Origin of the sequence: Nonomuraea sp. K271 (assembly GCF_009908215.1) — a bacterium.
GTDB classification, from domain to species: Bacteria; Actinomycetota; Actinomycetes; order Streptosporangiales; family Streptosporangiaceae; genus Nonomuraea; species Nonomuraea longispora.
The window spans coordinates 1-49564 of sequence record NZ_JAAAHR010000053.1; the positions used below are offsets into that span (position 1 = coordinate 1).

37 protein-coding genes, 1 other RNA gene and 3 pseudogenes are annotated in these 49564 nt (G+C 71.3%); 11 read left to right on the forward strand and 30 right to left on the reverse strand.

What is annotated here, in order from left to right; all coding sequences use genetic code 11:
- Positions 1 to 926, reverse strand: a pseudogene (locus GUY59_RS19780) (hypothetical protein); the annotation flags it as partial.
- 79 nt (positions 927 to 1005) lie between these two features.
- Between GUY59_RS19780 and GUY59_RS19785 the strand changes: the two are divergent.
- Positions 1006 to 2838, forward strand: a complete 1833-nt coding sequence (locus tag GUY59_RS19785; RefSeq protein WP_138207407.1) for a hypothetical protein — start codon at positions 1006 to 1008, stop codon at positions 2836 to 2838.
- A gap of 69 nt (positions 2839 to 2907) precedes the next feature.
- Here the strand turns inward: GUY59_RS19785 and GUY59_RS19790 are convergent, their stop codons facing one another.
- On the reverse strand, positions 2908 to 5145 hold the full coding sequence (locus GUY59_RS19790) for an acyl-CoA dehydrogenase (protein ID WP_138207409.1): 2238 nt from the start codon (positions 5143 to 5145) through the stop codon (positions 2908 to 2910).
- Positions 5146 to 5207: 62 nt separating this feature from the next.
- Positions 5208 to 5990 carry an iron-containing alcohol dehydrogenase gene (locus GUY59_RS19795; RefSeq protein ID WP_138207411.1) on the reverse strand — a complete coding sequence of 261 codons (783 nt, stop codon included), beginning with the start codon at positions 5988 to 5990 and terminating at the stop codon, positions 5208 to 5210.
- Between the two features lie 596 nt (positions 5991 to 6586).
- Between GUY59_RS19795 and GUY59_RS19800 the strand changes: the two genes are divergently transcribed.
- Positions 6587 to 8017: an AMP-binding protein gene (locus tag GUY59_RS19800; protein ID WP_138207412.1), complete on the forward strand. Its 1431-nt coding sequence runs from the start codon at positions 6587 to 6589 to the stop codon at positions 8015 to 8017.
- A 19-nt stretch (positions 8018 to 8036) separates the two neighbouring features.
- A complete protein-coding gene (locus GUY59_RS19805; protein ID WP_138207414.1) occupies positions 8037 to 9104 on the forward strand; it encodes a S1C family serine protease in 1068 nt (355 codons plus the stop codon).
- Positions 9105 to 9112: 8 nt separating this feature from the next.
- On the opposite strand, the gene GUY59_RS19810 is transcribed toward GUY59_RS19805, so the two are convergent.
- From GUY59_RS19810 to GUY59_RS19845, 8 genes are all read right to left on the reverse strand, one after another.
- Positions 9113 to 9652, reverse strand: coding sequence for an OmpA family protein (locus tag GUY59_RS19810; protein ID WP_138207417.1), 540 nt, complete (start codon positions 9650 to 9652; stop codon positions 9113 to 9115).
- On the reverse strand, positions 9636 to 10253 hold the full coding sequence (locus GUY59_RS19815; RefSeq protein ID WP_138207419.1) for a hypothetical protein: 618 nt from the start codon (positions 10251 to 10253) through the stop codon (positions 9636 to 9638). The genes GUY59_RS19810 and GUY59_RS19815 overlap by 17 nt, the downstream gene beginning before the upstream one ends.
- A 58-nt stretch (positions 10254 to 10311) precedes the next feature.
- Positions 10312 to 13128: an AfsR/SARP family transcriptional regulator gene (locus GUY59_RS19820; protein ID WP_138207421.1), complete on the reverse strand. Its 2817-nt coding sequence runs from the start codon at positions 13126 to 13128 to the stop codon at positions 10312 to 10314.
- Between the two features lie 13 nt (positions 13129 to 13141).
- Positions 13142 to 14881 carry a serine/threonine-protein kinase gene (locus tag GUY59_RS19825; protein ID WP_161714618.1) on the reverse strand — a complete coding sequence of 580 codons (1740 nt, stop codon included), beginning with the start codon at positions 14879 to 14881 and terminating at the stop codon, positions 13142 to 13144.
- A 129-nt stretch (positions 14882 to 15010) separates the two neighbouring features.
- Positions 15011 to 15847 (reverse strand): phosphatidylinositol-specific phospholipase C/glycerophosphodiester phosphodiesterase family protein, encoded by an 837-nt coding sequence (locus GUY59_RS19830; RefSeq protein WP_138202566.1) that lies wholly within the window; start codon positions 15845 to 15847, stop codon positions 15011 to 15013.
- 102 nt (positions 15848 to 15949) lie between these two features.
- Complete coding sequence (locus GUY59_RS19835) at positions 15950 to 17125, reverse strand: GEVED domain-containing protein (RefSeq protein ID WP_138202565.1); 1176 nt, start codon at positions 17123 to 17125, stop codon at positions 15950 to 15952.
- Positions 17126 to 17193: 68 nt separating this feature from the next.
- Positions 17194 to 18456, reverse strand: coding sequence for an NAD(P)-binding domain-containing protein (locus GUY59_RS19840; protein ID WP_330849184.1), 1263 nt, complete (start codon positions 18454 to 18456; stop codon positions 17194 to 17196).
- Positions 18389 to 19588 carry a carboxylate--amine ligase gene (locus GUY59_RS19845; protein WP_138202564.1) on the reverse strand — a complete coding sequence of 400 codons (1200 nt, stop codon included), beginning with the start codon at positions 19586 to 19588 and terminating at the stop codon, positions 18389 to 18391. Before GUY59_RS19845 ends, GUY59_RS19840 begins: the two co-directional genes overlap by 68 nt.
- A gap of 684 nt (positions 19589 to 20272) precedes the next feature.
- Here GUY59_RS19845 and GUY59_RS51420 point away from each other — a divergent pair.
- Positions 20273 to 20380, forward strand: a pseudogene (locus GUY59_RS51420) (hypothetical protein); the annotation flags it as partial.
- Positions 20381 to 20610: 230 nt separating this feature from the next.
- Here GUY59_RS51420 and GUY59_RS19855 read toward each other — a convergent pair.
- From GUY59_RS19855 to GUY59_RS19895, 9 genes are all read right to left on the reverse strand, one after another.
- Positions 20611 to 21798: a glycosyltransferase gene (locus tag GUY59_RS19855; RefSeq protein WP_138202563.1), complete on the reverse strand. Its 1188-nt coding sequence runs from the start codon at positions 21796 to 21798 to the stop codon at positions 20611 to 20613.
- Positions 21789 to 22946: a GNAT family N-acetyltransferase gene (locus GUY59_RS50780; protein ID WP_138202562.1), complete on the reverse strand. Its 1158-nt coding sequence runs from the start codon at positions 22944 to 22946 to the stop codon at positions 21789 to 21791. Before GUY59_RS50780 ends, GUY59_RS19855 begins: the two co-directional genes overlap by 10 nt.
- Entirely contained in the window at positions 22943 to 23521 is a 579-nt protein-coding gene (locus tag GUY59_RS19865; protein ID WP_138202561.1) for a hypothetical protein, read from the reverse strand. Before GUY59_RS19865 ends, GUY59_RS50780 begins: the two co-directional genes overlap by 4 nt.
- Entirely contained in the window at positions 23518 to 24618 is a 1101-nt protein-coding gene (locus GUY59_RS19870) for a glycosyltransferase (RefSeq protein WP_138202560.1), read from the reverse strand. The genes GUY59_RS19865 and GUY59_RS19870 overlap by 4 nt, the downstream gene beginning before the upstream one ends.
- Positions 24615 to 25316: a polysaccharide deacetylase family protein gene (locus tag GUY59_RS19875; protein ID WP_236667315.1), complete on the reverse strand. Its 702-nt coding sequence runs from the start codon at positions 25314 to 25316 to the stop codon at positions 24615 to 24617. Before GUY59_RS19875 ends, GUY59_RS19870 begins: the two co-directional genes overlap by 4 nt.
- A complete protein-coding gene (locus GUY59_RS19880) occupies positions 25313 to 26818 on the reverse strand; it encodes a lipid II flippase MurJ (protein ID WP_138202559.1) in 1506 nt (501 codons plus the stop codon). Before GUY59_RS19880 ends, GUY59_RS19875 begins: the two co-directional genes overlap by 4 nt.
- Positions 26815 to 28092 carry an O-antigen ligase family protein gene (locus GUY59_RS19885; RefSeq protein ID WP_138202558.1) on the reverse strand — a complete coding sequence of 426 codons (1278 nt, stop codon included), beginning with the start codon at positions 28090 to 28092 and terminating at the stop codon, positions 26815 to 26817. The genes GUY59_RS19880 and GUY59_RS19885 overlap by 4 nt, the downstream gene beginning before the upstream one ends.
- Before the next feature lie 3 nt (positions 28093 to 28095).
- Positions 28096 to 29460, reverse strand: coding sequence for a sugar transferase (locus GUY59_RS19890; protein WP_138202557.1), 1365 nt, complete (start codon positions 29458 to 29460; stop codon positions 28096 to 28098).
- A 341-nt stretch (positions 29461 to 29801) separates the two neighbouring features.
- Entirely contained in the window at positions 29802 to 31046 is a 1245-nt protein-coding gene (locus GUY59_RS19895) for an MFS transporter (protein WP_132333669.1), read from the reverse strand.
- 329 nt (positions 31047 to 31375) lie between these two features.
- Here GUY59_RS19895 and GUY59_RS19900 point away from each other — a divergent pair, with 329 nt between their 5' ends.
- The 4 genes from GUY59_RS19900 to GUY59_RS19915 are packed head-to-tail and all read left to right on the forward strand — an operon-like array spanning position 31376 to position 34084.
- Positions 31376 to 31960: a CDP-alcohol phosphatidyltransferase family protein gene (locus GUY59_RS19900; RefSeq protein WP_138202556.1), complete on the forward strand. Its 585-nt coding sequence runs from the start codon at positions 31376 to 31378 to the stop codon at positions 31958 to 31960.
- Positions 31957 to 32751: a phosphatidate cytidylyltransferase gene (locus GUY59_RS19905; protein WP_138202555.1), complete on the forward strand. Its 795-nt coding sequence runs from the start codon at positions 31957 to 31959 to the stop codon at positions 32749 to 32751. The genes GUY59_RS19900 and GUY59_RS19905 overlap by 4 nt, the downstream gene beginning before the upstream one ends.
- Positions 32748 to 33308 carry a lysophospholipid acyltransferase family protein gene (locus tag GUY59_RS19910; RefSeq protein ID WP_138202554.1) on the forward strand — a complete coding sequence of 187 codons (561 nt, stop codon included), beginning with the start codon at positions 32748 to 32750 and terminating at the stop codon, positions 33306 to 33308. The genes GUY59_RS19905 and GUY59_RS19910 overlap by 4 nt, the downstream gene beginning before the upstream one ends.
- Complete coding sequence (locus GUY59_RS19915; RefSeq protein WP_138202553.1) at positions 33305 to 34084, forward strand: class I SAM-dependent methyltransferase family protein; 780 nt, start codon at positions 33305 to 33307, stop codon at positions 34082 to 34084. The genes GUY59_RS19910 and GUY59_RS19915 overlap by 4 nt, the downstream gene beginning before the upstream one ends.
- An 81-nt stretch (positions 34085 to 34165) precedes the next feature.
- Here GUY59_RS19915 and ssrA read toward each other — a convergent pair.
- The 6 genes from ssrA to prfB form a co-directional block, all read right to left on the reverse strand.
- Positions 34166 to 34549: a transfer-messenger RNA gene (gene ssrA, locus GUY59_RS19920) on the reverse strand.
- A 326-nt stretch (positions 34550 to 34875) separates the two neighbouring features.
- Positions 34876 to 36729 (reverse strand): penicillin-binding transpeptidase domain-containing protein, encoded by a 1854-nt coding sequence (locus tag GUY59_RS19925; RefSeq protein ID WP_138202552.1) that lies wholly within the window; start codon positions 36727 to 36729, stop codon positions 34876 to 34878.
- 52 nt (positions 36730 to 36781) lie between these two features.
- Positions 36782 to 37249, reverse strand: coding sequence for an SsrA-binding protein SmpB (gene smpB, locus GUY59_RS19930; RefSeq protein WP_132333663.1), 468 nt, complete (start codon positions 37247 to 37249; stop codon positions 36782 to 36784).
- 54 nt (positions 37250 to 37303) lie between these two features.
- Entirely contained in the window at positions 37304 to 38212 is a 909-nt protein-coding gene (gene ftsX, locus GUY59_RS19935; protein WP_138202551.1) for a permease-like cell division protein FtsX, read from the reverse strand.
- Positions 38213 to 38232: 20 nt separating this feature from the next.
- Positions 38233 to 38922: a cell division ATP-binding protein FtsE gene (gene ftsE, locus GUY59_RS19940; protein ID WP_132333661.1), complete on the reverse strand. Its 690-nt coding sequence runs from the start codon at positions 38920 to 38922 to the stop codon at positions 38233 to 38235.
- A 379-nt stretch (positions 38923 to 39301) separates the two neighbouring features.
- Entirely contained in the window at positions 39302 to 40417 is a 1116-nt protein-coding gene (prfB, locus tag GUY59_RS19945) for a peptide chain release factor 2 (RefSeq protein ID WP_132333659.1), read from the reverse strand.
- A 122-nt stretch (positions 40418 to 40539) separates the two neighbouring features.
- Here prfB and GUY59_RS19950 point away from each other — a divergent pair, with 122 nt between their 5' ends.
- A complete protein-coding gene (locus GUY59_RS19950; RefSeq protein ID WP_138202549.1) occupies positions 40540 to 41562 on the forward strand; it encodes a hypothetical protein in 1023 nt (340 codons plus the stop codon).
- Between the two features lie 255 nt (positions 41563 to 41817).
- Here the strand turns inward: GUY59_RS19950 and GUY59_RS19955 are convergent, their stop codons facing one another.
- From GUY59_RS19955 to GUY59_RS19970, 4 genes are all read right to left on the reverse strand, one after another.
- Positions 41818 to 46692 (reverse strand): NAD-glutamate dehydrogenase, encoded by a 4875-nt coding sequence (locus GUY59_RS19955; RefSeq protein ID WP_138202548.1) that lies wholly within the window; start codon positions 46690 to 46692, stop codon positions 41818 to 41820.
- A 38-nt stretch (positions 46693 to 46730) separates the two neighbouring features.
- The gene (locus GUY59_RS19960) at positions 46731 to 47534 is read right to left on the reverse strand and encodes a tryptophan 2,3-dioxygenase (RefSeq protein ID WP_138202547.1); all 804 of its coding nucleotides are present in this window, start codon (positions 47532 to 47534) and stop codon (positions 46731 to 46733) included.
- 83 nt (positions 47535 to 47617) lie between these two features.
- Complete coding sequence (locus GUY59_RS19965; protein WP_132333655.1) at positions 47618 to 47815, reverse strand: zf-HC2 domain-containing protein; 198 nt, start codon at positions 47813 to 47815, stop codon at positions 47618 to 47620.
- Positions 47815 to 48360: a sigma-70 family RNA polymerase sigma factor gene (locus GUY59_RS19970; RefSeq protein WP_132333685.1), complete on the reverse strand. Its 546-nt coding sequence runs from the start codon at positions 48358 to 48360 to the stop codon at positions 47815 to 47817. The genes GUY59_RS19965 and GUY59_RS19970 overlap by 1 nt, the downstream gene beginning before the upstream one ends.
- 117 nt (positions 48361 to 48477) lie before the next feature.
- On the opposite strand from GUY59_RS19970, the gene GUY59_RS19975 reads away from it, so the two are divergent.
- Positions 48478 to 49122 carry a DUF4142 domain-containing protein gene (locus tag GUY59_RS19975; protein WP_138202546.1) on the forward strand — a complete coding sequence of 215 codons (645 nt, stop codon included), beginning with the start codon at positions 48478 to 48480 and terminating at the stop codon, positions 49120 to 49122.
- Positions 49119 to 49564: pseudogene (locus GUY59_RS19980) on the forward strand (hypothetical protein); the annotation flags it as partial. The gene GUY59_RS19975 and the pseudogene GUY59_RS19980, both read left to right, overlap by 4 nt.

The following is a 49564-nucleotide window of genomic DNA, read 5'->3' on the forward strand; positions in this document are numbered from 1 at the left end:
CTCACGCCCAGGCAGGCGATGCCGAACCCGCCCGCCGCCGCCACCGCCAGCCCTCGCCGGTACGGCAGCCCGCGCGCCGCCGCGAACCCGGCGATCCCGGCCAGGCAGAGCACCAGCCTGCCCACCGCCCCCGCGACCGTGTCGTATCCCACCGGCACGGCCTGCGCGTTCCAGATCCCGCCCAGCGACAGCAGGCTCCCCACCGCGCCGAACGGCCCGTCCGCACGGGCGGCGAACGCCTCCACCCCCGTCGCGTCACCGGTCAGCACGCCTGGCCGCAACAGCGTGGGCACCAGCCAAGGCAGGCTGAACCCGGCCAGCACCGCCACCACCGGCGCGACCCGCGCCACCCGCGCTGTCCAGGGCGTGCGGCCCTCCCGGAGCACGGCCAGCGGAAGCGCCGTCAGCGCGGTGATCGCCATGGCCGCGAACCCCCCGGCCGCCGCGGGCGTCATCGCCACCGCCGACCGGCGGGCCGAGCCGGTCGCCCGCACCACCCACGGCAGCGCCGCGTACCCGAGCAGCAGCGCCCACTGCCCCATCAGCAGCCGCTCGGCCACGTACGGATTCCACACGTAGAACGTCCCGGCCACCAGCCGGGGCGTGAGCCGTCGCGACGGCACGAGCAGCGCCGCGCCCGAGCACCCCAGCACGAACACGCCCAGCAGGATCACCTTCTGCACCACCTCGGCCGGCAGCACCCAGGACAGCGCCGTGACCACCGCGTCGCTCGGCACCACCCGGGGTGCGCTTCCGGCGAGCCCGAAGGTGAAGCGGGTGTACACCGGATCCGGCACGAACACCATGTCCTGCACCAGGACGAACCCCGGGCCCAGCGCGGGACCGAGAGCCAGGCATCCCAGGGCGAGCCCGAGCAGCGCGGCGACCGGGCCGGCGCGAAAGGTACCGCGAAGGGAACAAGGCATCCCGATATGACATCACAACCGCACAACGGGCATTCCCCAACATCACCCGCCTCGTTACCCTTCCGAGCAGGAGGACGGGGTGACGACGATCGGGACTACGGCGCGGGCCCGCTCCACCGGACGCGAGGACGCCGTGCTGGCCGCGGGGATCGCCATGATCGCCGTTCAGCTCATCTGGAAGTTCGCCCTGGTACGCCGGACGTACTTCCGTCAGGACGACTTCCACTTCATCGCCCGCGGCCTCGAACAGGGCATGTCGTGGGACTACCTGATGCGCGTCGACTTCGGGCACCTGATGCCCGGGCCGTTCGCGATCCACTGGGTGATGGGCCGGCTCGGCGTCTACAACGACCTGCTCGCCCACACCGTCACGATCGGGCTGCTGGCCGCCGCCGGGCTCGCGCTGCTGCGGCTGCTGCACGTGCTGTTCGGGGCTCGCCCGGCCATCCTGGTACCGCTGGCGTTCTACCTGCTGACGCCGATGACGCTCTCCGCTCTGTCGTGGTGGGCGGTGGTGGTGGAGACCCTGCCGTTCCAGGTCGCGTTGCCGATGGCGCTCGGCTCGCACGTGCTCTACGTGCGCAGCGGGCGTTTCAGGCACGCGGTGTCCGCCGCGGCGTGGACCGTGCTGGCCATGGCGTTCTTCGTCAAGGCGCCGTTCATCCTGCTGCTGGCCTTCGTGCTGACGCTCGGCTGGTTCCCGCGCGCGGACCGCAGGCCGGCGTGGCTGCTCTACCTCACCCTGATCGCGATCTACGCCGCGATCTTCTTCCAGCGGCTCTCCGCCTCGGTGACGCTCACCAACGACGCGGTACGGCCGGCGCTGCCCGACCCGGCGACGGCCGCCGGCTTCACGTGGCAGCTGCTGACCTCCCTGGTGTCCACGGCGTTGGGCGGGCCGTGGGCGTGGCAGCCGATCGGCGACGACTACGCCATCGCCGCCACCCCGCAGGCGCTGGTCTGGGCCGGGCTCGCCGTCGCGGTGGCGGTGGTCGCGGCGTCCGTGCGATACCGGCGGACGGCCTGGCTGGCCTGGCTGACGCTGCTGGCGTATTTCCTGCTCGCCGACGTGGTGCCCGTCGCGATCGGGCGGATCGTCCAGCTCGGGCCCGACCTCGGCGGCCTTGAGCTGCGGTACGTCTCCTCGACGGCGAGCGTGCTCGCCCTCGTGATCGGGCTGGCCTTCCTGCCGCTGCGCGGCGAGGAGCGCCCGTGGCTGCGCCCGCTGCCGAGGCTCCGGCACGCCTGGATCCCGCTCGGGGCGCTGATCGCGGCGGGTTCGCTCTGGTCCGCCGCCGCGTACGCCCGGCTGCCGCTGGGCGACCAGGTCAGGAGCTACGTCGAGACGGCCCGGCTGGCGCTCAAGCGGGTGCCGTCCGGCTCGGTCATCCTCGACACCCACGTCCCGGGCAAGGTCGCCCACGCGATGTTCTTCTACGACTACGCCCGCGTCTCCAAGCTCCTCGGCCCGCTGGCGGCGCAGCCGGTCACCTGGACCCGGCGGCTGACCGGCCCGGTGCCCAGGCCCTTGGCCTTCGACGGCCAGGGCCGGTTGCGGCCGGTGGTCATCAGCGGAGTCAGGATCCCTCAGCGGGACGGCTGCACCCGGATCTCGGGCAAGGAGACGCGCCTGCGTCTTCCCGCTCCGGTGAGGGCCGGGGAGTGGACGGTGCAGGTCGGCTACCTCAACCCGAAGTCCGCCGAGTTGTCGGTGCGGCTCGGCGACGGCACGGCCGCGGTCCGCGCCGGCAGCGGATTCGGCTGGACCTTCGCTCCCGTCCGGGGCGGCGGCGGCGAGGTGCGCCTGCGCACGCTGGACGGCGGGACGGCCTGCGTCGGCGAGATCCGGATCGGCGTCCCCGTCCCCGCGGAGGACGCCGCGGCGATACCGCCGGACCCGGTGACGCGCTGAGCCGGCCTGAGCCGCCCACTGAGCCGCCCACTGAGCCGCCCACTGAGCGGGCGGCTCAGGCCGCGCGGGTCACTTACCGGGTTCGGGGTCCCTCGGCAGGCCCAGCATGCGCTCGCCGATGATGTTGAGCTGCACCTCGGTGGTGCCGCCGTAGATGGTCATGGCGCGGGTGGCGAGCACCGCCCGGTTCCAGTAGCCGGCGTCGCCGAGCTTCATGTCGGCGGCCGTGACCGCGGCCGTGCCGAGCAGTTCCACGGCGGTCTCGGAAACGTGCTGGGCGTGGGAGGTCGACAGCAGCTTGCGTACGGAGGCGTCCGCGCCCGGCTCGGAGCCGGCCAGCTGCTTGAGCGTGACCCGCAGCGACAGCGCGTTGATCGAATGACCCTCGCACACCACCCCGGCCACCCGCTGCGCCTCCACGGGCGACAACTCCCGGCCGAGCCGCCCCGCCAGGCCGAGCAGGTCGGGCACGGAGGAGCCGGTGCCGCCCGAGCCGGACGACAACGAGACCCGCTCGTTGGACAGCGTGTTGCGAGCGACCTTCCACCCCTCGCCGACCTCGCCCACAACCAGGTCGTCAGGGACGAACACGTCGTCGAGGAAGACCTCGTTGAACAGGTTCTCCCCGGTCATCTCCGTCAGCGGCCTGACGGTGACCCCGGGGGCCTTCATGTCGACCAGGAAGTACGTGATGCCCTCGTGCTTGGAACCCTCGCTGGAGTTACGGGCGATGCAGATGCCCCACTCGGCCACGTGCGCGACCGAGGTCCAGATCTTCTGGCCGTTGAGCTTCCAGCCGCCCTCGACCCGCTCCGCCTTCATCTGCAGCGAGGCCAGGTCGGAGCCCGCGCCGGGCTCGGAGAACAGCTGGCACCAGATCATCTCGCCGCTGAGCGTCCTGGGCAGGAACCGTTCCTGCTGCTCCTGGGTGCCGTACGTGGCGATGGACGGCACCACCCAGGCCCCGATGATCATCTGGGGCAGGCGCACCTTCGCGGCCCTGAGCTCCTGCGCGATCAGCACCTGCTCGAGCGGCTTGGCGTCGCGGCCCCACGGCCTGGGCAGATGGGGCATGACGAAGCCACGCGAGGCGAGCGCCCGCTTCTGCTCCTGTCCCTCCAGACCGGCGATCTCGGCGATCTCGGCGCGGATCGACTCGCGCAGCCCGCCCGCGTCCTCCGGCAGGTCGATCTCCATCGAGCGGGAGACGCCCTGCAGGGCCAGACCGGCGACCGTGGCGGCCCACCCGGACGACAGGCCGAGCAGGGCCCGCAGGGTGAGCGCGCGGCGGTAGTAGAGGTGTACGTCGTGCTCGAAGGTGTAGCCGATGCCGCCGAACGTCTGGATGGCGTCCTTCGCGCACTGGACGGCCGCGTCGGGCGCCATCACCCCGGCGACGGCGGCAGCGAACTCCAGCTCCTTGGCCGCGCCGGCGGTCGCACTCTCCGGAGCCTCCACCTGCTCCTCGGGGCCGGAACGCCGCTCCGCCGCCCTGGTGGCGTCCCAGACGGTGGCGCGGGCCTGCTCCAGCGCGACCAGCATGCGGGACAGCTTGTGCTTGATGCCCTGGAACTGGCCGATCGGGCGGCCGAACTGAACGCGTACCTTGGCGTATTCGGCGGCGGCGGTGACGCACCACGAGGCCAGCCCCGCGGCCTCCGCGCCGAGCACGACGGCCGCCAGGTTGCGTACGTCGGAGCTCTCGACTCCGTCGAGCACCCGCTCCGCGGGCACCGCCACGTCCGCGAGCTCCACCCTGGCGACGGGCCTGGTCAGGTCGAGCGACGGGAGCGCGGTGACCGTGACGGCGGAGGCGTCGGCCACCACCCACTCCTCGCCCTGCGACGTGCTCACCGGCAGCACCAGCACGTCCGCCAGTGAACCGCCGAGCACGGGCTCGGCCGTGCCGGAGACGACCAGGGAGCCGTCGTCGTCACGGACGCCGGTCAGCGCGCCGGTCAGGGCGACCGCGCCGGTGAGCGTGCCGTCGGCCAGGCCCTCCAGCAGGTCGTGCCGCTTGGAGGCGTCGATGACCGCGCCGGCCAGCACGGTCGGCACGTATGGCCCCGGCGCCATCCGCTCGGCCAGCGCCTCCACGGCCACGGCGGCCTCCAGCAGCCCGTAGCCGGACCCGCCCGACTCCTCGGGCAGGTGCAGGCCGAGCAGCCCCTGCTCGGCTAGGCCCGGCCAGAACGGCGGGCGACCGTCCGCCTCGGCGCGCAGCAGCTCCGCCGGGATGTTCCGCTCCGCCCAGCCGCTCACCGACTCGCGGAGCGCCCCGTGCTCCTCGCTCAACCCGATCGCCATGCTCATCCTCCAGCCAGGTCCGGCACCATGCCAGAACCATATTCTAGAGGATGCTTCTGGGCCTAGAGCGGGCGAACCTGCTTCACGATGGTGCTCAGGTCACGCCAGCGTTCCTTGTCCGTCTCTGGGACAGAGGCCATCAGCAGCGTCGGCTTCGTCCTGCCCACCTCGACCACCGTCACCATGGCCTGGGCGACCTGCTGCTTGCCGTCGAAGGTGTAGGTGACCTTGTACCCGAGCGTCCATCCCTTGCCGACCGGGATCTTCTGCGAGGCGGTCCACGCGAGCGTGGCGCCCTTGGGGTACTGCGTGCGGATGGTCCAGCGGGCCGCCTCCGTGGCGATCGCACGGTAGTCGGCGTTGGACGACGGCTTCTTGTCCGGCGCGTCACCGGGATATTTCGCCGAGCCGATCACCGTGTGCGGGATGGCCACCTTGCCGATCCGCTGCGCGACCGAGAACGGCGGGAAGTCCCTGGCCTTCCACGGAGAGCCCAGACGCGGGTATTTGATGCCGGTGTTCTTGTCGGTGATGGTGCCGGTGACCTTGGCCGCCTTGCCGGACAACGTCGGGAACTTCTTGCTCTCCGGCACCGGCGGCAACACGATCGGGCTCTCGGACGCCGACGGGCTGGGCGTCGCCGACGGGGTGGCCGAACTCGGCACGGGCGCGACGGCGACCACGTCCTCGGGCTGCTCCTGGTTGGCGGGCACGTCACCCGAGAAGGCCACGAAGACCAGCAGCACGGCGAGCACGGTCGCGAGGCTGGCCCCGGCCAGGTAGACGACCTTGATCGGGATGTCGCCGAGCCCGCGGGGCTCCGGCTTGGACGTGCGCGGCGGCACCGGAGGCACCTGCGGCTGCATGAACGGCTGCGCGGGCGGCGGCTGACCCGGGGCCGGATTCGGGGGCTGCTGCGGGAACCGGTGCGGCGGCTGGTTGCCACCCTGAGCCGGGTTCCCGGCCCCCGGAGGCCGGCCTCCGGGGGCCGGCGGTCGATATCCGGCGCCTGGGGGCCGGCTGCCGGAGTTCGGAGGCTGGTTCCCCGGGTTCGGGGCCTGGTTCCCGGTGCCGGGAGGCTGATTCGCAGTGCCGGGAGGCTGGTTCCCCGAGTTCGGGGGCTGGTTTCCCGGACGGCCCGGCGGCTGGTTCTGCGGCGGGTTGCCGGACTGCCCCGGTGGCCGGCCTCCGGGCCGGGCCGGGGGCTGCTTCGCGGGTTGGCCGGCGGGCTTCACCGGGGTGGACGACCCCTGCACCGGCGGCCGGGCGATCTGGACCGTCTCCTCGGCGGGCAAGACGATCTTGCGAAACGGAGTGGTGGGTGGATCATGCTCAGGTCTCTGGTCGCCGACGTCCGCCATGGCCATGAGATTACGTCACCCCGGCGAGGCATAAATCCTCTATTCCCCTTGCAGAATCTTATTCTGTAAGGTCGGCGACTATGAGGGGTTTCTACGAGATCGCGGCCAACGACCCTGACCGCGCCGCCCTGCTCGGCGACGACCAGGTTTCCTACGGCGCTCTGCTCGACCGGGTGAACCGGGCCTCCAACGGACTGACCGCGCGCGGAACCGGCCCCGGCGACTGCGTGGTCACCGTGCTGAAGAACGGGCTCGACGCCCTGACCATGATGCTGGCGACGTACCAGATCGGCGCGTACCTGGTGCCGGTCAACTGGCATTTCACGGCCGAGGAGATCGACTACATCGTGACCGACTGCGGCGCCGCCGTGGTGGTCGCGCCGGGCGCGCTCACGGTCGACGAGCTCGTGGCCGGACGGCCCGCCGACGCCCCCGAGCACCGCCGTGCCGGGTCGATGATGCTCTACACCTCGGGCACCACGGGCCGGCCCAAGGGCGTGCGGCGGCGGCTGCTGGACCTGACGCCCGAGGAGCTGTACCCGATCCTGATGCGCAAGAGCTGGCGGCACTTCGGGCTGCCGATGGGCGGGGTGCACCTGGTGTGCTCGCAGCTCTACCACTCGGCGCCGTACGGGCAGGCGATGATGGCGCTGCAGTTCGGGCACACGATCGTGGCGCCGGAACGGTTCGACGCGGCCGGCGCGCTGCGGCTGATCGAACGGCACGGGGTGACGAACGCCTTCATGGTGCCCACCATGTTCCACCGGCTGCTCGCGGTGCCCGATCGGGAGTCGTACGACCTGTCGTCCCTCACCCACCTCTACCACGGCGCCGCGCCCTGCCCGCCGGCCGTCAAGAAGGCGATGATCGACTGGCTGGGGCCGGTGTTGTGGGAGTATTACGGCTCCACCGAGGCGGCCGTGGTGACCATGGTGTCCTCCCAGGAGTGGCTGGCCAGGCCGGGCACGGTCGGCAGGGCGCTGGACGGGATGACGTTCACGATCGTCGGCGATGACGGCGAGGAGGCGCCGCCGGGCTCGCCGGGGCAGGTGTACGTCGAGGGCATCAACCGGTTCGAGTACCACCGCGATCCCGGCAAGACGGCGGCGGCCATGCGCGGCCGGGCGTACACGCCGGGCGACATCGGCTATCTCGACGACGAGGGCTACCTGTTCCTGCTGGACCGGCGGACCGACCTGATCATCTCCGGCGGGGTCAACGTCTATCCCGCCGAGATCGAGGCGGCGCTGCTGGAACACCCCTCCGTGGCGGACGTCGCGGTGATCGGTGTGCCCGACGCCGAGTGGGGGCAGCGGGTCGTGGCGCTCGTGCAGCCCGCGGCGGGAGTCTCCGGCGGCCCGGAGCTCACCGCCGCGTTGCTGCGCCACTGCGAGCCGCGGCTGGCCCGGATGAAGCATCCGCGGGTGATCGAGTATCGCGCGTCGCTGCCGCGTACGCCGACAGGCAAGCTGAGCAGGCGTAACGTCCGAGAAGCGTATCTTTCAGGATGAGCTGGGCACTAAGCCCTGTATGAGGGAGTTCGTCGCAGGACTGGCGGCCACTGCCGTGTTGCTCGCAGGCTGCGGGTCGCCCCCGTCGTCACCGGGCGCCGCCACGCCGACAAGTACGGGCACCACCTCCCCGACCGCCTCCCCCACGGCGTCGCTCCAACCGCTCGAGGCGGCGTACGAACGGGTCATCACGAACGTCCTCCCGTCCATCGTGCAGATCACCACGAAGGTGGGCCTCGGCTCCGGCGTCGTGTTCGACAAGGCCGGGCACATCGTCACCAACGCGCACGTGGTCGGCCAGGCTCAGGAGATGGAGGTCACCCTCGCCACCGGCGGCCCGCCGCGCCCGGCCAAGCTGGTCGAGTCGTTCCCCGCCGGAGACCTCGCGGTGATCAAGGTGGACCGGCCCGACGGACTGCGGCCGGCGAAGTTCGGCGACTCGTCGAAGCTGCGGGTCGGACAGATCGTCCTCGCCATGGGCAACCCGCTGGGCTTCTCGGGCAGCGTGACGAACGGCATCGTCTCGGCACTCGGCCGTACGGTCACCGAACCGCAGTCCGCCGGCTCGCCCGGCGCCACGATCGCCGGGGCCATCCAGACGTCGGCCGCGATCAACCCCGGCAACAGCGGCGGCGCGCTCGTGGACCTGTCGGGTCAGGTGATCGGCATCCCGACGCTCGCCGCCACGGACCCCGACCTGGGCGGGGGCGCGGCTCCCGGCATCGGCTTCGCGATCCCCAGCAACACCGCCACCGACATCGCCGCCCAGATCGTCAAGGACGGCAAGGTCACCAACACCCACCGGGCCGCGCTGGGCATCAGGGGCAGCACGGTCATCGGCGACGACGGGCAACCCTCCGGCGTGGGCGTGGCCAGGGTCGAGCGCGGCGGGGGCGCCGAGAAGGCCGGCATCCGGGCGGGGGACGTGATCGTCTCGATCAATGACAAGGAGACGCCGACCATGGCCGAGCTGGCCGAGGCCATCACGGCGCTCAAACCCGGCGACAAGGTGCGCGTAGGGGTCATCCGCGCGAGCGGGAAGCGGGAGACGGTCACCGTGACGCTGGGGCAGCTCCCGAGCGAGTGACCCGGAGATCACTCCTGCTTGGCAGTGAAGATGATCTCGACGCGGCGGTTCTTGGCCTGGTTCTCCTTCATGGGCCTGCCGTCCACCGCGTTGGGCAGCTTGGGACGGCTCTCGCCGTACCCCTTCGCCTGGAGCGTCACGCCCACGCCGGTCAGCATCCCGCGCATGGCCGTCCGCACGGCCCGCGCCCGGCGCTCCGAGAGCGCGGCGTTGTAGGAGTCGCTCCCCTGGTCGTCCGTGTGCCCCTCGATCTTGACGACGCCGCCCGCGCCCTCCTCGCCGATCTTCCCGGCCACCTCCTTGAGCCGCTGCCGGGCCTTGCCGGTCAGCTTCCACTTGTCCAGGGCGAATAGCACGTCGCTGGTGAGCGCGACCGTCACCTCGCGGCCGCGCTTGCTCTCGCTCTGGGTGCCGTCCAGCGACTCGACCTCGCCGACGATGTCCTCCACGGGCAGCACCAGGTCCTCGACCGGCCCCGTCGCGTCCGGAGGCGCGCTGGGAGCCGGCGACAACACGAGGGACAGCGCGAGGCTAAGAGATCGGAACATCGGTGAACACGCCGAACATCGGCATCTCGACGTTGATCTTCGTGACGTCGGCGGGCGGTGCGGCGAAGACCGCGTACAACGTGGACGAGTCGCCCTTCTCCAGGAACTGGCCCTGGGTTCCCGAGCACACGCACTCCGCGTCCTCGCCCGTGCCGTTGCGGGCCACCCGGTAGCGCTTGGCGTTGACCGGGTCGATCAGGGAGACGGCCGACACCGTGTAGTCGAGCGGAGCCCCGCTCATGCCGTTGTGCAGGTTGACCTTGCCGTCGAGGGTGGTGACCGTCCAGTTCAGGCTGATCGTCCTGCCCTGGCGCTTGAGTGCGGTGATGTCGGCCCTGGCCTTGCCGTGCATGTCGCCGGCGCCGACGTTCGCCTCCAGGGTCGAGATCGCCTTCGTGTTCTGCGAGGGCGCGCTCTGCTCCCCCGCCGACGGGCTCTCCTGATCTTCGGTGGGCTGCTCCTCGGCGGGCGAGGACGCCGGCGTGTCCGGGGCGGCAACCTGCGACTGCCGCTCCTCGCCGCCGCCGCCCGGCTGGCCGGGCAGCATTCCGCAGCCCGCCAGCGCGACGGCCGCGACGGTCAACGCGAACGTCTTACGCATATCATGATCACCTTCGTCTTCGGGGACGTGACTGACCCTCACCGTAGGAAAGCGACCTTCAGGATGTGCATAGTCCGCGTCGCCTGCGCGTTTCCTGTGCGAGCCGCTGCGCCTCGGCCCTGCCCTGCGCATCACGGAGGCCGTCAAACTCTCCCATAGCGCCCATAAGTGCCTCAAGTGCCCCATCGAGATCATCAAGGTCGAGCATCGCCCGTGCCAGCACCATCAACGCCTGCGCGGCGCCCCGGCGATCGCCGTACGAGGTCAAGGTCTTCAGTGCCGCCCGCGCCGATGCCTCCGCCTCGGCGGGAACCCCCTCCGTCCTCGCGAGCTCGGCCAGCACGAGCAGCACCCCCGCCTCGCCCAGCGGGTCACCCAGCTCCCGGTACGCGGCCAGGCTCGCCTCCAGCGGGCCCGCGTCCATGCGCAGAGCGCCGAGAGCGCGTAAGGCGTCGGCCCTGCCACGCCGGTCGCCCGCCTCCTCGAAGACGTGGAGCGCGCGGGTGAAGGCCCGTTCCGCCTCGTCCGCGCGCGTCTGGACCAGGCCGAGCCGCAACGTGATCCTGGCCAGCTCCAGCCCCTCGACCAGCGGCTGCGCCGCCCGCAACGCCGCCGCGGCCGCCGCGGTGCGTCCCTCCGCCCTGTGCAGATCGGCCAGGCCGCGCAGCAGCAGCGCCTCGCCCTGCCGGTGCCCCGCCGCTCTGGCCGCGTCGAGGCCGGTCGCCGTCGTGGCGTGCCAGTCGTCGTGGTGCGCGCCCAGCTCGAACAGCGGCGTCAGGTAGAAGGCCAGCCGCCACGCGGCCTCGTACAGGCCGGACCGGTAGAAGTCGTCTACGGCGGCCACCAGGAACCGGCGTTCGGCACTCAGCCAACGCGCCTCCCACCGCGCCCACTCGGTCTCCAGCCCTGTCCCGCTCCCCCCTGCCAGGGCCGGGCCGGGTGAGGCGGGGCCGGTCAGGTTCCAGCGGGTGAAACCCGGGTCCCAGTCGGCCGCCTCCGGTGGGGCGCCGGTCCGGCCGGGCGGGTGGATCTCCGTGCGGCCGGTGCCGGGCTCCGCGGGCAGGAGGGCGGCCCTGGCCTGCCTCGTCCGCTCCAGGACGGTCGCCGCCCTGCTCTCCAGCACCGCACGCGCGCCGCCGCCCTCCTCCGCGAGCCGCTCGGCGGCGTAGAGCCGGGTCAGGTCGTGCCAGCCGTACCGTTCCTGCCCCGCCTCGTCCAGGCCGCGCGACTGCAGCAGACCGGCCTCCGCCAACGGTTCCAGGTCCGCCCCCAGAACCCACGGCGCGAAGTCGGGCGCGGACAGGGCGCCGAGCTCGCGCAGCAGCCGTCGCTCGGGATCGGGCAGGCCGCGGTAGCCGAGGGCGAGGCTGCCGCGTACGGCCAGGTCTCCCGCGCTCAGCTCGTCGAGCCTGCGCCGCTCGTCGCCCAGCCGGCCCACGAGGTGGTCGAGCGTCCAGCCGGGCTTCCTGGCCAGCCGGGACCCGGCGATGCGCAAAGCCAGCGGCAGGCCTGCACAGAGCCGGACGATGCGCAGGGCCGCCTCCGGCTCGGCGCGTATCCGGTCGTGCCCCGTCACCCCGCCGAGCATGGCCACGGCCTCGTCGTCGTCGAGCACCCCCAGCTCGTACGCCCGCGCGGCCTCCAGCCCGGGCAGCGGCGACCGGCTCGTCACCAGTGTGAGGCTGCCGGGACCCGTCGGCAGCAGCGGGCGCACCTGGGCCTCGTCGGCGGCGTCGTCGAGCAGCACGAGCAGTTTCCTCGTCGCCGTCATGCTGCGGTAGAGCCGGACGCGCTCGTCCAGCCCCGGCGGGACCTCGCCGTCGGGGCAGCCCAGCGAGCGCAGCAGGTCCTCCAGCACGGCAGCGGGTGGCCTGGCGCCGAGCGCGGCGTACAGCCGGCCGCCGGGACGCTCGATCCCGGCGGCGGCGTGCACGGCGACGGCCGACTTGCCGCAGCCGGGCGGGCCGTGCAGCACCAGGTGCACGGGGGCGGCGGCGTGCTGGCGGGCCGCCGTGCCGATCCAGTCGAGCGCCTGGCGGCGTCCGGCGAAATCGGAAATGTCGGGCGGCAGCTCGTTGACCGGCGCCGCTCCTACCGCGTCGGCGTCGCCGGGCCGGCGGGGGTCCTCGCCGCTGCGCCGACCGGCGGCCCGTGGGTGCTCGTCCGACAACACCCGCCGGTGCGCCTCGGCCAGTTCCGCGCCCGGCTCCAGCCCCAGCTCCTCGACCAGCGTGCGCCGCGCGTCCTGGTAGGCCCCGAGCGCCTCCGAACGGCGGCCCGCCTGGTGCAGCGCCTCGATGAGACGCACCCAGGCCCGTTCCCGCAGCGGATGGGCGCCCACCAGCGCCCGCAACTCCCCGACCACCTCGGCGCCCCTGCCCAGGCTCAGGTCCAGCCGCACCCGCTCCTCGACCGCGGTCAGGCGCAGCTCCTCCAGCGGCACGGCGTACGACCTGCGCAACACGGACGACTCGACGTCGGCCAGCGCCTGCCCCCGCCACAACCCCAGAGCCGCCCTGAACCCGTCGGCCGCCTCCGCGACCCGCCCTTCGTCCCGCCGCCGTCTCGCCTCGGCGACCAGCCGCTCGAACCGGTGGCAGTCGACGTCGTCGGGCTCCACCTCCAGCAGGTAACCGCCCGGCACCGTACGGATGCCGTCGACCAGTTTGCGCAGCGCGCTGACGTACACCCTGAGCACCGACTCCGCCGACGCGGGCGGCCGGTCGTCCCAGACGACCGACATCAGCCGTTCGACCGGCACCTGCTTCCGGGCCTGCAGCAGCAGCGCCGCCAGCAACGCGCGGTGTTTGGCCGGGCCCGGCGCCGGCCCGCTCTCGACCCGCAGCGGCCCGAGCACACCGAACCGCACGTTCACGCGCCTTCCCGCATCACTCGCCCACGGGCCTGAGCGCGAAGGAGTCGAAGCGCACGCGGGCGGACTCGGCGGCGGTGGACGCCGCGTGCACACCGGCCTCGCCGGGGCCGTAGGGGTCGCCGGTGTCGGACGCCTGCGCGACCAGGCGTTCGTTGAGCCACATGCGCAGCGTCACCTTGCCCTCGCTCTGGCCGCACTCCGCCACGATGCGGTTGCCGGCCGCCTTCTCCGTCTCCGCCGGGCCGAACAGGGTCTCGCCCCGCGTGCCCGTGCGGCGCTTGACGATCGTGACCTTGCCCGTGCCGCTCACCGCGAACTCGTAACGGTCTCCGGACCGGGCCGAGCCATGGCACCACACACCGTACTCCCCGCCGCCCTCCTCCAGAGTGGCCTTCGAGCTGATGATCACGCCGCTGTCCGGCTCCAGCCGGGGCGCCGACTTCCACAACCGCCAGGACGGTTTCACGGTCAGCTCGTACGCCGCTCCCGCCAGCCGGGCGTTCCCGCCATCCGACGGGCCGACCGCCCACGACTCCCCGAAACCCGCCTCGTACGGCCAGCTCACCCGCCACAGGCCGGGCGCGGCGACGGCGGCGGTGACGGCGGTCACCAGCACGGACGCGCCGACCGCCCACGGCCACCACCGCCACGACCGCCGGCCCGCCCGCGCGCCTTCCAGCCCGCTCGCCGGCCCGGCTTCCGGCCCGACCGGCACCCGCCCCGGCCCGTCCGCCGCCCGCGCCGGACCCGCGCGGTGCCCCTCATGCCCGGCAGGAGGCCGACCCGTGCGGTGGACGTCGGGAACGATGGGTGACCGGCTCTCGTGGTGGTCCCGGGCAGGACCGTGCGGCGGGGGCGAGACGGAGGGAGGCTCCAGCAGCCGGGTGTCCTGGACGGGGGTGGGACGCCGGCCGGTGGGGACGGTGCCCGTCCAGGTGCGTTCGACCACCTCGGTGGCGGCGGCGAGGCGGGTGCCGCCCACCAGCTCCGACAGCAGTTCCTGCGCCCCCGGCCGCAGGCGGGGGTCCTTGGCGAGGGCACGCTCCACGATCGCCCTGATGCCCTCCTCCAGCCCGTCCAGCCGGGGCCCGTCCTGCATGATCCGGTACAGCACCTCACCCGGCGCCCCGCCCCCGAACGGCAGCCGTCCTGTCCCCGCGTACGCGATCACCCCGCCCCAGGCGAACACGTCGGCGGCGGGGGCGAGCGGCTCGCCGCGCACCTGTTCCGGCGCCATGAAGGCGGGCGTCCCGAGGACCGCCTGGCTGGCCAGGCTGTCGTTGTCGATGAGCTGGGCGATGCCGAAGTCGATGACGCGGGGGCCGAGGGGCGACAGCAGCACGTTGGACGGTTTGAGGTCGCGGTGGATCACCCCGGCCCCGTGGATGGCGTTCAGCGCGGTCGCGATGCCCACCGCGAGCGCCTCCAGGTTGCCGCCCGACAGCGGTCCCTGGTCGCGTACGGCCTGCGCCAGGTCGGGGCCTTTCACGTATTCGGTGACGAGGTAGGCGACCTCGCCGTCGATGCCGGCGTCCAGGACGGGCGCGGTGCAGAACCTGGCCACCCGCCGCGCAGCCGCCACCTCACGCTCGAACCGGCGGCGGAAGGCCGGGTCCCTGGCCAGCGCCGGGTGGATGAGTTTGACCGCGGCCAGTCCGCCGGTGGGCGTGGCCGCGAGGTGCACCTCTCCCATGCCGCCCCGGCCGAGGACACGCCGCAGCGTGTACCCGCCTATGACCCGGTCATCGTCCATCGGAGACAGAGTAGCCAGGTCCGGGCATTTGCCACTCGGCCCACCGCCCGGCGGGACCGATCGGAGCCGCCGCCGGACGCTCGCGGCGGCCGGGCGATCAGAGCCGCCGGACGGCTGTGTACGCCGAGTTCAGGCCGCGGCGCGCTGGCGGTCGTTCTCGCGCAGGAAGTCCCGGAGCCCTGCCAGGTCGTCGGTGTTGAGGTGGTCCACGTCGGCCGCGACGAGTTCGCGCCAGAGCGCGTCGCGCGCGGGACCGGCCGTGTCGGGGGTGGCCCAGAAGCGTACCCGCTGCCCGTCGCGGTGCGCGGTCGCGACGATCCGGCGCAGCTTCGCCCGTTCGGCGGCCGGCATCTCCCCCTCGCCCAGCCAGCTGAAGTGGTTGGTCCAGTTGTCGCTGATCAGCGGGATCAGGCCGGGGTCGCCCTGCCCCAGGTCGTCCATGCGCCCGTCGTAGAAGGCGTAGCGCCGCTCCTGGCCGGCCATGAGCTCGCGCGGCCGTTCGCCGCTGACGACCACGGTGACGGCGCCGTGCCGGACCCTGCCCTTGTGGTAGGTGGTGAGCATCCTCTTGTACGCCTTGAGCACCCGGTCGAGCTCGGTGTACGTGGCCTCGCCGTTGTTCTTGACGTCCACGAGGAGTTGCAGCGGCTGCCGGGTGCCGGGGAAGACGCTTCCGTGCCGCGCCCGGCGGATCAGCGGGTCGAGGTAGAGCGACTGCAGCGTGCGGCCGGGCCGCAGGTCCTCGGGGTCGTGCCCGACGCGCAGTTCGCCGTCCACGAGGTAGATGTCGGCCTCGACGCTGGTGAACCCGTGGTCGAGCGCGTCAAGGAGCGGCCGCTCGTGCTCGTAGTCGTTATGCGCGTGGGCGCGGGGAAGCGGCTCGGGGCGGCCGGCGGCCTGCGCGGGAGCGGCCGCCAGCAGCATGGTTCCTGCCGCGACCAGCACGCCGAGGGTTCGACGCAACATCGCATCTCCTTGACATGGGAGGTAAGGGATGCGTGACACGTTACGCGTGCAAGTTGTGACAGGGGTGACAAGTTGCCTAATTGTCGGCGGCGGTCGCGCGGCTCACTCGACGAACTGGATCTGGTGGTCCTCGACCTCGCCGCTGTCGGCCCATCCCGTCGGCGAGGTCACGGACTCGGCCCTCGCGACCATGCGCAGCCGCATCCAGACGGGGCCGTTGGGCAGCGACTCGGGAAGCCGCCACGTCAGCTCCGCGGACGACGCCCCCTCGTCGACCGTCGTGGTGGCCCGCTCGTCGGCGTCGAAACGGCCGTCGCGGTCGAAGTCGATCCAGCCGGCGACCTTCGACGGCGATCCGGCGGTCACCGGCACCGAGATCCTGCACCTGCCGCCGCTGATCACACTGTTCTCCTCCCCGGCCTCCATGGCGTCGTCGCCCGTGTCCAGAGCCACGGCGCGCGGGGTCATGCTCACCTCGTCGGTGTGGTCCTCGCTCACGGACCACCCGAGGTGGGAGTCCGTGAGCGCGTGGGAGGCCACGCCGTACGAGGCCGGCGCGTCGGAGACGTCCTCGGCCAGCGACAGCTTGAACGCCGCCCACATCTGCGACACGGACCCGCCGCTCCCGTGGCGCACGTCATGCGCCTTCAGCCGGACCGTGAACGCGCTGACCGTGCCGTTCACCTTGACCGTCCCGCAGGTGTAGACCACCCCGCAGGTCGTGGAGCGGGTGGAGTAGACCCTTTCCGGGTTGATCGCGTCGCTCGTGACCCGGTAGCCCGGGAACCCGGCCGCCCAGGAGAACGTGGGCCTGGCGGGCACTCCGCCGACCAGTTCGACGGCGGGCCAGTAGTCGTCGCGGCGCTTCCTGGACTCGCCGGACGCGCCGCCCGTGCCGAACACGTGCAGCCGCGGGTCGCGTACGGGCCGGGAGAAGGTGAACGTCAGCTGGGCGACGTCGCTCCACTTGCCGTCCTCGGCCTCGAACCCCTCGTAGAGGTCGACGAAACCCGCGGACGTCTTGGAGTTGGCCGGGATCAGGTATTCGTCGTCGGGCGCCGCCGGGTTGGCGGGCGACGCCTCGGCCGACGTCACCCGCGCCGTCCCGATCATCTGCTTGCGCACCGTCACCGTCACCCCGGACGGCGTGCGGCCCGAGGCCACCGTGGCCGAGTTGGTGAACGACGATGGCGCGCTGTCGGCACGCGCGACGGGAGCGACCCCCGAGACGCCGACGAACGCCGTGGCCGTGCAGGCCACCATCACGCGAAAAGCCATGTTTGCTCCCCCGAAGCTCGTGATCCAGATCTAACCGTCCTGCCTGATCCGCCGACGGCGGGACACGGTCAAGACAACGGCAATTTCGCCGTACGCCGCGAGCCGCGCAGGCGCCTCACGAGGCCCCTCGTCACGCGCCGGGCGGCGAAGTCGCACCCGCACACGAACCGCATGGAAGGCCCGAACGTGGCCGCCGCCGCCAGCCCGACCAGGTGCAGCCCGGGGACGCGCGTCTCAAAGGTGCCGCTGAGCCGCGGCGCGGGCCCCTGCGACCCCACCGCGCGCCGAAGGTCCTCACGGAGCATCGTGATCCTCGCCACCTCCACCCGGTAGCCGGTGGCCGCGATCACGTGCTCGGTCTCCAGCGTGGTGGCCGCTCCCGACAGGTCCCTCAGGTGCAGCCGTACGCCGTCGCCGTACTCGGAACCGGTCAGCCGCGCGCCCAGGGTCACCTTGACGGCCCCCTCGAAACGGTCGCGCAGCCACCAGGCGCCGGCGGGTCCGAGCGCGGTGCGTACGACGTGGTCGCGGGCCGCGCCCGGCAGGTGCCTGATCGCGCCAGGCAGCCGGGACCAGGCCACGGAGGGCCAGCCGCCGCCGAGCTTGGAGCGCGGCGCCCGCACACGGGCCGGCAGTGAGCGCCGCTCCTGCGGGACGTCGTTCCACGCCAGCGCGCCCGCCCTCGCGACGAGCCGGACGCTCGCCCCGGCCTCCGCCAGCAGCGTCGCGGTCTCCAGCGCCGACTGCCCCGCCCCCAGCACGGTCACGTCGCGGCCCGCGAACACGGCCGGCTCGTGATGGTCACAGCTGTGCGTGGCCGCCTCGGGCGGCAGTCCGGCCAGGGCGCAGGGCCGGTAGGCGAACGGCAGGTGCCCCACCGCCAGCACCACGGCCCTGGCCAGCATGGACGCCCCCGACGACAGCGTGAGCGCGAACAGGTTCCCCTCGGCGCCGACGGCCGTCACCTCCGACTCGTCGAGCGCCTGGCCCACCGTGCGCGCGCGGAACCACTTGCCGTACGCGACGAACCGCTCCACCGGCACCGGCTCGCCGTACGCGTAGCGGTGGAACGCGTCGAGACCGTAGCGCCGCCCGGGGTCGGCGAGATGGGACGCGGCGGCCTCCGACTTCAGCAGCATTCCGCGGGGCATGTGGAATTCCCACGCCCGCATCGGTTTTCCGAATATCCGGGCGTCGAGTCCCGCGCCCAGCGCGTGAGCAGCCGCGGAAAGCCCGTACGGGCCCGCGCCCACGATCGCCACGTCAATCACCGGCGTGCGCAAATTTCCTCCATCGTTGTTTCCGTGACCCGGCGAGCCGGGCCATACCACGCTTTATGGTCTGACCGGCCATTCCCACGAAAGGCCGGGGGTCGTCGGCCGACAACCAGGCGAATTCATCGGCCACGCACAGGGCGCGCAGGCTTTTCGGGCCGGCCGTGAAGAGGTCGTAGTTCTCCACCACGTACGTCCGGCCGTGACCGGCCCTGCCCGGCACCGTCGACCGGCCCGTCCACCGGCCCGAGAGATGCAGGTGGGCGGCGCGTACGAGGTCGAGGCCGTCGCCGTCGGTGAACAGGCGGAACTGGGCGCCGAGCCGGGGGTTGAAGTCGAGCAGGTGGTAGGCGTCCGCCGCCGGGTCGTGGCGGAAGTCGATGTCGACGACCCCGCGGTAGCCGAGCGTCATCGCCAGCTCTTGCGCCGTGTCCTCCACGACCGGGTTGGGCAGCCACCGCCCCCAGGTGGTGAGCCCGGCGCCTCTCGGGTAGGCGCGTTCCTTGCGTCCCGCGCCGCCGTACAGGCAGCGGGAGTTCTCGTCGAAATAGCCGTGGAAGAACCAGTCCGAGCCCGGCCCGCCCGGCACGAAACGCTGGAACAGCAGCTCGCTCCTCTCCACGTGCTGGAGCAGCCGCGCCACCTGCTGGGTCCCGCGCACCAGGCCGGTCCTGCGCAGCCCCGCGGGCAGCAGCCAGGGTTGCGCCCATTTGGCGACCAGCGGCAGCCCGAAGTCGGCGACGGCCACCGCCGCGTCGTCCGCGCCCCTGATCAGGCGGGTCTCCGGGTGGACGACGCCGAGCGTGGTGCAGAGCCGGTGCAGCAGGCGCTTGTCCGCCAGCCTGCGCGGCAGGCCGGGCGGCTGGCCGGGCAGGAGGTAGTACGGACGCAGTTCGGCCGCGTGCTCGGCGACCGCGATGGCCCCGGCGTCGTCCAGCGTCAGGAGGACGGCCCGCCGTCCGATGCGCTCGGCGACCCGCGTGAGCGCCTGGACGGTGTCCCGGCCGCGCGACCACGTGTGCATCCGCGCCAGATACCGGGAGCGGTACGTCGGCGCGTGCGCGCCCTCGACGAGCCCGTGCACCTCCACCCCGGCCCTGCCGAGCGAGCGAATGGCGCCGAGCGTCCCGTGGTGAAAGACATTGGAGTCCAGTCGCAGAAGGAGCGCCGGGACGGTGCGATCGAACATGATGTACGTCCTACTCCTTACGAATAGCTATTGATCCGGCAAATCCCAGGTTGCATATCCGATCGGCCGTTATTCGGGGTGTAGGGAATGAGGGAAAACTCCGACGGGGGATATGCGATGGTGATGAGAAAGGGCTGTCTGCGTTGTTCGCTGGCGATCGTCACGATTGCGGCGGCGGTGTGGCTGGGCCTGAGCGCACGGGGCGACAACCCGCCGGACCACCGGCAGCGTCCCGGCGCGGCGCTGGGTGTCTTCCTCGGCTCCGACTCGCGCGGCCCCGTGCACCTGGAGCGCTTCGAGTCCTGGTTGAAGAGCAGCGTGACGGTGGGACGCACCTACCTGCCCGGCGAGACGTGGAAGTCGATCGAGGGAGCCGAGTTCGTGCTCGGCCCCTGGACCCGCTGGAGAAGCGCCGAGCCGGACCGGGTCCTGGCGCTGAACGTGCCGATGGTCGCGCCGAACGAGTCGAGGATGCCGGACCACGAGGTGGCCCAGCGGCTGGCCGAGGGCGCACGCGGCGAGCGCGACCACCACTTCGGCGAACTCGGCAGGAAGCTGGTCTCCGCCGGCGCGGGCGACACGATCATCGTGCTCGGCTGGGAGATGAACGGCACGACGTACTCCAGCCGCTGCGCGCCCGACCCGCAGGCGTGGAAGCAGTACTGGCGGCGCATCGTGGCGGCCATGCGCGCGACGCCGGGCCAGCGATTCCGCTTCGACTTCGCGCCCAGCCGCGGGCTCGACGCCATCCCCTGGACGGAGTGTTACCCGGGTGACGACGTGGTCGACATCATCGGCATGGACAGCTACGACCAGGGACCTGGCGACGACTTCTCCGACTACGTCACCCAGCCGTACGGGCTGCAGGCGCACGCCGACTTCGCGGCCCAGCGCGGCAAGGCCATCTCGTTCCCCGAGTGGGGGCTGTTCCGCAACGGCGACCGGCCCGACTATGTCCGCCGGATGCTCGACTGGATCGACAGTCACAACGTGCTCTATCACTCGATCTCCGATTACTGTCCTCACGGCATCTGGCAGTGCTCGTCGAACCCGCGCTCGGCGGAGATCTTCCGCGAGCGGCTGCGCCGGCGGCCGTTCCCCGTACCGACTCCCAGCAGCCCGAGCGTGCACTCGGCGAGCGCGTCCATCGACCCGCCCACGTCGAATCCGGCCGCCAGCTCGACGGCGGCCGAGCCCTCCGCCGCCGCCAGCGAGGGGCTCCCGAGCCTGAGCAGCAGCGCCTCCGCCAACGCCGCCGCGTCGCCGGGCGGCACGAGCGCGCCGACGGCCCCGGACACCAGCTCGGAGATCCCAGGCACGCCGCAGGCGATGAGGCAACGTCCCGTGGCCAGCGCCTCCAGCGCCGTGAGCGGCAGCCCCTCCCAGCGGGAGGGCAGCACCACCACGTCGGCCGCGACGTACCAGGGCCTGGCGTCGGACACGTCGCCGGTGAAGTGAACGCGCGGCACGGCCCGCGCCCGCAGCTCGGGCAGCAGCGGGCCGTCGCCGACGACGACCAACCGGGCCGCGCCGTCGCGCGCGGCCACCCGTTCCCACGCCGAGAGCAGCAGGTCCTGGCCCTTCTGCCGGGTGACCCGGCCGACGCAGACCGCCAGCGGCGTCCCCTCGGGGATGCCGTGGCCCGCGCGGGCCGCCGTACGATCCGCCGGGGAGGCCGGCCGGAAGCGGCGCAGGTCCACGCCGTTGCGGACCACCACGAGCTCGGCGGGCACGCCGTGCCGCCTGGCCAGCGCCGCCTCGCCCTCGCCCACGCAGACCACCAGGTCGGCCCAGCGCGCGGCCAGCCGTTCCCAGCCCAGGCATGCGGCGGCGAGCACGCCGCGGGCGGCCAGCCAGGACCAGCCGTGCGGCTGGAAGACGGTGGGCACCCGTCCCCTCAGCGTGGCCCGGCCCGCCAGCCCGGCCTTGGAGGAGTGCAGGTGCACCACGTCGGGGCCGAACTCTCCGACGATCCGCGCCAGCCGGGCCGCCTGCCCCACGTCGGCGGGACCCGGCGCGCGGGTCGCCTCCCAGGCCAGGCAGGGCACGCCCGAACCGGCCAGGTCGCCGGCCAGCTGACCGGCCGGCGGGCAGGCGACCGCGACCCGCCAGCCCCGCCGCGCCTGGTCGGCGGCGGCCATCGCCACGTACGCGCCGACCCCGCCGTCCACCGGCTGGGTGACGTGCAGGACGCGCGGCCTCACCGCCATGCCGCGAACCTCTCCACCAGCCGCGGGCAGCGCCGCTTCAGCAGTTCCTGGCCCGCGGCCCGGGTGCCGGCGCTCGCGGCGTAGGCGGCCGAGCGTACGCCGCGGCCCAGCATCACCCGCTGGTTGACGACCGCCTCACAGCCGAACTTCGCCTTGTGCGGCTCGTCGCCGCGCAGCAGGCTCAGCACCGGTTTGGCCAGCCGATGGGCCGTCTCCAGGTTGTCCCGCAACAACATCGTCAGCACGTCGGCCTCGGCGCGCAGCTCCGGATCCGCGCCGTACAGGTAGCCGCCCACGAAGTCCTTGCCGACCACCGTCAGATCGCAGGCCCGCAGCCGTCCCCGTACCCTGAACTCCTTCAGAACCGCGCGGTCCTCCACCACCAGCGACCGCGTGGCCCGCGTCAGATGGTCCATGAAGCGCGGCTCCGTGTGCTGGACGTTGATCCTACGGCTCTCCCACTGCAGGACGTGCAGCCGCAGCAGCTCGCGCACCGAGTGCTCGACCCGGTCCGGCTCGACCACGTCCACCGACAGGTCCATCGCGTCGAGCTTGCGCATCGCCGTACGCAGCCGCCGTGCGCGCCGGCTGTTGAGCCCGGCCATCACCTGCTCGATCGGCCGGCCGGGCAGTTGCAGGCAGGTGGAGGCGGGCAGAGTCCAGGCCCGGCCGCCCCAGAGCCCCGCCAGCCGCAGGATCGCCGCGCCCGGCCGCGCCTCGGGCAGGTCGATCACGTCCCAGCCCGGCTGGGCGAGCAGCCCGGCTCGCAGCTCGCGCAGGCCCGCCTCGCCCTCGGCGTCGTCCACCATGATGTCCGTGAAGTCGGACTGCCCGCCGCCGACGGGCGTCAGCACCCGGCAGCCCAGCCGGTACTCCAGCCTGAGGGGCGCCGCAGCGACCAGCCGCCCGCCCCGGTAGGCCAGGAACACCCGCAGCCGCCCCGGAGTGCCGTACGCCCGCCACCAGGAGCAGAGCCAGCTGTACGACTGGAACGGCGTGGCGGCCGAACTGCGCGCGTACAGGCCGGCCCAGTCCTCCGCCAATCCCGCCAGCGCGTTGCGCGGCACGACCCGCAGCGTGGGCCGCCCGGCGCGCGGGATCGGAGGCGAGGTCCGCGACGTGGACGCGCCCGGCGTCGCGGCGCTCACGCCTTCGCCCCGGTCAGCACCGGCGCGGGCTCTTCGCGCCGCACCTGCCGGAGCGCCTGCGGCGCGGCCAGGCGGACCAGCCCGGCGACCAGGGCCGCGCCGAAGCCGCCGACGGCGATGCCGACCAGCGGCACCGGGGCCGAGGGGTGAGCCGGGATGGACGCGCTGGCGAAGGGCGCCAGCCGTACGCGGGTGTCGGTGGCGTGCCTGTTGGCGTACGTGATCAGCGCGGTGGCGGCCCGGTTGGCGCGGTCGGCGGCCACCCACGCGGTGGGCGCCACGGACGTGAGCCGCACCAGCGGCGCGTCCGGCGAGGCGGCCACGCTCAGGCTGCCCCACTCGGTCTCGTCGCCGGTGAGCAGGCCGGGGTGGGCGGAGATGCGGGCGTACGCGGAGGCGAAGTCGATCGCCTGCGCCGGGTCGCCGCCCGCCACCACCACGACGTAGGCGTCGGCGGAGTAGACGGCGTCGCTCGCCACGGCGTACACGGCCCCGCCCGTCGCTCCCAGCGTCAGGGACAGCGGCAGCCACCATCGCGCGAGCACGCTCATGATGCGGGCCCGGTTCCATGTCATCGTTGATCCTCCGTGGGTACGGCGCCCAGCAGGCGCAGGTAGAGCGACTCCAGCCGGTCGGCCTGACGGCGGATGTCGTAGAGGCGGACGGCCTCGGGCGGCGGCAGCCGTCCGGGCGGGCGGGCGGCGAGCGCGGCCAGTTCGGCGGCGAGCCGGTCCGGCGGGACACGCCTTGCCCCGGGCGCGGAACCCGGCGGCAGGTCGTCGACGGCCGGGCAGGCGTCGTACAGGACGGGCAGGCCCGCGGCGAGCGCCTCGACGACCGCCAGCCCGAACGTCTCCTCCGCCGACGGAGCGGCCAGCACGTCCATCGCCGACAACATCGCCCGCACGTCGGTCGACTCGCCGGCGAAGATCACCCGGTGACCCGCGCCCACCGAACCGGCGAGCTGCCGCAGTCGCGGCTCGTACGAACCGGAGCCGACCAGGAGCAGGACCGCGGATCCGAGCGCCGGCAACGCCTCGATCAGCGTGTCGAAACGTTTGCCCGGCTCCAGCCGGCCCACCCCGCCGATCACGAAGGCGCGCGCGGGCACGCCCAGCCGCAGCCGGGTGCGCCGGCGCAGCGCCGCGTCGAAGCCGAACGCCCGGCCGTCGACGCCGTTGGGGATCACCACGATGCGCGAGCGCGGCACGCCCCAGCCGGCCAGCCGGTCGGCCACGGTCGGCGAGACTGCCACGGTCAGGTGTCCGAGCAGCTCACTGGCCAGGTACAGCGCCCTGACGGGGAGGGTGGGCCTGCGCCCCTCGATGTGCTCGCGGCCGATCGAGTGCTCGGTCGCCACGATCGCGGGGACGTTCGCCAGCCGCGCGGCCAGCCTGCCGTACACGCAGGCGCGATACAGGTGGGTGTGCACCACTTCGTAGCGGTGCCTGCGCATGAGCCTGGCCAGCCGCCCGACGGCCCGCAGGTCCCGGTTGCCGCGCATCCCCACCTGGTGGACGGGCACGCCGGTACGCGCGATGGCGTCCGCGACCACGCCGCTGCCGGTGAGGACCGCGACGTCGCACCGGGCCCGCAGGTGCGGCAGCAGGAACCGCAACTGCTGCTCCGCGCCGCCCGCCGCCAGACCCGTGATGACGTGCAGGACCTTCACCAGGCCCACCGGACCCGGTGACGCGCGTGCTTGGCCCGCAGCCGCAGGGCGCCGTCCCGCTCGCCGACATAGGTGCGCGGCAGCGCGTACCGGCCGCTGAGCTCCGACTTCCAGATCGCGCAGCCGTAGCCGTAGCCGGCCCTGCGAACGGCGTCCACCTCCCGCGCGCCGGCATGCCCGTACGGGTAGCAGAAGCCGTTCACCGGCTCGCCCAGCAGGTCCTCCAGCGCCGCCTTGCCGCCCGCCACCTCGTCATGGAGCTCGGCCTCGCTCAGCCCGGTCAGCGAGCGGTGACCGGCCGAGTGCGCGCCGACCTCCATGCCGTGCCGCGCGGCCCAGCGCAGGCCGTCGGCGTCCATGAGGCGTTTGCGCGGCCCTCCCTCGTCCCAGGCGTTGTGCTCGCCGACCAGGCCGGACACCACGAAGACCGTGGCGCTGAACCCGCGTTCGAGCAGCGCGGGGACGACCTCGCTGCAGAAGTCGGCGTACCCGTCGTCGAAGGTGAGCCCGACCAGGCCCTTCGCGTCGCCCTCTGTGTGGGCGCGCAGCAGCCGGCTCATGGAGACGCCGGTCAGGCCGCGCCGGGCCAGCCAGAGCAACTGCCGGGCGAAGCGGTCGGGCGAGACGGTGATCTGGAAGGGATCGTCGTCACATTTGTCGACGGAGTGGTACATGAGCACGTACGGCATGGCGGTCATGCGCGGCCTCGCGTCCTGATCGAGCGGGTGATTTCTGTCAGCGTGGTCGTGGCCCCCGCCAGCGCCGCGACGGCGCAGCAGGCGGCGGCGATCGCGGCGCAGGTCAGAGCGAGTGCCACCGGCTGCGGCAGGCCCGCGAGCAGCGGCCGCGTCAGCAGGCCCGCGCCGACGGCGGCCGCGGCGGCGAGGAGCAGCACGCCGACGGGCGCGGCGGCGTCGCGCAGCGGCAGGGCGATGACCCGCCGACGCAGCCCGGCCACCAGTACCATGCCGGTCAGCGTGATCCCGGCGGCGTTGGCCGCGGCCAGCCCTGTGACACCCCACGCCGGCCGGGCCAGCAGAGCCGTCGCGGCCAGCCCGGCGGCCATCGCGAGTGCCGGGTACCACGAGGCGCGGGGCCCGCAGAAGTACGCGCGGCACACGACCCCCACGACCGCCTGGCCGAGCAGACCCAGCGCGTACACGCGCATGATCTGCGCGGTGGCGACGGTGTCCGCCTCGGTGAACGCGCCGTACCGCAGCAGGACGGCCACGACGTCGGGAGCGCAGACCAGCAGCGCCGCCGTGGCGGGCAGCACGATCGCCGAGGCGGCGACCACGTCGCCGGCCAGCCGTTCGCGGGCTCGCTCGCGGTCGCCGGCGGCGACGGCGCGGGCGAGGGCGGGGAAGGTCACCGTCGCCACGATCAGCGACAGGACCATCGGCACCTGCGCGATCTTCTGCGCGTAGTTGAGGTGCGAGATCGACCCTTCGGGCAGCGAGGAGCCGACGTACCTCTCGATGAAGACCTGGCTCTGGCGCGCGAGCGTGAAGACCGCGATCGGCAGGAACGCCGCCAGGGGCAGCGGCATCCCGCGCGTCGGGCGGCGGGGACGGCCGAAGCGCCGCACGAACGCCGGAGCCTGGACGAGCACCATGGCGACGCCGCCCACGGCCACGCCCACCGCGGCGGCGTACGCGCCCTGGTCGCGCAGGGACCACAGGCAGACGATGATCCCCACGTTGTAGGCGACGTAGATGGCGGCGGGCGGAGCGAACGTCTCGTGCGAGCGCAGCGCCGCGCTGAGATATCCGGCCAGCCCGAACGTGAGGATCGTGACCGAGGCGACACGCATGCAGTCGGCCGCGAGGTCCGCCCGCGGAATGCCGGGAGCGAGCACGCCGACCAGCCACGGCGCGCTCGCGGCGGCCACCGCGCTCAGCGCCGCCAGCCCCAGGCACAGGTACGGCAACGTCGACGACACCAGGACCCGCGCGTCGTCGCCCGCCTCCACCGCCCGGCTGAACAGCGGCACCAGCACGAAGGCCATGGCGCCCTCGATGAGCAGGGGCGCCGCGGTCTCCGGGATCGTCCAGGCGACGAGGAACGCGTCGGTGCCGGCGTCGGCCCCGAACGTCGTGCCCAGCAGCAGGTCACGGACGAAGCCGAGCAGCGAGCCGAGCCCGACGAGCAGCGCGGTGACGCTGACGGCCCTGACCGCGGGCGAGGTGGCCGTCGTCATCGTGTCCCGCCGTGCCCGGCCGGTACGCCGGTCACCGGCGACGGCGCGGGCCGGGCGACGCGCGACAGGACGAGCCCGAGCACGACCGACATGACCAGCGTCGGAGGCCCGCCGATGTCGCCGTAGACGAAGTCGGCCAGCTGCCACGTCAGCAGCCCGGCCGCGATGACCGCGCCCCCTCGGACCGCCCACCACGCCAGCGACCCCAGGCAGAGCCCGAGCGCGGCCAGGCCGAGCAGTCCCTGTTCGCTGAGGGTCAGCAGGTACATGTTGTGCGGCGAGAGCAGCGGCCGGCGCTGGAAGCCGTGGACCGGGTCGTCGGTGTCGCTGCCCGACGACAGCTCGATCGGCGCGTACGTGTCGCGCAGCTCCGCGAACCGGCGCGGGCCCACGCCCGTGAGCGGGTGGTCGAGCCACATGCCCGCGGCGGTGCGCCAGAGGGTGTACCGGTCGCTCAGCGACTGGTCGGGCTGGGTCACGGCGGTGGCGATCGAGGCGACCCGCCGTCCCAGCACGTCCGATCCCGTGCCGAGCCCGGCGGCCAGCAGCACGATCCCGGCGGCGGCGCCGGCGAGGACCATCCGGGCGGCGAGCACCCGGCTGTGCAGGAACACCATGACCAGGACCGCGCAGAGCAGGGCCAGCCAGGCTCCCCTGCTGAGCGACAGGGCGAGGGGGACGCAGAGCAGGGCCGCGCCCCCGAACGCGGCCGCGCGCCACCGTCCGCGTACGGCGAGGCCCGCGCCCAGCAGGATGACCACGCCGAAGCTGACCACGCTGGCCATGCCCATGACGTCGAGCGCGCCGAACGTGCCGACGGCCCGCACCCGCTCGCCCGCGTACGACGCCCCGGTGCCGGTGAGCGTCTGGACGCAGCCGACCACGCCCTGCACGGCCGCCGCGCCGACGACCGCACCGCCCACGATCAGCCGGTCGGCCCGGTCGCGCACCGTCACCATGACAGCCAGCGGGACGATCACGAACACCTGGACGTACCTGAGGCCGCCGGGCACGCTCGCCGCCATGTCGGGCGAGGCCAGCACGGCGATGCAGGCCGCGCCCGCGACGGGGGCGAGGACCAGCGCGCGGGCGGGCAGTTCGGCCGCGCGCCCGCTCGCGACCAGGAGCGCGAGCGCGACGGCGGCCAGCGCGACGGTGGCGAGGTCGGCGGCCGTCACCCGCGCCTGCCCGAACACGCCGCCGGCCCCGGCGGGCAGGCAGGTGAGGAGCACGGTCGCGGCCGCCACGAGGCTCGGTCGGTGCAGGGCGCCCAAGGGTCAGCTCCCGCCCAGCCGCAGCAGGGACCCCACGGTCCGCACCATGATCTTGATGTCCGTGCCGAGTGACCAGCCGTCGATGTAGTGGTTGTCGAACCGGGCGCGGTCCTCGATCGAGGTGTCACCGCGCAGGCCGTGGATCTGGGCCCACCCGGTGATCCCGGCCGGCGCCCTGTGCCGCATGCCGTAGCCGGGGATCGTCCGGGAGAACTCGTCGACGAAGTGCGGGCGCTCCGGCCGGGGGCCGACCATGCTCATGTCGCCCTTGAGAACGTTCCACAACTGAGGAAGCTCGTCGACCGAGGTCCTGCGCAGCAGCCTGCCCACCGGGCCGACGCGGCTGTCGTGGGCGATGCTCCACAGGGTCGCCGACTCGTGCGCGTCTGCGGGCTTCATCGTCCTGAGCTTGATCACGTCGATCGGCTCTCCCTGGCAGCCCACGCGCCGCTGCCTGAACAGCGGGCTCTGGCCGACCTCCGCGCGGATGACCAGCGCGCAGACCGCCAGGACCGGCGCGGTCACGATGAGACCCGCCAGCGCGACCGCGATGTCGAGCGCCCGCTTCAGCGGCCAGAACGCGCTGCGCTGCGCCGCGGGGCGCATGCGGAGCAGCGGGAACCCGCGTACGTGCTCGCGCAGCGTGACGAAGTCGACGATGAGTTCGCTCAGGTCGAGCGCGAGGTACACGTCGCAGCCCAGCGCCCTCGCCGTTCGCGCGACCGGCTGCTGGCACTGTCCCGCGAGGATGACCGCGCGCACCTCGTAGGCCTGGATGAGGTGCGCGATCTCGCCGGGCCGGCCGAGCACGGGCAGGCCGAGCAGGGGCAGGCCGGGGTGGTCACCACCCGTCTCGTCCAGGAAGCCCAGGGGGAGCAGTCCGTACTCCGGGTGGGCGAGCAGGTTCTGCGCCAGCAGGTGACCGTGCGGGCCCGCGCCGATCACCAGCGTGGGCGCCGGCCGGCCGTACCGGTGCGCTCGGCGTACGGCGAAGGCGAGCACGCTCCTGCCGCACACGGCGAGGAACGTGCAGAGCATCGCGCACAACGCGATCGTGACGAACGACGCCGACTCCCGGAAGGCCACGCAGGCGGCCACGAACCCGGACCCGGCGATCCAGCCGCCACGGTCGAGGCCGGAGGGCAGGACCCGTGGCGCGTACACCCGCCCGAGGCCGTTGAGCACGACGACCAGGACGGCCGCGAGGGCGACGGGCGGGAGGCCCCGGCCCACCTGGGCGGCGGCGAACGCCATGCACAGCAGGTCGATGCCGGCCAGAGCGAGTGGCTGGGTCGCCCGCCATAGTCGTGAGCTTTGACGGCCCGCCGGCCGTGCGGCCCGCCGGTCGCCCTCAACGCTAACAGCCACTGCTTCTCCGGAAATAGCTCGTTCGACCGGACCGACCTTCGATCAGCCAATCCGGTCCACCTATGTAGCCACTAGTCGCCTTTCCGGCAACCTGCCGCGGCATAGGCGTTGAGCAGGGGCTTTGCTATGCAATACGCGAACAATCCCGCAGCGAGCGCCTTGATCGTAGCTCCACGGACCGCCCAGATCGAGAACGTCGGGGCATAAGTACGCCCGCGCTCCGCAACATTTCCTTGGCCGTTCGTTGAAACAACGAACGCCATTTCGGAGTTTGGCGGCGGATTCACCACGCGAAAACGGCGGCGCCCGTCGGGACACCGCCGTTCACGAGCCGGATCGGCCTACCGCCGCAGGACCATCCTGGCCGGATCGACCAGCAGGAGACCCGCCACGCCCAGCACGGGCAGGAGGGTGAGCTGCCAGAGACCGGCGCCGTCCCAGCCGAGCGCGCCCACCAGCCGGGCGAACAGCAGCCCCGAGAAGGCGGCGGCGACGTAGTAGGTGAGGATGAACAGGCCCGCGCCCCGGCCGACGTGGTGCGGGCGGACGGCCCGCTGCATCGCGGTGGAGCAGTTGGTGAACAGGAAGCCGCTGGCGAACGTGCCCATGAGGAAGGAGAGCACGTACTGCGCCGTGGTCCCGGTCGCGACCTGGTACATGAGGTAGGCGGTGACCGAGGTGGCGACCATGGCGAACATCAGGAGGCGGGCCTGGTTGAACCGGTCGCCCAGCCAGCCGGCCGGCAGGGCCATCATGGCGCCGAGACCGCCCATGGACACCGCGAAGGCCGCCTGGTCGGCGGTGAAGCCGAGTCCCTCGCGGAGGAAGGTGGGGTAGAGCCCGAGATAGCCGTAGAACACCAGGCCTGACACGGCACAGGCGATGCCCACGGCGAGCGTGTTGCGGTTGTAGGGGGAGGCCGGCACGTGCTCGTACGACGTGGCGTCGGCCTCGGTGGCCGTGCCGGTGACCGCCTCGGTCATCTTGCGCGACACCGTGAGCGCGATGAGCAGGCTCATGACGAGGCCCGCGGCGGCGAACAGGAAGAACGGTGTGCGCCAGGTGCCCGAGCTCTCGGCGAGCCCCGTGCCGATGAGCGGGCCGAGGAAGACGCCCAGCCCGAACGCCACGCCCACGACGCCCGCGGCCAGCGCCCGCCGGTGGAAGAAGAACGCCCCGATCACCGCGTACAGGGCGGTGGCCTGCACACCCTCGCCGACGCCGGAGACGAGGCGGTAGATGCTCATGTCGACGAACCCGACGGCCAGCGGGATGGCCAGCGTGCCGAGCGAGTAGACCAGCACGCTGATGACGATGATCGTCCTGCGGGAGAGCCGGTCGGCCAGGTAGCCGGCCGGGGGCCCGGCGAGCGCGAGCCCCAGCGTGAAGCCGGTGGCCAGCAGTCCGCCCTGCTCCAGAGAGAAACCGAGCTCGTTCCTGATCTCGGGCAGGAGGGGGTAGAAGATCTGCCGGTCCATCGCGTTGAGCATGTACGACGCGCACAGGACCGCGAAGCCGATCGCGACGGAGGCCTTCGTCACCTGCGGGGAGGCGCCGCCCTGGGGGCGCTCTGTGGTGCTGCTCATCTGGCGTTCCTATGCGCTGGAGGGGCACGCGACCACCGTCGGACACGCAGCCGCGCGCTTGGCGGACAACCGTCCGTACAGTGGTCACCATGGGCTGGCCTCAGAATGATGTGCCCAGGGTCGCCTGTCAAGGGTCTGATCCCCAGCGGGAGGACTGCCCCGGACAATTGTCCGCAGCATGGTTGACCACGTGATCAATGCTGGCCTGACCACTCGGTGATACCGGATGGTTCTTGCTCGACGAGTGCTACCGGTGAGTAGCAGTACCTATGGGCAATTGCGCAGAAACCCCCATGTATCGGCTCCCCGTGGCGCGAGACATTGGCGACATGAACGGTCTGTACGCGCTCAAACCCTGGTACGCCGCCCGGCTCAGCGGGGTGCGGGCCCTCCTGGTCACCCACGGCGTCCACCCCTCGGCCATCACCGTGGCGGGCATCGTGTTCGGGGCGGCGGCGGGAGCCGTACTCGGGCTGGGCGAGACGGGACCGTGGGCGGCGGTTGCCGTCGCGGCGGCCCTCGCCGGACGCCTGGCCTGCGCGAACCTCGACGGCGGCGTCGCACGCGACGGCGGCCGGAGCACCAGGTTCGGCGCCGTGGTCAACGAACTGGGCGACCGGCTCGCCGAGTACGCGGCGCTCGCCGGATGCCTGGCACTGGCCGACCCCGCGCTCGTGGCCGCCGCCGCGCTGGCCGCCACCCTCCCCTCGTGGGCCGCACTCGCGGGCGCCGCCGCGGGGGCGCGGCGTCCGCAGGGCGGCCCCGTCGGCAAGACCGAGCGCTGCGCGCTGCTGGTGCTGCTCGCCCTCACGGGCTGGACGGGCTGGCTGATCGCGCTCGCCGCCGGCTCCCTGCTCACAGCGGTCGTACGGATCACGCGCGTCCACCGCGAGCTGCGGGAGGCCACGTCATGATCCTCGACACCGCCCCCTACCTTGCCGGAGCCCTCGGAGTGAGCGGGCTGGCGGTCTGGCGGTCCAGGCAGCGCGAGCTGGTGCGCCGCTGGACCACCTGGGCCGTCGCCGCGCCACTCGTGACCGGCTGCCTCCTGCTCGGCCCCCGGGGCGCCACCGTCCTCGCGGTCCTGCTCGGCGTCGTCTGCGCCGTCGAATACACCCGCCTGGTACGGCTGCGCACCCCCGAACGTGTCATCCTGATCGCCCACGCCGCTCTCCTCCCCGTCGCCGCGCTGATGGGGGACATGTACGGGCCGGTCGCCGGGTGCTTACTGGCCATGGTGCTGGCGCCGGTCCTGTCCGGCGACGCGGAGGACGGCGCCCGCAGGGCCGCCTTCGGGATGTTCGGGCTGCTCTGGCTCGCGCCCCTGGCCGGGCTCGTCCTGCTCGGCCCCGCCCAGGCGTTCGCGCTCTGCCTGGCCGTCGCCATCGCCGACGTGGCGGCGTGGTGCGGCGGCAACCTCGTCGGCGGCCCGCGGTTGTCACCGCTGTCACCGGTCAAGACCTGGAGCGGCGTCCTGGGCGGCGCGGCGGGCGGGCTCGCCGTACTGGCCCTGCTCGGAGCCCTCACCCCCGCCCTGGCCGTGGCCGTGGCCGTCGGCGCTCCCCTCGGCGACCTGGTGGAGTCGATGGTCAAGCGCGGCGCGGGCGTCAAGGACGCGGGCACCTGGCTACCCGGCTTCGGCGGCCTGCTCGACCGTGTCGACTCCCTCCTGATCGCCCTGGCCCTGGCGGTGGTGCTCTCATGAACGGCGCTCTCCTGCGGCGGTATCTATGGCGGACGGCCTTCACCTGCAACGGCGGGTTGCGGGTCGAAGGGACGGTCCCTGACGGGCCGTGTGTGGTCGTCGCCAACCACAGCTCCCACGCCGACACCGCGGCTCTGCTCGCCGCGTTGCCCGCGCGCAGGCGTCCCGTGGTGGCGGCCGCCGCCGACTACTGGTTCGCGGGCCCGCTGCGGTCGCTCGTCTGCCGCACCCTCGTCGCCGGATTTCCCGTACGGCGCGGCGGGGGCGGCTCGGCCGACCTCGCCCACGCCGTACGGCTCCTGGAACGGGGACGCATCGTCGTCGTCTTCCCCGAAGGCACGCGCTCGCGGGACGGCCGCGTCGGCGCGTTCCGCTCCGGGGCAGCGCGCGTCGCCGAGAAGGCGGGCGTACCGATCCAGCCCGTGACCATCCAGGGCACCTCCGAGGTGCTGCCCGTGCACGGGCGGGTGCGGCGGGGACAGGTGCTCGTCCGCTTCAACCGGCCTGTTCACGACCTGGAGAGCGCGCACGACCTGATCGAAGGAGATATTTCATGAAGTGGATCCTCATACGGTTCCTGCTGCGCACGGTCGGCCGGCTCAGCGAAGGCATCCGCATCGGCTACCGACACGGCTTCGACAGCGGCACGATGCTCGACTACGTCTACGCCGACAAGTCGCACGGGTGGCTCGGCCTGGGCAAGGTCATCGACCGCGTCTATCTGAACGCCGTCGGATGGCGTGCCATCCGTGCCCGGCGGGCCCTGCTGCACGACGTGCTCAGGGAGGAGGTCTCGGCCAGAGCCGGCCGGGCGCTGATCCTCGACGTGGCCTCCGGTCCCGGCCGCTACCTTCAGGACCTGGCCAAGGAACAACCCGAGACGCGGGTGGTCTGCCGCGACCTGGCGACCGACGGGCTGGCGCTCGGCGAGAAGCAGGCGGCGGCACGCGGCCTGACCAACATCGTCTACGAGCAGGGCGACGCCTTCGAACCCGCGCCGCTCGACCGCCCGGCCGACGTCATCGTGGTCTCCGGCCTGTACGAGCTGATGCTGGACGAGGAGCTGATCAGCAAGTCGATCGCCCGCCTGCGTGACCTGCTCGCGCCCGACGGCGTGCTCATCTTCACCACCCAGACCCGCCACCCGCAGCTGGAGTTCATCGCCAACGTGCTGCCCAACCGCGACGGCGTGCCCTGGGTCATGGAGTGCAGGTCCGTGCAGCAGGCCCACGGCTGGGCGCGCGAAGCCGGCTTCGAGGACGTGGTCAGCCGTATGGAGAAGGTGGGGCTCTTCGCGGTCACCACCGCGCACAACATCGGTGACGGTCTCTGACGCCGCTTCTCCCCAGGGGTGCCCGACAGACGAAACCGCCCCTTACCTGCGGTGTTCCCTCAGGTAAGAGGCGGTTTCACGTGGTGGAGGTGGCGGGAATCGAACCCGCGTCCTTCAACCCCAAGTCAGGGCTTCTCCGGGCGCAGCCTGCTGTGTTTTTCTCAGCCCCGGCGATCACGCAGGCAAGTCGCCGACGGGCTCAGCCACTGTTAGATTTCCCGATCTCCCCCGTGGCCGGGTCGACCGGTTGAGCCTTCTAGCGATGCCAGACACCGGGCCGAAGGCGCTCCCGGGCTGACAGTGGCTTCGCTGCTCAGGCAGCGAGGGCCAGGGAGTCCCTGGCCGCCACAGTGCTCTTGGAATTGGCACTTGTTGTTTGCGGTCACAGGATTAACGAGGTTATGTCCGCAGTCCTCGGCCCGCTTCACCTGGCTTGCAAGGCCAAAGTCGAAGCCAGTCACCCCCTGTGCAGTTGTCAACACATCTCGCGAAAGAGCTGCGCGACACGAATGTACAGGGGACAACGCCCTTCGCGCCAACTTAATTCCCTTATGGCGAAACCCCCGGGAGCGTGGCACGGTGGCACGCGCTCCCGGGGGCCGACCGGCAGGGTCGAGCCGGTCCGGACGGCAGGACTTCCCCCGAGATGAAGTCCTGATCTCATCACGGCGACTGGATCCGCAACCCCCCGAGCGGGCCCAGTCACTCAGTAAGACGCAGCCGACAGCCCGCATGGTTGCTCGGCGTCACGATTTTCTCACCATGGGTGTCGAGCGCCTGCCCTGCCGCCCTCACGAACTGCGCAGGGCCGCGAAGAAGCTGCCCGCCACCGCGCCGGCGTCGTGGTTCTTCGCCAGCACCGCGATCGCCACGTCCCCCTGCCAGCCGACGAACCAGGTGTGCTCGTCGCCCGCCGTCGCCGTCACGCCGTAGACCTTGCCCTTGCCCGCCTGGGCGGGCGTGCCGACCGCGCCGGACCGCATCATCGCCGTCAGCGCCGAGCGGACCTTGGGATCGACGGGCACCGGCGCGGGCTGTGCGGTCGGGACGACCTCGGCCGCGGGATCCGGCGACTTGGGCTCGGTGACCAGCACGGGCGGATGCCAGGTGCCCGAGGCGACGGCGGCGGCCACCAGCGCCATGCTGAGCGGGCTCACCTCGACGTTCTGGCCCGCGATCGCCTTGGCCTTGTCGGCGTCACCGGTCAGTTCGGGCAGGGTGCCGCTGAACGACTTGAGCGGCAGCCGCCATGGCTGCCCGATGCCGTAGGCCTTGGCGCTCTTGGCGAGGTCGTCGGCGGTGACCCGGCGGGCGAGCGAGGCCAGCGCGGTCACGCATCCCTTGGCGAAGTGTTCGCGGAACGTGGCCGACTGCGTCGTGCCGGCGCTCCCGCCGGAGTTGGCGAACGTCGCGCCCCCGACGGTGCGCTCCTGCGGGCAGGCCAGCCGCTGTTTGGGGCTCACCCCGGACTTCAGCAGCGCGTCGGCGGCCACGATGGAGAACGCCGTGCCCGCGGGGAACTTGCCGGCCAGGGCTTGCTTCTCCTGGTGCAGGTTCTTGGTGCCGACCGCGCGGATCTCGCCGGTGTTGCGGTCGACGGCCACCAGCGCGCTGGTGTCGGTGAGGGACACCGCCCGCTCGGCCGCCGCCTGGACGGTGCGGTCGATCGTGGTCTTCACCGAGAGGTTGCGCCGGCCCGGCCACTCCTTCAGCAGGGCGACCTGCTCGCCGGTCTTGAGATCGAGAGTGATCACCTTGGTCTGCGTGGAGCCCGTCAGGTATTCCTGGTAGGCCTGCTGCAGGCCGCTCTTGCCGACCGAGTCGCCGGCCCGCTGCGGACCGCCGAGTTTCTGCTCGCTCTCCGGCGTGAGCGCGCTGACGGTGCCGACGATCTGCCGGGGCGCGTCGGGGTTGACCGGCTGGTCCTGCGGCTCGATCTCGATCCCGGCGATCGCGTCGAGCTTCGGCTGCATCGACTGATAGCGCGAGCGCCCGAACGTGACCAGTTGCACGAACTTGTCGGGCGGCGACGACCTGATGCGGCTCAGCAGGCGGTCCTGGGCGTAACCCGTGGCCTCGGACAGCTGAGCCACGACCTCCTCCGCCTTGCCGCCCAGCCTGGCGGGATAGACGCCCGCGACGTAGAGGACGGTGTCGGTCTGCAGCGAGTCTCCCGACCTGTCGAGAACCGGCTGGCGTGGCGTCGGGTCGGTGTCGACGGCGAAGCGCTGGCCCTCCTTGAGCTGCGGATGCAGCACGGACGGTGACCAGCGCACCTTCCACACCCCGTCGACCAGGTGCAGCGGCAGCACGCCGTCGTACTCCCAGAGCGGGTTGTTCTCCCCGAGATCGACCTCGGCGTGGAAACCGGCCCTGGACTCCTCGCCCGTCATGGTGACACTTGTGATCCTGAAGCGGAAGGAGGCGGCGTCGAGCTCCAGCTTGGCGTCGGCCAGCGCCTTGCGCACAGTGGCCAGGTCGCCGTCGGCGCGGCCGGCCGCCAGCCCGTAGTCGCCCGACTGCCAGCCCACGAGGAAGTCGCGCACCGCGTCGTGCGGCGACGGCTCCTCGAAACAGCCGGTCAGCATCGTGCTCGCGACCGCCAGCGTGAGGGTGGCGGTCACGGTGCGACGGGCGCGCCTCATCGGTGCGCCGAGGGTGCGGCGGGCGCGTGTCATGGGTGCGGTGCCACCGCCCTCATCGGGTGCGGTGCCGCAGCGCCCGCGCCATTTCGCGTTTGGCCTGCTGCTCCGCCAGTGCGTGCCGTTTGTCCCAGTCTTTCTTACCGCGCGCCAGGCCGATCTCGATCTTGGCCCGGCCGTCCTTGAAGTAGAGCACCAGCGGCACGATCGTGAGCCCGCCCTCCTTGGTCTTGGCGGCGAGCTTGTCGATCTCCTTGCGGTGCAGCAGCAGCTTGCGCTTGCGTCGGGCCGTGTGGTTGGTCCACGTGCCCTGCGTGTATTCGGGGATGTGCACGTTGAGCAGCCACGCTTCGCCGTTGTCGATGCTGGCGTAGCCGTCGACGAGCGAGGCGCGGCCCTCGCGGAGCGACTTGACCTCGGTGCCCTGCAGCACGAGCCCCGCCTCGAAGGTCTCGTCGACGTGGTAGTCGTGCCGAGCACGTTTGTTCTGGGCGATGACCTTCCGCCCGGTCTCACGTGGCATGCTTCCGACTTTACCGGCGGCCGGAGCGGCGGCGGCCCATCCGCGCGCGCATGACTAGACCCTGAGGTAACGGCGGAGCGTCACGAACGAGGCGAGCACACAGATCACGACGCCGATGACCATGGTGATCGTGATCGTCTGTGCCACGTCGTTCCAGCCCAGCTGGGAGGTGGCGTCCCCGAAGAAACTGCCGAGCTCCTCGAACAGGAAGACCTTGGCCATGATCAGGATGATCGCCGAGAACACGCCGCCGATCAGGCCGGCGATCACGCCCTCCATGACGAAGGGAAGCTGGATGTAGAGGTTGGACGCGCCGACCAGCCGCATGATGCCGGTCTCCCTGCGTCTGTTGAACGCCGACAGCCGGACCGTGTTGCCGATCAGCAGGGCGGCCGCCAGCACCAGAATGATCGCCACCGCCAGCGCGACGAAGGCGAGCCGGTCGAGCATCACGAAGAACGGGCCGATCAGCTCCTTCTGGTCGAGCACCTGCGCCACGCCCGGCTGGCCCTTCACCGCCTGGACGATCGGCTGGTAGTTGTCCGGATCGACCAGCTTGATGCGGAACGACTGCGGCATGTCCTCGACCTTGGCGGCGTCGACGAGGGCCTTGTTGGCGGAGTAGGAGTCCTTGAAGTTCTTGTACGCCGCCGTCTGGTTCTCGAAGTACACCTCCTTGACCCCAGGAATGCTCTTGATGTGTGTCTCGAGGGCCTTGATCTGGTTGCCGGTCGCCTCCTTGCCGTTGCACCCCGGCATGGCGGTCCCCTTGCCGCACAGGAAGACGGAGACCTCGACCTTGTCGTCCCAGTAGCCCTTCATCAGGCCGACTTGGGCGTTGATCATCAAGCCGACGCCCAGCATCGCCATACCGACCGCCACGGTGATGATCACCGCGATCGTCATGGTCAAGTTGCGACGGAGGCCGATCCAGACCTCGGAGAAGATGAAATTCGCCCGCATGTTCTGTCTGCAGCTCCCTGTCAGTACGCCTGGCCGTAAACGCCACGCGACTGGTCACGGACGATCTTGCCGTCCTCCAGCTCCACGACACGCTTGCGCATGGAGTCGACGATGGCCGCGTCGTGCGTGGCCATGACGACCGTGGTGCCAGTCCTGTTGATGCGGTCGAGCACCTTCATGATGCCGATGCTCGTCGCGGGGTCGATGTTGCCCGTCGGCTCGTCGGCCAGCAGGATCATCGGCCGGTTGACGAACGCTCGGGCCATGGCGACGCGCTGCTGCTCGCCGCCGGACAGCTCGTCGGGCATGCGGTGGGCCTTGCCTTCCAGGCCGACCAGCTCGATGACCTCGGGAACCACCTTGCGGATGAAACGCCGGGGTTTACCGATGACCTCGAGAGCGAACGCCACGTTCTCGTAGACGTTCTTGTTCGGGAGCAGCCGGAAGTCCTGGAACACGCAGCCGATGCGGCGGCGCAGGTGCGGCACCTTGAAGTTGGAGAGGCGGGACAGGTCTTTGCCTGCGACGTGGATCGCTCCGCCGTTGGGCCGCTCCTCCTTCAGGATCAGACGCAGGAACGTGGACTTGCCTGATCCCGAGGGACCGACGAGGAACACGAACTCGCCCTTGTCCACGTCTACGGATACGTGGTCGAGAGCGGGCCGGTTCTGGTTCGCGTAGACCTTGATGACATTATCGAAATGGATCACGAGAGCATCACGGCATGCCAGTCTAGGGGTCAGGACGGAAGCGAGGGTGGCATATGCCCACTTCCCGCCACTGGCCGACCGGGGGCGTCTTCTTTACCGACGATCGACGTTCCGATTGGCCAGACGACAGTCTAGAGGGAAGACTGGCATGGAACGTCCATAACGGAAACAAAACGATTGTGCGGCTAGACTTGGGGCTGTCATGAGCTGTGAACACCTCGTATGCGCGCAATGCGCCCACCCCGTCATCGAGGGACGCTGCCCCCTCTGCCGCGCCAGCAGAGAACGTATGCACCAGCACGGTTTCGCCGGGCTGTCACCCGCCGCGGTCGTCGCTTGCCTCGTCGTGCTGCTCTTCGTGAGCCTCGTGCTCAACCACCTATTCGGTGTCTGACTCCTGCCGCCGCATCCAGCGGATCTCCGACTCGATGAACGCGTCGAGGTCGCCGTCGAGCACCGCCGACGGGTTGCCCGCCTCGGTGTTGGTGCGCAGGTCCTTCACGATTTGGTAAGGGTGCAGCACGTAGTTGCGGATCTGCGTGCCCCATGACGTGGTGGACGCGCCGCGCAGCTCCGACATCTTCTCCGCCTCCTCCTGCCGCTTGCGCTCCAGCAGCTTGGCCTGGAGCACGTTCATGGCGGTGGCGCGGTTCTGCAGCTGCGAACGTTCGTTCTGGCAGGAGACGACGATGCCGGTCGGGATGTGCGTGATGCGCACCGCCGAGTCGGTCGTGTTGACGCCCTGGCCTCCCGGACCGCTCGAACGGTAGACATCGACGCGGATCTCGTCCTCGTTGATGTCGATGTGGTCGGTCTGCTCCACCACCGGCACGACGTCGACCCCGGCGAACGAGGTCTGCCTGCGCCCCTGGTTGTCGAACGGGCTGATGCGCACCAGACGGTGGGTGCCGTGCTCGCCCCGCAGCGTGCCGTAGGCGTAGGGGGCCTTGACCGCGAACGTGGCCGACTTGATGCCGGCCTCCTCCGCGTAGGAGGTGTCGTAGACCTCGGTGCCGTAGCCCTTGCGCTCGGCCCACCGGAGATACATCCGCAGCAACATCTCGGCCCAGTCGGCGGCGTCGACGCCACCGGCCTGGGAGTTGATCGTCACGAGCGCCTCGCGGGCGTCGTATTCGCCCGAGAGCAGGGTGCGGACCTCCATCGCGCCGATGTCGGACCGCAGCGTCTCGAGCTCCTTGTCGGCCTCGGCGCGCGTGTCGTCGTCGCTCTCCTCGGCCGCGAGCTCGTAGAGCACCGACAGGTCGTCGAGCCTGCGCGACAGGCCCTCGACGCGGTTGAGCTCGCCCTGCAGATGCGAGAGCTTGCTGGTGACCTTCTGCGCCAGGTCGGGGTCGTCCCACAGGTCAGGGGCGGCAACCTGCTGCTCCAGCTCGTCGATCTGCTTGCGCATCGCGTCGAGGTCGAGCACGTCCTGGATGCTGCGGAGCGTCCCCGCGAGCTCGTTGATCTCTTCTGCCGGATCCATACCTGCCACGCTTCCCTACACTAGCCTCCTCCGGGGACTTCACCTCCCAAGCGGCCCCTGTCCGGCTCTGACGACCCGCGGACCGGTGTCGGGGGCCTCGGCGCGTCCCCGGCGCGAATACCATGGATCAGGTGCGCGTACATGGTCGGCGAACAACGCTGGCGCTCGCCGCCGGCTTGCTTGCCGCGGTGACCGCCTGCAGCGGTGATGCCCAGCCACGAGCGACCCCCACCAGCTCCGCCGCCGCCGCGACCTCCTCCCCCTCGCCGTCGCCCGACGAGCCCGAGGTCACGCGGACCGAGGCGGCCGAGGTGTTCGCCGAGGTCACCCTCTCCGAAGACGTGCTGAGGGTGAAGAGCGACCTGCAGGGGCGGCTCGGGCTGGCCGTCGACCTCACGGACGGCGGGCAGACCCGCATCACCGTGGCCGACTACCTGTCCACCGACTACGCGCCGCGCCGCTACACGTGGGGGTCGCCGACCCTGTTCGTGCCCAGGTTCGAGCAGGGCGAAGGGTCACCGTGGTTCAGCGCGCTGGCGACCCGCGACGGCCGTCCGACGCTCCTGACGTTCACCCGGTCCGACCGCTGGCGCATCAGCTCGGCGGCCCAGCTCCTGCCCGGGCAGAAGCTGCCGGAGATCGAGTTCGACGCCGACGGCTACGCCGGCGCGGTCGGCTCCGACGACAAGACCGTCACGATCAGCCCGCAGTTCATGGGGCCCGTGCACGCCAGCGTGGCCGAGACCGGCACCGCCGGGGTCACCGCCGGGCTCATCGCCGCGGGGCCGTACACGACGGAGATAGCCGAGCAGATCGCCTCCCGCCGCGAGGACGCCAAGGCCGAGGGCTTCAGCTACGACTCGATCTTCAGCGCCGACAACTACCCGGTCTACGCGCTGCGCACCGAGGACGGCGGGGCGCTGATCCAATACTCCCTGTCCAGGACCACGACCACGACGACGCGCACGGCCGAGGACGACTACATCCCCGTGCCCAAGTCGGCCAGGTGGGCGATCAGCACGCCGGTGCTGCGCCGCACGCTGCGACTGGTCGAAACCCACCAGTACGCGACCGCCGTGCCTCCCCTCACCGCGCCCAAGGCCGCCGCCGTCATCGCCCACGACGGCGCACTCACGCGCGCCACCGGAACCTGATCCTTCCTCCATCTTTTACGGCACCGCCTACGGACCCGCACGCTCCGTAGAGCCTCCCGTCCGTCATGGCCGGTCGTGAAGGCTCACGGGTTGCTCACCGTGACGAGCGTGACGCGGGCCGTCTTCTTCGCCGAATCCTTGACCGGGTCGATGTCCTTCGTCCAGTTGCCGCCGGTCGGGCTTCTTTGTCGAGTTCCCCACCGGTTGACATGTTCTGTGAGGGGGCGGGCGAGGTTGGCGCCTGCCCCCTCCGGGTCAGGACTCTCTGTAGGGGAGGTTGCTCGCGGACACCAGCGTGCGGATGGCGCGCAGGGCCACCGAGAGGGTGGCCAGGTCGAAGGTGTCGCTCTCCCAGATCTCCGACAACGTCTGCCGGGCCCGGGAGACGGCCGCCGTGTTGGCCTCCGTCCACCTGGCCAGCCGTTCCTCCGGCGACAGGCCCGACTTGCTGTGGGCCAGCACGTCACGGGTCAGGGAGGCGTGCGCCGCGTAGAGGTCGTCGCGCAGGGCCGAGCGGGCCATCGAGTTCCACCGGTTGTCCCTGGGCAGCGCGATGATGCGTTCCCTGATGCGGGCCAGCTGCAGCCGGTCGGCCAGGTCGAAGTAGACCTCCGCCGCCTCGTGAACCGGGCGGTCGGTCAACGAGGAGATCTCGACCAGGTCCAGCATCGAGTACGCGGGCACCATGGCGGCCGTGCGCTCGGCCAGCTCCGGCGGCACGCCCCTGGCGAGGAACGAGTCGCGCCGGTCCTCGTAGGCGGCCAGGTCGGGGCCGGTCAGCAGCTTGGGGATGTGGGAGACCACGCCGTTGACCGGCTTCATGAAGAAGGCGACCGACCCGGCGAGGTCCAGCGGCGGCCGGCGGTTGACCAGCAGCCAGCGGGTGCCGCGCTCGGCCAGCTTGCGGGCCTCCAGCAACATGGCGATCTGGGTCGCCGTGTCCACCTGCTTGTCCAGCGCCTCCACGTCCCTGTGGAAGCTCGGCAGGTCGAAGACCTCGCGCGCCACGAGGTAGGCGCGCACGATGTCGGGCGCCGAGGCGCCGGTCTCCTCGCCGAAGCGGAACATGAACGTGGTGCCCATGGAGTTGACCAGCTCGTTCACCACGCAGGTGGTGATGATCTCCCGGCGGAGCGGATGGGCGTCCATGTAGGTGCGGAACCGCTCGCGCAGCGCCGACGGGAAGTACGACACCAGCCACGAGGCGAGATAGGGGTCGTCGGGCAGGTCGGAGGCGAGCACCTCGGCGTCGACGGTCAGCTTGGTGTAGGCCAGCAGCACGGCGAACTCGGGAGCGGTCAGGCCGAGCCTGGCCTGCCGGCGCTCGGCCAGCTGCTTGTCGGACGGCAGGAACTCCAGCTCCCGGTTGATCAGCCCTTCGCGCTCCAGCCGCCGCAGGTAGCGGGCGTGGATGTGGAGCATCTCGACGGCCTGGGCGCGGGCGGCGGCGAGAACCACGTTCTGGGCGTGGTTGTCGCGCAGCACCAGCCGGGCGACCTCGTCCGTCATCGAGGTGAAGACCTGGTTGCGCTGCTTGTCGGTCAGCTCGCCGTCGCGGACGACCTGGTCGAGCAGGATCTTGATGTTCACCTCGTGGTCGGAGGTGTCGACGCCGGCCGAGTTGTCGATGAAGTCGGTGTTGATGAGTCCGCCGTTCAGCGCGAACTCTATGCGGGCCAGCTGGGTGACGCCCAGGTTGCCGCCCTCGCCCACGACCTTGCAGCGCAGTTCGGCGGCGTCGACCCTGAGCGCGTCGTTGGCCTTGTCGCCCACGTCGACGTTGGACTCGGAGCCCGCCTTGACGTAGGTGCCGATGCCGCCGTTCCACAGCAGGTCGACGGGGGCCCGCAGGATGGCGCTGATGAGGTCGTTCGGGGGCATGGAGGTGACACCCGCGGGGATGCCGAGCGCCTCGCGCATCTGGGGCGTGATCGGGATGGACTTGGCGGTGCGCGAGAAGACGCCGCCGCCTTCCGAGATCAGCGTGGCGTCGTAGTCCTCCCAGGAGCTGCGCGGCAGCTCGAACAGGCGCCGGCGTTCGCCGTACGAGCGGGCGGCGTCGGGGCTGGGGTCGACGAAGATGTGGCGGTGGTCGAACGCGGCCACCAGCCGGATGTGCTGCGACAGCAGCATGCCGTTGCCGAACACGTCGCCGGACATGTCGCCCACGCCGACCACGGTGAAGTCGGTGGTCTGCACGTCCACGCCCATGGTGCGGAAGTGGTATTTGACCGACTCCCACGCGCCGCGGGCGGTGATGCCCATGGCCTTGTGGTCGTAACCGATGGAGCCGCCGGAGGCGAAGGCGTCGCCCAGCCAGAAGTCGTACTTCTTGGCGACGGCGTTGGCGATGTCGGAGAACGTCGCGGTGCCCTTGTCGGCGGCCACGACGAGGTAGGTGTCGGTGCCGTCGTGCCTGACCACGTCGGGTGGCGGGACAACCTGGCCGTCCACAAGGTTGTCGGTGACGTCGAGCAGACCGGAGATGAACATGCGGTAGCAGGCCACACCCTCGGCCTGAAGGTCCTCCCGCTTTCCGGACAAAGGCGGCCGTTTAACGACAAACCCGCCCTTGGACCCGGTCGGGACAATAACGGTATTTTTCACCATCTGGGCCTTAACCAGACCGAGGATTTCCGTACGGAAGTCCTCCATTCGGTCAGACCACCGCAAACCACCGCGCGCCACTTTCCCGAACCGGAGATGCACGCCCTCGACCCGAGGCGAGTACACGAATATCTCGAACTTGGGCCGCGGAAGCGGCAGGACGCTGATGGCCTCCGGGTCAAACTTGAGCGATATGTACTCTTTTCGCCGCCCATCTACCGTCTGAAAGTAGTTCGTCCGCAGCGTGGCCTGGATCATCTCCAGGTAGGCCCGCAACACGCGGTCCTCGTCCAGCGAGGCCACCTCGTCGAGCGCGCCCAGGATCTCCTCGTGGATCGCGTCGGCCAGTTCGGTGCGCACGTCGTCGGGCCGCCTCGGATCGTGCCGGGCCTCGAACAGGTTGACGAGCAGCCGCGCCAGCCGCACGTTGCCCATGAGGACCCGCTCCATGTACGACTGCGAGAACGTGCTGCCCGCCTGGCGCAGGTATTTCGCGTAGGCCCGCAGGATCTCGACCTCTTCCCAGGTCAGGCCGGCGCTCAGGATGAGCGAGTTGAAGTCGTCGGCCTGCACCCGGCCCGTCCACAGGGCGGTGAGCCCGTCCTGGAAGAGCTGCTTGAAGTCCTCCCTGCCGACCTCGTCGGACGGGGTGTAGCGCAGCCCGAAGTCGTAGATCCAGGCGTTCTTGGTGCTCGGGTCGTTGTCGCGGTCGACCTCGTACGGACGCTCGTCGACCACCTCGACGCCGAGCCGCTGGATGAGCGGCAGCACCTTCGACAGCGAGATGGGCGAGCCGACCCGGTAGATCTTGAGCCGCCGCTCCCCCTCGGCCGCGTCGTACGGCTCGTAGAGGTTGAGACCCACCTCCTGCTCGTCGTCCGCGTCGACGAGCTCCTCCAGCCGCTGCAGGTCGACCACGGCAACCTTGGGCGGGAAGTCCGCTTTGTACCCCTCGGGGAAGGCGGAGGCGTACCTGCGGATGAGGCCGGGCGCCTCCTCCTCCGAGGTCAGCTCGATGAGCGCGGAGGCCAGGTCGTCCTCCCAGGAGCGGGTGATGGCGGCCAGCCGCGCCTCCAGCTCCTCCACGTCCACGCTCGGCGGCGGCAGCTGCTTGCCCCGCTCGCCCCGCACGACCACGTGCAGGCGGGCCAGCACCGACTCGCCGATCATGGCGCTGTAGTCGAGCGACGTGCCGCCCAGGGCCTTGAGCAGCACCTCCTGCATCTTCAGCCGGACCTTGGTGGTGTAGCGGTCGCGCGGCAGGTAGATCAGGCAGGAGATGTAGCGGCCGTAGTCGTCGCGCCGCAGGAACAACTTGACCTGCTTGCGCTCGCGCAGCCGCAGCACGCCCAGCGCGATGGGCAGCAGCTCGTCCAGCGAGGTCTGGAAAAGCTCGTCGCGCGGGAACGTCTCGAGGATCTCGATGAGGTCCTTGCCGTCGTGGCTGTCGGACGCCAGCCCGGCCTGTTCGAGGACGTCGGCCAGCTTGCGCCTGAGCACGGGGATCCGGGAGATCGACTCGTTGTAGGCCACGTGGGTGAACAGGCCGAGGAAGCGCCGCTCCCCGATCACCTCGCCCTCCGGCGAGAAGACCTTGACGCCGATGTAGTCGAGGTAGGTGGCGCGGTGCACGGTGGCCCGGGAGTTGGCCTTGGTGATGATCATGAGGTGCTTCTCGCGGGCCCTGGCCCGCACCTCGGGAGGCAGCGCGGAGAAGCTGCCGGAGCCGACCCTGTCGTCGCGCAGGATGCCCAGCGCCGCGCCCGGCAGCGCGCGCAGCGTCTCGCCCTCGTCGGTGTGCTCCAGCCGGTATTCGCGGTAGCCGAGGAAGGTGAAATGCCCGTCGGCGAGCCAGCGCAGCAGGTCGATGCTGTCCTCGACCTCCGCGGGCTCCAGCGGCGGCGGGTTCATGCTCAGGTCTTCCGCGGTCTGGACGGCCAGCGCCCGCATCTTCCTGAAGTCCTCAACGGCGTGCCGCACGTCGGAGAGCACCCGCAGCAGGTCGTTCTCCAGAGCCTTGAGCACCTGCGGGTCGGACTGCCGGTCGATCTCGATGTGCATCCACGACTCGACCAGCATCTGGCCGGTGACGTCCTGCTGGTCGGGGCGGAGCATCCGGCCCGTCATGTCGCGGCGCACCCGCATCTGCGGATGGACGAGCAGGTGCATGCCCAGGCCGTGGCGGTCGAGCTCCATCGTCACCGAGTCGACCAGGAAAGGCATGTCGTCGGTGACCACCTCGACGACCGAGTGCCCGGGATCCCAGCCGTTCTCCTCGATCGTCGGGCTGAAGGCCCGGACCACCGGCCTGCCCTGCGGGCGGACCTCGGCCAGTTGCCTCTGCGACATCGCGGGGCCGTACACGTCAACGGGGTTGCGGTCGAGCAGGTCTTCCGGCGCGACGTGCCGGTAGTAGAGCCGGAGGAAGGACAGCGCCTCGTCGGCGCCCATGTGCTCCGTGCTCGTCGCGCAGATCTCGGCGGCTCGCTGGAGCAGCTCATCCTTGGCCTCGTCGAGCGGCATTTCGCTCTCACTCCTTTGTGAGGGTTCGCCATGGCTGTTCATAGCCAGGCCCTTAGTTCCCACAGCAGCGGGAAGTAGTGCAGGCGCGTTCTACCGCGCAGATAGGGGGCACCCGTCGAGCCGCCGGTGCCCGACTTGGTGCCGATCTGGCGTTCGACCATCTGAACATGACGCATCCGCCACAACGCTGTGGTCTCGTCGTGGGTCAGCAGGTCTTCTGCCAGTTGCCACAGGTCGTCGTGGGACCTGCGGTCTCTCGCCACGGTCAGCAGCGAGTCCATGATCTCATCGTCGGAGACCGGCAGGCCGCGCAGGGAGAGCGCGCGGAGATAGGCGTCCCACAGCGTGGGCTCCGACAACCTGCGGCGCAGTCTGGCGAGGTCGGCCTCCTCGGCGTGCCGGAAGCTGCCGAGGTAGCGCTCGTCCTTCAGCCCGGACAGGAACTCGAGCTCCCGGAACTGCACGGACTGGAACCCGCTGGCGGGCTCCAGCATCGAGCGGAAGGCGAGAAAGTCCTGGGGCGTCATCGTCTCCAGCACCTCGACCTGCTCGACCAGCACCCGCTCGACCGCGTGCACCCGCCGGAACAGGTGTCTGGCCTGCCACAGCTCGCCCGAGGACATGGCCTCGCGGACCGACTCCAGCTCGTGGAGCAGCAGCTTGAACCACAGCTCGTAGACCTGGTGGACGGTGATGAACAGCAGCTCGTCAGGGGCCTGCGACTGCGGCTGCTGCTGCGCGAGCAACGCGGGCAGGCGGAGGTAACCACCGTAGGACAGCCGGCCGCCTTCCTCGCCGAACCGCCGATGCGGGGGACGGGGCGCATCGTCGTCGACGGCCACCGAACACCTCCCCCCGATCGCCCGGCGTTGCCGCCGGGCGCACGAATTGCCGTACCCGATACCACCTGAAAAGGGGATAGACGTCAACGTGACATCGACATCGGGGGGTCGTCGTCGGAGGTCGAGGAGGCGTTCTTGAGCTCATCGAGCTGGTCCGGCAGCTCGGCGAGCTCCAGCAGCTCCGCCTGGCATCGCTCACATGTGTCGAGGTGGCGTTCGAAGGCCTCGTGCTCCTCTTCATCGAGGACGCCGAGGACGTAGGCGGCCACCCCGTCATGCATCAGCCGGCTACCCCCTTGTCCCGCAGCAGTTCGCGGAGAGCCCGGATCCCGTAGTAGAGCCGGGACTTCACCGTGCCCGGCGGGATCCCCAGAATCTCCGCCGCCTCACTTATCGTACGGTCTCGAAGGTAGGTCTGCTCAATGACTTCGCGGTGTTCCGCGGACAGGGACCGGAGGGCGTCCGCGACGACCATCGCCGACAGAGCCCGATCCGAACCGTCCGGCACCGCCATCATGTCGACTTCGGGTGGTTCGACCTCCTGCGGCCGAACACTCTTCCGCCGACGACCATCAATGACTATGCGACGGGCCACGGTTAGCAGCCACGCCCATATAAGGCTTGGTTCCCATTGCAGTCTTGCCGAGTTCCGCCAGGCCCGGACGAGCGTCTCCTGCACCACGTCTTCGGCCCACTGAAGGTCATTACCTGTGGATTTGCGGACGTGTCGCAGCAGAGGGCCGCCGAACTCCTGGTAAAGCACCGCGATGCGGTGCTCCGCCTCGGCATCCGCACTCTCGAACCTGCCGTCGAGGTGACCTAGCACGGGGCACATCTTTACACCTTCGTTATCCAAGCGGTAGCCACTCCGATAACTCCAGTCATTTCTAACTATCTCCGGCCATAGGTGAACCAGTGCCGTGAACCCCGCGTACCTCCGACCATGCACAGGCTTTTGCGCGGCGAGGTGTTCATGCTCGGCGGCTTCGTCGTGGCGGCCGCGGTGACGATCCTGCTGGTCATGCCACCGGTGATCGATCCCGCTGCCGCCCAGTGGGCGCAGACGTCCACCGGGCCACTCACGGCTGCCGACCGCGACCTGCTGGTCAAGGTGCGGCAGGCCGGTCTCTGGGAGATGCCCGCAGGCGAGTACGCCAAGACCCGCGCCGAGTCCCAACGTGTCAAGGAAGTCGGCAGGCTGATCATGGAAGATCACATGAAGCTCGACCTGCTGACCCGTCAGGTCGCGAAGAAACTGGGCGTGGCCCTGCCGGACGAACCCAGCCCGCAGCAGCAGAGCTGGATGGCCCAGCTCGCCGCGGAGAGCGGGCCCGCCTTCGACAAGGACTACGCCAACCTGCTGCGTGACGCACACGGCAAGGTCTTCACCGTCATCGCGGCGGTGCGGTCCGGAACACGCAACTCCGAGATCAGGAAGTTCTCCGAGGACTGCATGAGGTTCGTCATGAGGCACATGGCGCTGCTGGAGTCCACCGGCCTGGTCAACCACAACGCCCTGCCGGAACCTCCCACGCCCGCGCCAGCTCCACCCGTCGCGATGGCGGTCGATTCGAGGAGACACACATGAGGAGATCCAGACGCATGGCCGCGGCCGTGTCGGCCCTGGCCGTGACGGCGAGCGGGCTGGTGTCCGCGGCCGTCATCGGGGTAGGCCCGGCACGCGCCGAAATCTGCGACCCCGGCGAGTCCTCGTCGCAGAACCAGGAACAGCGGGATCAAAATCAGCGGCGAGACTCCGACCAGCGGAACAGGAACGGGCGCGACCAAGGCCAGGACCGCGGCCGGCAGGATCCGAACCAGAACCAGAGATCCCAGGACCCCGACCAGAACCAGGGCCAGGACCGGCAGAACCCGAACCAGGACCCCAACCAGGACCCCAACCAGGACCCCAACCAGGACCAGGGTCAGGGCCAGGACCAGGGTCAGCAGGACGCCGACCAGCAGGCCCCCCAGGGCGGCGGCGTCGCGGTGGCCGCTCCGGCCGACCCGGACGACACAGCCCGCGCCCC

Excerpts from the sequence above, each read along its gene's own strand:
- GUY59_RS19790 (WP_138207409.1), bottom strand. The coding sequence starts at position 5,145 with ATGGCGATCGGGTTGAGCGAGGAGCACGGGGCGCTCCGCGAGTCGGTG.
- GUY59_RS19800 (WP_138207412.1), top strand. The coding sequence starts at position 6,587 with ATGAGGGGTTTCTACGAGATCGCGGCCAACGACCCTGACCGCGCCGCC.
- GUY59_RS19805 (WP_138207414.1), top strand. The coding sequence starts at position 8,037 with ATGAGGGAGTTCGTCGCAGGACTGGCGGCCACTGCCGTGTTGCTCGCA.
- GUY59_RS19810 (WP_138207417.1), bottom strand. The coding sequence starts at position 9,652 with ATGTTCCGATCTCTTAGCCTCGCGCTGTCCCTCGTGTTGTCGCCGGCT.
- GUY59_RS19815 (WP_138207419.1), bottom strand. The coding sequence starts at position 10,253 with ATGCGTAAGACGTTCGCGTTGACCGTCGCGGCCGTCGCGCTGGCGGGC.
- GUY59_RS19825 (WP_161714618.1), bottom strand. The coding sequence starts at position 14,881 with ATGGACGATGACCGGGTCATAGGCGGGTACACGCTGCGGCGTGTCCTC.
- GUY59_RS19830 (WP_138202566.1), bottom strand. The coding sequence starts at position 15,847 with ATGTTGCGTCGAACCCTCGGCGTGCTGGTCGCGGCAGGAACCATGCTG.
- GUY59_RS19835 (WP_138202565.1), bottom strand. The coding sequence starts at position 17,125 with ATGGCTTTTCGCGTGATGGTGGCCTGCACGGCCACGGCGTTCGTCGGC.
- GUY59_RS19845 (WP_138202564.1), bottom strand. The coding sequence starts at position 19,588 with ATGTTCGATCGCACCGTCCCGGCGCTCCTTCTGCGACTGGACTCCAAT.
- GUY59_RS19855 (WP_138202563.1), bottom strand. The coding sequence starts at position 21,798 with ATGGCGGTGAGGCCGCGCGTCCTGCACGTCACCCAGCCGGTGGACGGC.
- GUY59_RS19865 (WP_138202561.1), bottom strand. The coding sequence starts at position 23,521 with ATGACATGGAACCGGGCCCGCATCATGAGCGTGCTCGCGCGATGGTGG.
- GUY59_RS19875 (WP_236667315.1), bottom strand. The coding sequence starts at position 25,316 with ATGACCGCCATGCCGTACGTGCTCATGTACCACTCCGTCGACAAATGT.
- GUY59_RS19880 (WP_138202559.1), bottom strand. The coding sequence starts at position 26,818 with ATGACGACGGCCACCTCGCCCGCGGTCAGGGCCGTCAGCGTCACCGCG.
- GUY59_RS19895 (WP_132333669.1), bottom strand. The coding sequence starts at position 31,046 with ATGAGCAGCACCACAGAGCGCCCCCAGGGCGGCGCCTCCCCGCAGGTG.
- GUY59_RS19900 (WP_138202556.1), top strand. The coding sequence starts at position 31,376 with ATGAACGGTCTGTACGCGCTCAAACCCTGGTACGCCGCCCGGCTCAGC.
- GUY59_RS19905 (WP_138202555.1), top strand. The coding sequence starts at position 31,957 with ATGATCCTCGACACCGCCCCCTACCTTGCCGGAGCCCTCGGAGTGAGC.
- GUY59_RS19910 (WP_138202554.1), top strand. The coding sequence starts at position 32,748 with ATGAACGGCGCTCTCCTGCGGCGGTATCTATGGCGGACGGCCTTCACC.
- GUY59_RS19915 (WP_138202553.1), top strand. The coding sequence starts at position 33,305 with ATGAAGTGGATCCTCATACGGTTCCTGCTGCGCACGGTCGGCCGGCTC.
- GUY59_RS19925 (WP_138202552.1), bottom strand. The coding sequence starts at position 36,729 with ATGAGGCGCGCCCGTCGCACCGTGACCGCCACCCTCACGCTGGCGGTC.
- smpB (WP_132333663.1), bottom strand. The coding sequence starts at position 37,249 with ATGCCACGTGAGACCGGGCGGAAGGTCATCGCCCAGAACAAACGTGCT.
- ftsX (WP_138202551.1), bottom strand. The coding sequence starts at position 38,212 with ATGCGGGCGAATTTCATCTTCTCCGAGGTCTGGATCGGCCTCCGTCGC.
- GUY59_RS19955 (WP_138202548.1), bottom strand. The coding sequence starts at position 46,692 with ATGCCGCTCGACGAGGCCAAGGATGAGCTGCTCCAGCGAGCCGCCGAG.
- GUY59_RS19965 (WP_132333655.1), bottom strand. The coding sequence starts at position 47,815 with ATGCATGACGGGGTGGCCGCCTACGTCCTCGGCGTCCTCGATGAAGAG.
- GUY59_RS19975 (WP_138202546.1), top strand. The coding sequence starts at position 48,478 with ATGCACAGGCTTTTGCGCGGCGAGGTGTTCATGCTCGGCGGCTTCGTC.